This is a genomic window from Cupriavidus sp. UGS-1 (genome assembly GCF_021213615.1).
Taxonomy (GTDB): Bacteria; Pseudomonadota; Gammaproteobacteria; order Burkholderiales; family Burkholderiaceae; genus Cupriavidus.
In genome coordinates this window covers 1-56,753 of record NZ_JAJQJF010000022.1, presented here as the reverse complement: position 1 = coordinate 56,753, position 56,753 = coordinate 1, and the positions used below count along the sequence as shown (strand labels likewise).

The 56,753-nt window shown below is 66.5% G+C and carries 50 protein-coding genes and 1 tRNA gene; 30 read left to right on the top strand and 21 right to left on the bottom strand.

What is annotated here, in order from left to right:
* Nucleotides 1-145: 145 nt before the first annotated feature.
* From LRR16_RS21980 to LRR16_RS21970, 3 genes are all read left to right on the top strand, one after another.
* A complete protein-coding gene (locus LRR16_RS21980; RefSeq protein ID WP_006578114.1) occupies nt 146-349 on the top strand; it encodes a cold-shock protein in 204 nt (67 codons plus the stop codon).
* 102 nt (nt 350-451) lie between these two features.
* A complete protein-coding gene (locus tag LRR16_RS21975; RefSeq protein WP_006578113.1) occupies nt 452-736 on the top strand; it encodes a hypothetical protein in 285 nt (94 codons plus the stop codon).
* 20 nt (nt 737-756) lie between these two features.
* Complete coding sequence (locus tag LRR16_RS21970; RefSeq protein ID WP_023263391.1) at nt 757-1,131, top strand: hypothetical protein; 375 nt, start codon at nt 757-759, stop codon at nt 1,129-1,131.
* A 33-nt stretch (nt 1,132-1,164) separates the two neighbouring features.
* Here LRR16_RS21970 and LRR16_RS21965 read toward each other — a convergent pair whose 3' ends face one another.
* The 6 genes from LRR16_RS21965 to LRR16_RS21940 form a co-directional block, all read right to left on the bottom strand.
* Nucleotides 1,165-2,748 carry a TerC family protein gene (locus LRR16_RS21965; protein WP_232207107.1) on the bottom strand — a complete coding sequence of 528 codons (1,584 nt, stop codon included), beginning with the start codon at nt 2,746-2,748 and terminating at the stop codon, nt 1,165-1,167.
* Between the two features lie 136 nt (nt 2,749-2,884).
* Nucleotides 2,885-4,225: an LLM class flavin-dependent oxidoreductase gene (locus tag LRR16_RS21960; protein ID WP_232207106.1), complete on the bottom strand. Its 1,341-nt coding sequence runs from the start codon at nt 4,223-4,225 to the stop codon at nt 2,885-2,887.
* 29 nt (nt 4,226-4,254) lie between these two features.
* Nucleotides 4,255-5,472 (bottom strand): acyl-CoA dehydrogenase family protein, encoded by a 1,218-nt coding sequence (locus LRR16_RS21955; protein ID WP_232207105.1) that lies wholly within the window; start codon nt 5,470-5,472, stop codon nt 4,255-4,257.
* Between the two features lie 678 nt (nt 5,473-6,150).
* Entirely contained in the window at nt 6,151-6,858 is a 708-nt protein-coding gene (locus tag LRR16_RS21950; protein ID WP_232207104.1) for a hypothetical protein, read from the bottom strand.
* Nucleotides 6,859-8,186: 1,328 nt separating this feature from the next.
* On the bottom strand, nt 8,187-8,708 hold the full coding sequence (locus tag LRR16_RS21945) for a single-stranded DNA-binding protein (protein WP_006578107.1): 522 nt from the start codon (nt 8,706-8,708) through the stop codon (nt 8,187-8,189).
* A gap of 183 nt (nt 8,709-8,891) precedes the next feature.
* Entirely contained in the window at nt 8,892-10,169 is a 1,278-nt protein-coding gene (locus tag LRR16_RS21940) for an MFS transporter (RefSeq protein WP_064572538.1), read from the bottom strand.
* Between the two features lie 473 nt (nt 10,170-10,642).
* Between LRR16_RS21940 and uvrA the strand changes: the two genes are divergently transcribed.
* Nucleotides 10,643-13,552: an excinuclease ABC subunit UvrA gene (uvrA, locus tag LRR16_RS21935; RefSeq protein ID WP_023264487.1), complete on the top strand. Its 2,910-nt coding sequence runs from the start codon at nt 10,643-10,645 to the stop codon at nt 13,550-13,552.
* On the opposite strand, the gene LRR16_RS21930 is transcribed toward uvrA, so the two are convergent.
* From LRR16_RS21930 to LRR16_RS21920, 3 genes are all read right to left on the bottom strand, one after another.
* Nucleotides 13,539-15,299, bottom strand: coding sequence for a Na/Pi cotransporter family protein (locus tag LRR16_RS21930; RefSeq protein WP_232207103.1), 1,761 nt, complete (start codon nt 15,297-15,299; stop codon nt 13,539-13,541). The genes uvrA and LRR16_RS21930 overlap by 14 nt on opposite strands.
* Before the next feature lie 171 nt (nt 15,300-15,470).
* The gene (locus LRR16_RS21925; RefSeq protein WP_006579156.1) at nt 15,471-16,043 is read right to left on the bottom strand and encodes an adenine phosphoribosyltransferase; all 573 of its coding nucleotides are present in this window, start codon (nt 16,041-16,043) and stop codon (nt 15,471-15,473) included.
* A gap of 61 nt (nt 16,044-16,104) precedes the next feature.
* Nucleotides 16,105-18,084: a monovalent cation:proton antiporter family protein gene (locus tag LRR16_RS21920; RefSeq protein WP_006579157.1), complete on the bottom strand. Its 1,980-nt coding sequence runs from the start codon at nt 18,082-18,084 to the stop codon at nt 16,105-16,107.
* A gap of 256 nt (nt 18,085-18,340) precedes the next feature.
* On the opposite strand from LRR16_RS21920, the gene LRR16_RS21915 reads away from it, so the two are divergent.
* The 11 genes from LRR16_RS21915 to LRR16_RS21865 all read left to right on the top strand — a co-directional run bounded on the left by LRR16_RS21915 (nt 18,341) and on the right by LRR16_RS21865 (nt 27,922).
* Nucleotides 18,341-19,324 carry an SIS domain-containing protein gene (locus LRR16_RS21915; protein WP_006579158.1) on the top strand — a complete coding sequence of 328 codons (984 nt, stop codon included), beginning with the start codon at nt 18,341-18,343 and terminating at the stop codon, nt 19,322-19,324.
* Between the two features lie 8 nt (nt 19,325-19,332).
* Entirely contained in the window at nt 19,333-19,962 is a 630-nt protein-coding gene (lptC, locus tag LRR16_RS21910) for an LPS export ABC transporter periplasmic protein LptC (RefSeq protein WP_006579159.1), read from the top strand.
* 80 nt (nt 19,963-20,042) lie between these two features.
* Nucleotides 20,043-20,672, top strand: coding sequence for a lipopolysaccharide transport periplasmic protein LptA (gene lptA, locus LRR16_RS21905; RefSeq protein WP_053822969.1), 630 nt, complete (start codon nt 20,043-20,045; stop codon nt 20,670-20,672).
* A 97-nt stretch (nt 20,673-20,769) separates the two neighbouring features.
* Nucleotides 20,770-21,594 carry an LPS export ABC transporter ATP-binding protein gene (lptB, locus tag LRR16_RS21900; protein ID WP_006579161.1) on the top strand — a complete coding sequence of 275 codons (825 nt, stop codon included), beginning with the start codon at nt 20,770-20,772 and terminating at the stop codon, nt 21,592-21,594.
* A 188-nt stretch (nt 21,595-21,782) separates the two neighbouring features.
* Entirely contained in the window at nt 21,783-23,261 is a 1,479-nt protein-coding gene (locus tag LRR16_RS21895; protein ID WP_232207126.1) for an RNA polymerase factor sigma-54, read from the top strand.
* A 49-nt stretch (nt 23,262-23,310) separates the two neighbouring features.
* Complete coding sequence (gene hpf, locus LRR16_RS21890; RefSeq protein ID WP_006576783.1) at nt 23,311-23,667, top strand: ribosome hibernation-promoting factor, HPF/YfiA family; 357 nt, start codon at nt 23,311-23,313, stop codon at nt 23,665-23,667.
* Between the two features lie 379 nt (nt 23,668-24,046).
* Nucleotides 24,047-24,502 (top strand): PTS IIA-like nitrogen regulatory protein PtsN, encoded by a 456-nt coding sequence (ptsN, locus tag LRR16_RS21885; protein ID WP_006576782.1) that lies wholly within the window; start codon nt 24,047-24,049, stop codon nt 24,500-24,502.
* Nucleotides 24,503-24,574: 72 nt separating this feature from the next.
* A complete protein-coding gene (gene hprK, locus LRR16_RS21880) occupies nt 24,575-25,546 on the top strand; it encodes an HPr(Ser) kinase/phosphatase (protein ID WP_006576781.1) in 972 nt (323 codons plus the stop codon).
* Between the two features lie 188 nt (nt 25,547-25,734).
* Nucleotides 25,735-26,025, top strand: a complete 291-nt coding sequence (locus LRR16_RS21875) for a PsiF family protein (protein ID WP_006576780.1) — start codon at nt 25,735-25,737, stop codon at nt 26,023-26,025.
* A gap of 278 nt (nt 26,026-26,303) precedes the next feature.
* Nucleotides 26,304-27,185: an RNase adapter RapZ gene (rapZ, locus tag LRR16_RS21870; protein ID WP_232207102.1), complete on the top strand. Its 882-nt coding sequence runs from the start codon at nt 26,304-26,306 to the stop codon at nt 27,183-27,185.
* Between the two features lie 83 nt (nt 27,186-27,268).
* Nucleotides 27,269-27,922, top strand: coding sequence for an LON peptidase substrate-binding domain-containing protein (locus LRR16_RS21865; protein ID WP_006576778.1), 654 nt, complete (start codon nt 27,269-27,271; stop codon nt 27,920-27,922).
* Nucleotides 27,923-27,978: 56 nt separating this feature from the next.
* On the opposite strand, the gene mutY is transcribed toward LRR16_RS21865, so the two are convergent.
* A complete protein-coding gene (gene mutY / locus LRR16_RS21860; RefSeq protein WP_232207101.1) occupies nt 27,979-29,184 on the bottom strand; it encodes an A/G-specific adenine glycosylase in 1,206 nt (401 codons plus the stop codon).
* Between the two features lie 58 nt (nt 29,185-29,242).
* On the bottom strand, nt 29,243-30,136 hold the full coding sequence (gene mutM / locus LRR16_RS21855; protein ID WP_232207100.1) for a bifunctional DNA-formamidopyrimidine glycosylase/DNA-(apurinic or apyrimidinic site) lyase: 894 nt from the start codon (nt 30,134-30,136) through the stop codon (nt 29,243-29,245).
* A gap of 133 nt (nt 30,137-30,269) precedes the next feature.
* Between mutM and LRR16_RS21850 the strand changes: the two genes are divergently transcribed.
* From LRR16_RS21850 to pth, 7 genes are all read left to right on the top strand, one after another.
* The gene (locus LRR16_RS21850; RefSeq protein ID WP_232207099.1) at nt 30,270-32,231 is read left to right on the top strand and encodes a tetratricopeptide repeat protein; all 1,962 of its coding nucleotides are present in this window, start codon (nt 30,270-30,272) and stop codon (nt 32,229-32,231) included.
* A gap of 139 nt (nt 32,232-32,370) precedes the next feature.
* The gene (lolB, locus tag LRR16_RS21845) at nt 32,371-32,979 is read left to right on the top strand and encodes a lipoprotein insertase outer membrane protein LolB (protein ID WP_232207098.1); all 609 of its coding nucleotides are present in this window, start codon (nt 32,371-32,373) and stop codon (nt 32,977-32,979) included.
* Nucleotides 32,980-33,044: 65 nt separating this feature from the next.
* Nucleotides 33,045-33,917 carry a 4-(cytidine 5'-diphospho)-2-C-methyl-D-erythritol kinase gene (ispE, locus tag LRR16_RS21840; protein WP_006576810.1) on the top strand — a complete coding sequence of 291 codons (873 nt, stop codon included), beginning with the start codon at nt 33,045-33,047 and terminating at the stop codon, nt 33,915-33,917.
* A gap of 57 nt (nt 33,918-33,974) precedes the next feature.
* Nucleotides 33,975-34,051 (top strand) — tRNA-Gln (locus LRR16_RS21835).
* A gap of 79 nt (nt 34,052-34,130) precedes the next feature.
* Nucleotides 34,131-35,084, top strand: coding sequence for a ribose-phosphate pyrophosphokinase (locus tag LRR16_RS21830; RefSeq protein ID WP_006576809.1), 954 nt, complete (start codon nt 34,131-34,133; stop codon nt 35,082-35,084).
* Between the two features lie 147 nt (nt 35,085-35,231).
* Complete coding sequence (locus LRR16_RS21825; RefSeq protein ID WP_006576808.1) at nt 35,232-35,843, top strand: 50S ribosomal protein L25/general stress protein Ctc; 612 nt, start codon at nt 35,232-35,234, stop codon at nt 35,841-35,843.
* A 156-nt stretch (nt 35,844-35,999) separates the two neighbouring features.
* On the top strand, nt 36,000-36,590 hold the full coding sequence (gene pth, locus LRR16_RS21820) for an aminoacyl-tRNA hydrolase (protein WP_006576807.1): 591 nt from the start codon (nt 36,000-36,002) through the stop codon (nt 36,588-36,590).
* Nucleotides 36,591-36,655: 65 nt separating this feature from the next.
* Here pth and LRR16_RS21815 read toward each other — a convergent pair whose 3' ends face one another.
* From LRR16_RS21815 to LRR16_RS21785, 7 genes are all read right to left on the bottom strand, one after another.
* Nucleotides 36,656-38,248, bottom strand: a complete 1,593-nt coding sequence (locus tag LRR16_RS21815; RefSeq protein WP_232207097.1) for a hypothetical protein — start codon at nt 38,246-38,248, stop codon at nt 36,656-36,658.
* Between the two features lie 106 nt (nt 38,249-38,354).
* Nucleotides 38,355-39,578 (bottom strand): hypothetical protein, encoded by a 1,224-nt coding sequence (locus tag LRR16_RS21810; protein ID WP_232207096.1) that lies wholly within the window; start codon nt 39,576-39,578, stop codon nt 38,355-38,357.
* A gap of 230 nt (nt 39,579-39,808) precedes the next feature.
* A complete protein-coding gene (locus tag LRR16_RS21805) occupies nt 39,809-40,069 on the bottom strand; it encodes a YfhL family 4Fe-4S dicluster ferredoxin (RefSeq protein ID WP_064572517.1) in 261 nt (86 codons plus the stop codon).
* A 171-nt stretch (nt 40,070-40,240) separates the two neighbouring features.
* On the bottom strand, nt 40,241-40,726 hold the full coding sequence (coaD, locus tag LRR16_RS21800; protein ID WP_006576803.1) for a pantetheine-phosphate adenylyltransferase: 486 nt from the start codon (nt 40,724-40,726) through the stop codon (nt 40,241-40,243).
* A gap of 209 nt (nt 40,727-40,935) precedes the next feature.
* A complete protein-coding gene (gene rsmD, locus LRR16_RS21795; protein ID WP_064572515.1) occupies nt 40,936-41,490 on the bottom strand; it encodes a 16S rRNA (guanine(966)-N(2))-methyltransferase RsmD in 555 nt (184 codons plus the stop codon).
* A 241-nt stretch (nt 41,491-41,731) separates the two neighbouring features.
* Nucleotides 41,732-43,135 (bottom strand): pitrilysin family protein, encoded by a 1,404-nt coding sequence (locus LRR16_RS21790; RefSeq protein WP_232207095.1) that lies wholly within the window; start codon nt 43,133-43,135, stop codon nt 41,732-41,734.
* Nucleotides 43,136-43,144: 9 nt separating this feature from the next.
* A complete protein-coding gene (locus LRR16_RS21785; protein ID WP_232207094.1) occupies nt 43,145-44,692 on the bottom strand; it encodes a pitrilysin family protein in 1,548 nt (515 codons plus the stop codon).
* A 60-nt stretch (nt 44,693-44,752) separates the two neighbouring features.
* Between LRR16_RS21785 and ftsY the strand changes: the two genes are divergently transcribed.
* Nucleotides 44,753-46,177, top strand: a complete 1,425-nt coding sequence (ftsY, locus tag LRR16_RS21780) for a signal recognition particle-docking protein FtsY (protein ID WP_232207093.1) — start codon at nt 44,753-44,755, stop codon at nt 46,175-46,177.
* 82 nt (nt 46,178-46,259) lie between these two features.
* On the opposite strand, the gene maiA is transcribed toward ftsY, so the two are convergent.
* Complete coding sequence (gene maiA / locus LRR16_RS21775; RefSeq protein WP_064572513.1) at nt 46,260-46,907, bottom strand: maleylacetoacetate isomerase; 648 nt, start codon at nt 46,905-46,907, stop codon at nt 46,260-46,262.
* Nucleotides 46,908-46,911: 4 nt separating this feature from the next.
* Nucleotides 46,912-47,616 carry a fumarylacetoacetate hydrolase family protein gene (locus tag LRR16_RS21770; protein WP_064572511.1) on the bottom strand — a complete coding sequence of 235 codons (705 nt, stop codon included), beginning with the start codon at nt 47,614-47,616 and terminating at the stop codon, nt 46,912-46,914.
* 306 nt (nt 47,617-47,922) lie between these two features.
* Here LRR16_RS21770 and LRR16_RS21765 point away from each other — a divergent pair, with 306 nt between their 5' ends.
* From LRR16_RS21765 to ybiB, 3 genes are all read left to right on the top strand, one after another.
* A complete protein-coding gene (locus tag LRR16_RS21765) occupies nt 47,923-48,585 on the top strand; it encodes an ANTAR domain-containing response regulator (RefSeq protein WP_006578310.1) in 663 nt (220 codons plus the stop codon).
* 28 nt (nt 48,586-48,613) lie between these two features.
* A complete protein-coding gene (locus LRR16_RS21760) occupies nt 48,614-49,933 on the top strand; it encodes a CmpA/NrtA family ABC transporter substrate-binding protein (RefSeq protein WP_232207092.1) in 1,320 nt (439 codons plus the stop codon).
* Nucleotides 49,934-50,051: 118 nt separating this feature from the next.
* On the top strand, nt 50,052-51,065 hold the full coding sequence (ybiB, locus tag LRR16_RS21755; protein WP_232207091.1) for a DNA-binding protein YbiB: 1,014 nt from the start codon (nt 50,052-50,054) through the stop codon (nt 51,063-51,065).
* 201 nt (nt 51,066-51,266) lie between these two features.
* Here ybiB and LRR16_RS21750 read toward each other — a convergent pair whose 3' ends face one another.
* Nucleotides 51,267-52,142 (bottom strand): pirin family protein, encoded by an 876-nt coding sequence (locus LRR16_RS21750; RefSeq protein WP_064572507.1) that lies wholly within the window; start codon nt 52,140-52,142, stop codon nt 51,267-51,269.
* A gap of 378 nt (nt 52,143-52,520) precedes the next feature.
* Here LRR16_RS21750 and rpoH point away from each other — a divergent pair, with 378 nt between their 5' ends.
* From rpoH to LRR16_RS21730, 4 genes are all read left to right on the top strand, one after another.
* Entirely contained in the window at nt 52,521-53,417 is an 897-nt protein-coding gene (gene rpoH / locus LRR16_RS21745) for an RNA polymerase sigma factor RpoH (protein ID WP_023263656.1), read from the top strand.
* A gap of 369 nt (nt 53,418-53,786) precedes the next feature.
* On the top strand, nt 53,787-55,292 hold the full coding sequence (locus LRR16_RS21740; RefSeq protein WP_156526345.1) for an NCS1 family nucleobase:cation symporter-1: 1,506 nt from the start codon (nt 53,787-53,789) through the stop codon (nt 55,290-55,292).
* A gap of 72 nt (nt 55,293-55,364) precedes the next feature.
* Nucleotides 55,365-56,099 carry an aspartate/glutamate racemase family protein gene (locus LRR16_RS21735; RefSeq protein WP_232207090.1) on the top strand — a complete coding sequence of 245 codons (735 nt, stop codon included), beginning with the start codon at nt 55,365-55,367 and terminating at the stop codon, nt 56,097-56,099.
* 68 nt (nt 56,100-56,167) lie between these two features.
* Nucleotides 56,168-56,753, top strand: a 586-nt coding sequence (locus tag LRR16_RS21730) for a polysaccharide deacetylase family protein (RefSeq protein ID WP_232207089.1), incomplete at its 3' end; no start/stop codon positions are given.

Below are 56,753 nucleotides of genomic sequence, written 5' to 3'. Positions count from 1 at the left end.
TATAACGGGAACCGCAGGATCTTCAAGCAAGCACGTCGATTACCGAGTTGGCCGCCCCCGGCTCCGCCACTTCTTCTCCATGTTTCTTCTTGATCGTCATGCCCCTCGGGACATTCGTCCGATGGGAACAGTCCAGGAGATAGTCATGGATACCGGTACCGTAAAGTGGTTTAACGATTCGAAGGGCTTCGGCTTCATTACGCCGGACGCCGGCGGCGACGATCTGTTCGCGCATTTTTCCGAAATTCAGGGCAGCGGCTTCAAGTCGCTGCAGGAAGGACAGAAGGTGCGCTTCGTGCGCGGCGTCGGCCAGAAGGGCCCGGCCGCCACGAAGATCGAAGCGATCTGACGCTAGCCACGAAAACCCCGCACCTGCGGGGTTTTTTATTGCCGGCGGTTCTTTTGCTGATTGCAGCAAGCCGGCGTCCACGTTGTTCAACAGGAGCGATGCATGGACTCCCTTCCGACCGCCAGCTACAAGGGCTACGAGCTCTATCCGCTGGTCTACCGGCGCGCGCCGGTGCAGACATGGCCGCGCACCAAGCCCGAACTTGCTTTCGATGTCTCCGTGATGATCTGCGTCGAGGGCCAGCCGCCGGGCAACGAGCAATCGCGGCTGTACCGCCTGACCAGCGGATCGTGCGAGAACGTCGGCACCGCTAGGCGCGCCGCCGTCGACTACGGCCGCGCCATCATCGACGGCCTGGTTCCGACCGAAACGCTGCCTACGGCCTGAAGCGCCAAAGCGAGCCCGCCATGAGCGAAGCCGTCAGTTACCTTTGTACGTTGCCATGGGCCGGCACCAGCCTTGCCTACCATGTCAGCGTCAATTTCGCCGGTTCCGGCGAATGCGATTGCGTGCGCTTCACCAGCTTCGTCGGCGTGGGCCGGCGCTCCTTTACGATCCGCGCCGGTGCGGGCGCGGACCTGCGCACGCTGACGCGCGACGGCGAGGCGCTGTGCCGGCTGGCCATCGGCCAGGCGCTGCGCGACGCGTTGCACGACAAGACGCTGGCCGGCGACCACCTGCTCGATGCGCTGGCCGCACCCTGGCAAGGCGAGCTGCGCCCGGTACGGTCGCGCGACGCGAGCCGGCCCGCCCGTTCGCGGTTGCAGTCGTTCGGCGTGTAAGGCGGGACGGTCGACGCGCGGATCGTCGATCGTTCAGCGTTCCCGCTGTCCGGCATCGGCGGCCGCCTGCACCGATTCGGCGCCGAGCCGCACCACTTCGATGCGATCGATGCGCCGTTCGGTCGCCTCCACCACCGTGAAGCGATAACCGTCCAGATCGATCGCACTGCCCGCGGGCGGCACGATGCCGAAGCGGTCCAGCAACAGGCCGCCCAGCGACGCATAGCGCCCCTGCGATTGCGTCCACGGTTCGCCCAGCTCCAGCACATGGGCCACCGCATGCAGATCGGCAATGCCGTCGATCAGCCAACGCCCCTGTCCCGCCGCCGCGATGGTCGGATGTTCATCCTCGTCGGGGAACTCTCCGGCGATCGCCTCGAGCACGTCGACCGGCGTGACGACCCCCAGCACCGCGCCGTATTCGTCGGTCACCAGCACCAGCTGGCCGCGCGAGGCGCGCAGCGTCTCCATCAACGGCAGGATGCGGATCGATTCCGGCACCACGATCGGCGGCCGCAGGCTTGTCTCGTCGATGCGGCCCTGTTCGGCCAGAGTGCCGATCAGGTCCTTGCCGCGCGCGACGCCGAGGATCTCGTCCAGCTGTCCGCGGCAGACCGGAAAGAAGCTGTGCGGCGTGGCGAGGATCTGCCGGCGCAGCGTGTCGGCATCCTGCTCGATATCGATCCACGACAGTTCCGAGCGCGGCGTCATGATCGAGCGGACCGAGCGTTCGGCCAGCGACAGCACGCCGCTGACCATGGTGCGCTCCTCCGGCGCGAACGCGGCCGGCGCGGCGGTATCCGGCCTGACCGGCTCGCCGGCCTGCCCTTGCGCCGCACGGCGCGCACCCAGCAGGCGCAGCACCGCATCCGCGGTGCGCTGCCGCATCGGCCGGCGCGCCTCGTAGCGCAGCAGATTGCGGCGCGCCAGCTGGTTCAGCGCCTCGATGCCGACCGAGAAGCCGATCGCCGCGTACAGATAGCCCTTCGGGATATGGAAGCCGAAGCCATCGGCAACCAGGCTCAGGCCGATCATCAGCAGGAAGCTCAGGCACAGCACGACCACGGTAGGGTGGGCATTGACGAAGCGCGTCAGCGGCTTGGACGCGAACAGCATCACCGCGATCGCGACCACCACCGCGACCATCATCACGCTCAGGTGGTCGACCATGCCGACCGCGGTGATCACCGAGTCCAGCGAGAACACCGCATCGAGAATGACGATCTGCGTGACCACCAGCCAGAAGCCCGCATAGGCGTGCTTCTCGACCTCATGCTCGGGCTTGCCTTCGATCCGCTCGTGCAGCTCCAGCGTGGCCTTGACCAGCAGGAAGATGCCCCCGGCTAGCAGGATCAGGTCGCGACCCGAAAATTCCAGCGGACCGAGCGCGAACAGGGGCCGCGTCAGCGTGACGAGCCACGACATCACCGACAGCAGGCCCAGCCGCATGAACAGCGCCAGCGACAGGCCGATGATGCGCGCCTTGTCGCGCTGCTCCGGCGGCAGCTTGTCGGCCAGGATTGCGATGAAGACCAGGTTGTCGATGCCCAGCACGATCTCGAGCACGATCAGCGTCGCCAGGCCAATCCATATCGTGGGGTCAGTCAGCCATTCCATGTGAGCGTCGTCGCGTGGGGCAGCAAGGGGCCGCCGCGATCGGAATGGCCGCGGCAGCCGGATACGCCACAGTGTAGGGCCGGGCCCGGCTACCGCGTCAATAGGAGGGAGGATGACAAGCGCGGCGCGCGTTCGATCAGGCGGCGGCGCGCGCCGGCGTCCTGCCGGCAGGACGCGCCAACCCAAGATGGTCGCGCAGCGTCGCGCCCGCGTACTCGGTACGGAAGATGCCGCGCCGCTGCAGGATCGGCACCACGCCGTCGACGAAGTCCTGCAGGCCGTCGGGCAGCGCGTCCGGCATCAGGTTGAAGCCATCGGCGGCGCCGTGACGGAACCAGTGCTCGATGTCGTCGGCGATCTGCTCGGGCGTGCCGACGATCACGCGGTGGCCGCCGCCGCCAGCGAGCTCACGGATCAGCGCGCGCACCGTCAGGTTCCGCCGTCTCGCCGCCGCCAGCGTCGCGCGGAAGAAGGTGTGGTTGCCGTTGGCCGGCACGGCCAGATCGTCGGGCAACGGCGCATCGAGCTGCAGTCGCTCGGCCTCGATGCCGAGCGTGCCGGCAAGACGGTTCAGGCTGTAGTCCCATGGAATCAGGTCGACCAGCGCATCGCGCCGCTGCCGCGCCTGCGCCTCGGTGGCGCCGATGATGGTGGTCAGGCCCGGCAGGACCTTGACCGCATCCACACCGCGCCCCAGCGCTTCGGCGCGCGCATTGATGGCGCGCTTGTACGCCAGCGCCTCGTCGAACGACTGCGCTGCCGAAAACACGGCCTCGGCATGGCGCGCGGCGAGCTCGCGGCCATCGTCGGAACCGCCGGCCTGGAACAGCACCGGATGGCCCTGCGGCGGCCGTGGCAGGTTCAGCGGACCGTGCACGTCGAAGAACGCGCCATGATGGCCGACCGGCTGCAGCATCGCGGTATCGACAAAGCGCCCGCGGGTCTTGTCACCGATGAAGGCGTCGTCCTCCCAGCTGTCCCACAACGCCTTGACCAGCGTCGTGAATTCGTCGGCGCGCGCGTAGCGCTGGCCGTGATCGGGCGGGGCGGCCCGGCCGAAATTGCGCGCCGAGCCCGCATCGGCGGTCGTCACCACATTCCATCCGGCGCGCCCGCCACTGACATGGTCCAGCGTCGCAAAACGCCGCGCGACGTTGTAGGGCTCGTTGTAGCTGGTCGATACGGTGGCCACCAGCCCGATATGCGTGGTCGCGGCGGCGACGCAGGCCAGCAGCAGCGTCGGCTCCAGCGCGGTGATCGGACGGAAATGGATCTGGTCGGCGATCGACGCGTTGTCGGCGAGGAAGATCGCATCGAACTTCGCGGCCTCGGCGATGCGCGCCACGCGGATGTAGTGCTGCACGTCGACGAAGGCGCGCGGATCGCTGGCGGGCAGCCGCCATGCGGAGGGCACGAAGCCCGAATGCAGCGCGTTGATGTTCAGATGCAGCTGGCGCGGCGGTGTGGTCGATGTCATCGCGGGTCTCCGATTGCCCAGGACATGGCTCAGAACACCCGGCCTTCGGTCAGGTGGGTGGTCTCGCCGTTCAGGTGATAGGCGCCGACCACGCGCGCCTTGTGCAGCAGCGGGTTGTGGCTGAAGATCGTGCGCAGGTTGCGCCAGTGGCGGTCGAAGTTGTAGCGCTTCGCCGTGAACGACGCCCCGCCCGCCTCGAACATCCGCTCGCCCACGTGCAGCGCCAGCTTGCTGACCACCAGCTGTGTCTGCGCCGTGGCCAGCGCGCCTTGCAGCACCAGCGCCTCGGCATCGTCGGCGCCAGCCAGCAGCGCGTCGGCCGAGCGGTCCAGCATGCGCGCGTTGTCGCGGACCAGCGCGTCGATCGCATGGCTGTGCGCGGCCAGATCGCCGATCACCTGCTGGATGAAATGGTCCTCGCGTGCGGACGGCGCCGGACTGTGCAGCGCGGGACGGCCGTGGTCCTGCACATAGCGCCGCGCATCGGCCCACGCGTTGCGCACGATGCCGGCCGCCACCGCGACCAGATGCAGCTGGCGCAGCGCGCCGCAATGGCGGCCGACCAGCGTGCTGTTGCCGCGCCGGGTCACCTCGTCGGCAAACACCTGCACGTCATCCAGCACCAGGCTGCCGCTGGCCGTCATGCGCTGGCCCATGCCGTCCCAGTCGTCGACCACGCTGAAGCCGGGGCGGTCGGTCGGGATCACGATCGAGGCATCGGCGCCGTCGGCGTCCTTGACGTTGATGCGTGCGTAGTCGGCAAAGGCGGTGCCGGTCGAGTAGTACTTGCGACCCGACAGCCGGTAATGATCGCCGTCGGGGCGCAGCGCCGTGGTGATCTCGCCGGGCCGGGCGGTGCCGACCTCGGTCGATGCCCCGCCGAAGATGGCGCCGCCGACGATGCGCTGCACCTGAAGGTCGTTGAAGGCCGAGCGTGGCGACAGCCGCAACGACTCGGTCTGATCGAAATGGATGCGCAGCGCATGCGCGACGTTGGACTCTTGCGCCGCAATGGTGGCGATCACCTCGAACAGATCGGCCAGCGAGCCGCCCAGCCCGCCCCGCTCCGCCGGAATCCGCAACAGCCCCAGGCCGGACTGCCGGAACAGCGCAAAGCCCTCATAGGGCAGCAGACGCCGCGCCTCGCGCGCGGCCGCATCGGTACCGATCTTCTGCGCCAGCTCGGGCAACGACTCCAGCGCGGCACGCAGGGCGCGGCGCGCGTCGAAGTCCAACGGGGCATTCATTGGCAGGTCCTCCTGGCCGGATCAACAGGCTACGAGGATAGGGACGCTGCGCCTGAAGCGGAACGAAGGAAAGGGGATATCGATATCTGCGGCAGCGTTCTTTGGATAGGTGAAGACGACAAGGACCCACGCCGCAGGGCAGGCCGCGCAAATGAAAAGGGCCCCGCATGAAGCAGGCTCGATCGACTACCGGTAATGGCGTAGATCTCACTCTACCTTTTGTGAAGGCCCTATGCCTCTACAACACTCGTCGTGAGCTGCGATGCCTCTAGGCGTCACCATGCCATCGACACCCAGTAAGCTATGTAGCCAGTGTCGTACACAACAGTCCCGCTACGACGTCCATATCACTCGGCAATGAAATCGTTGGAGCCGAGCTTGCGTGCTCCGTACTTAACAACATATCCCTGAAGCTGCTCGCACGCCAAGCGAGCGGCTTCCTCCGTGGGATGCATGCCCTGCAGGTCCCATGGCGCTTCTCGTAACACCGCCCACCCCCGGATCCATCCGGGATTATCGGGGTCCAATCCAAAAACGCTTCTAGTCATCATCATATATCTTCCGCACTCAGATTCTTGCTGAGTCAATGTCCGAGAAAAGACGATTTGGCTGGGCGATAGACAGCCTCGTACCTAGGCAGCTCCAATCCAGTGATTCCTGCAGCGTGCCAACCGCTCTTCAATTTGTGAATTCTGCTGATGCAACCATCTTCCTCTTTTGGGTTAAAGCCATATCGAGCAGTTCTCGATGGTATGCCAACCGTGTGAGGCGATCTCGTAGGAGCAACCCTCCGATAGCTCCGCCGCACAAGAACGCTAGGCCAAACTGCACTGAGGTTGCTAGCCAACCTGACGCAATCGCTTCCGTCTCCTTCCAAGCCGCCCATCCAAGGCCGGCAAGCGAGATAAATGCAAGTTTATCCGGCGAGCCTGCAAATAACCCCAGCCTTGCATTGATTCGCCTTATTTCGGCATCCAACCAGTTGCAGGCGATCTCCATTGCGCCGGATGGCTCCCGCAACAGCGCTTCCACGTGTTCGAGGTCGTGCTTGACTGCAAGAACCTGTCTTCGTTGCGCATATTTGTCTGCCAATACGACAGTCACGATAGCTGGAACAACATCAAGAACAAGACCACTCACCGCACAGACCACAGAAGATATGCCAAGAATTTGTGCAGCGACCACTACGGCCGGAATCCGACTTTCTGGCCATATGGTGATCAAACCAGCCACAAAAACCAAGAACAAGAAAATAGCACCGGCTATCCACCGCAGCGCAGATGTCAACTTCAGAATCTTGATTTCGAGCCATGATCGAGCTTCCGAATGCGGAAGTGGTTTCATTTTCGCAAGCCGGACAAATAACTCGATGGCGTCCTTTTTCAATTTTTACCTCGTAAATTATGGCTTTAAGATAACAAAGTTCCAATCCGATAGATCGGCATTGTGAGTTCGATGACATACCCCCACGAAGGAGGCTTGCAGATAGAGAAATAGAAGGCGTGACAAATAGAAGCACGTTTTCGGCGCCATAGAAGCCGTATGCACCGGGACATCGGATCGAAGGGTGCTGCATTGAGACGAAGGGCATCTTGAACTCAGAACGTCGATTCTGTCACATCACGCGATAAGCAACGACTACTATCCGGCTTGGCAGCCGATTGAAACCCGACGTAGCCGCCGACGGCAGAGATCGATAAAGCTGTGGCGGAACTAGGGGAAGCCAGAAGTACACCCCCGCTCGAGTCGTTCCGCTCTCTACCGTTCAGCAGGGCATCGCGATACAAATCCTCACGAATTGTAGAGAACCCTTATAGCTAAATTTTAATTGGCAGAATGCTTCCGTCCCGTCGGAATCGAGCCGCTCCGCGCCCCGCCATGTCCAAAGGAATTGCACTATCGCTCTCTCTCGCCTCCCTTGCGTAGGCATTGGTACCTGGATAACAGGGCTGGAGGGACCCGTCCTGGATGGACCGAATAACGCAGGAGAAAGCTCTCGCGCACACTGTACGACGATGGCTTCCTTTTGAGGAAAATGGGCGCTCAGAGAAATTGCTTGTGCCAGAAAGAACGAACACAGTGAGATTTGGTTTTTCAGTACTTCGACATCGAGAGACTCTTGGGACCTTTAAAGACTGCGAATACTATCTCCACCGATTTTTCTTTTACGACCACCCATTGGCAAGCATTACCATCTGAAGTACATTTGCGAGTTGCACTTCAATCGGTTCTATGAACTGAGGGAGCCTATCAAAGATACTTCAGTGCAATGCCGAAAATCCAACCAAGGCACCAAATCAATATCGAGCAGTTCCTTAATTTTTGAGAAGGATTTTGCCCAGAAGCTTCCGGAGAGGAAAAAATTCCCTCACCAATCGCGTCGATTTGCCATGAAGTGGGCGAGATAAACCCGGCCAATGGCGAGATCCCAAACACCTCTATCGGGAGGCTCCAAGGAGGAGGCGCAGCCCGTTCAGACCCGCGCAGCGCGAGCGGAGGAGTACGTCGATTCCCCTGTCCAGACAACTTTGCGCGGCTGCACGTTCCTCAAAACGTAGCGCCGAACAGAGCTCACTAAATCCGCCCTAGGCACCGATTCAAGCGACCCACGAGTGATCCCGGGCGCCGATCGCTTATAAAACCCATAATCCACGGATAAAAAGAAACCCCGCCTGTGAGCGGGGTTGGTCCTTAAAAGTACTGCCTACACAAGATTAAAACGGAATATCGTCGTCCATGTCCTCGAAGCCGTTCGACGGCGACTGCTGCGGCCGGCGTGCGCCACCGCCCTGGCCGCCGCCACCACCTTGCGCACCGCGGCCGCCGCCACCACCGCCATAGCCGCCGCCCGACGATTCGCGGGCGTAGCCGCCGCCTTCGTCGCCGCCGCCACCACCACCCTGGCGCGAGCCGAGCATCTGCATTTGTTCAGCGACGATTTCGGTGCTGTACTTGTCCTGGCCCGACTGGTCCTGCCACTTGCGGGTGCGGATGCGGCCTTCGATATAGACCTGGGACCCCTTGCGCAGGTACTGGCCGGCGATCTCGGCGAGCTTGCCGAAGAAGGCCACGCGGTGCCATTCGGTCAGCTCCTTCATGTCGCCGCTCTGCTTGTCCTTGTAGCGGTCGGTGGTGGCCAGCCGGATATTGGTCACGGCATCGCCACTGGGCATATAGCGCGTTTCGGGGTCCGCGCCGAGATTGCCGACGAGGATGACTTTGTTGACGGATGCCATGAGGTGTTCTCCGAGAACCGCGCCCCGATGGGCGGCGCGGCAATGTGCTGACTGGTTTGACTCTTTCGACTGATTCGCGCCGGGCGCGCCGATGGTAGTGCGGGCCGGCGCCGCAAAGCGTGTCCGCGTGATGCGGCCGTCGCCGTGACCGCCGCGGTTACATCGTGCCCGGCAGGCCGCCGCTCAGTGCGCCGGCTGCGGCTCGCTGTCCGGGCCGCCGTGGCGGACCCTGGCGGGCGGCGGCTTCATGCCCCAGGCGATTATAAGCCAGAGGACCAGCACGGCCGCGCAGCCGTGGAAGACCGCGCTGCGGCCGGCGTGCTGCAGCAGCCAGCCGCCGACGGCGCCGCCGAGGAACAGCCCGATCGCCTGGGTCGTGTTGTAGACGCCGAGCGCGGCGCCGCGCGATGCCGCCGCATAGCGCGACACCAGCGAGGGCTGCATCGCCTCGAGCACGTTGAATGCCACGAAAAACAGCAACAGCACCCCGACGATCGGCCACAGGCCGTGCACCGCGGCGAACAGCAGCTGCACCGCGGTCATCAGCGCGACCGCGCCGAGCAGCACCGGGCGGATGCGGCCATAGCGCTCGGCCGCCATCATCGGCGCCAGCATCAGCAGGAACGACACCAGCACGACCGGCAGATAGACCTTCCAGTGCGAATCGACCGGCATGCCGGCATCGGCCAGCATGCCCGGCACCACCATGAACATTGCGACCTGGGAGGCATGCAGCGCCAGCACGCCGACGTTCATGCGCGCGAGGTCCGGATTCAGCAGCACCTTCGGCAAGACCCGGTGCAGCGGCAGCTGGTCCGGATGGGGCGGCGGCGGGGTCGGTACCAGGAACAGCGTGACGGCGATCGCCAGCAGGCCCAGCACCGACATCAGCGTGAAGATTCCCGGCATGCCGATGGTGCGCAGCAGCGGCGAGGCAATCACCAGCGACAGCGCGAAGGTCAGGCCGATGCTGCCGCCGACCATTGCCATCGCCTTGGTCCGATGGCGCTCGCTGGTCAGGTCGGCGATGCAGGCGGTGATCGCGGCCGAGATCGCGCCCGTGCCCTGCAGCGCGCGGCCCGCGATGATGCCGGTCAGCGTGTCGGAGAACGCCGCCACCAGCCCGCCGGCGACGAACAGCAGCAGGCCGCCGATCATCACCGGCTTGCGGCCGATGCGGTCGGACAGCCAGCCAAGCGGAATATGAAGGAAGGCCTGCATCAGGCCGTAGATGCCCATCGCCAGGCCGATGCGCTGGGCGTCGTGCCCGTCGGGCAGCGTGCGCGCGTATTCGGCGAAGACAGGCAGGATCAGGAACAAGCCCAGCATGCGCAGCGCGAAGATGCTGGCCAGCGACACGCTGGCGCGCAGCTCGACACGGGTCATCCGTGCGGAGGCCGCACCGGCTGCGCGTTCGGCACCATCGGCCGCGGCTGGGGAAGAAGTCTGGGTCGACGGCATTGCGCTCGTGGGGACTCGGGTGTGACGGGTGGCCGGCCGTGCGCCGGGCCCCGCGCCGCGGTACGCGGCCATGCCGGGGCGCCATCCAAACCGCCACCGTGGCCACCGTGCCGGGCGCCGGAGCCGCGCCCTCTCGCCGGCAGGCAGAGGCAGGGGCAACCCCGGAAACCGAAGTTCGGTATATTAGCAGGTTTGCTCCCGGCGCCCGGCGCCGGATCGGCGGGAAGCGGCCCGGCTGGCGAGGCAAGCGGCCGGCGGCACGAAGGTGGCGGCGCGCGGGGCCCGATGGCGGCGACAGCGGCGTTCGGATGGCGGCAAGACTGCCGCCCCACCCCCTCCCCGCCGGCCCGCGCCAAGGCCCCGGCCTGCTTCCTGCTTGAGCGTACGCCCGCAGCCGGCCATGGCGCGGGCGCTCCGTGAGACCGGCCTGTCGACCCCGACTGGCGGCCCCGCCTGGCGAAGACAAACGGTATATGGAAGAAATCAGAATCCGTGGGGCCCGTACCCACAATTTGAAGAACATCAATCTCGATCTGCCGCGCAACAAGCTGATCGTGATCACCGGCCTGTCGGGATCGGGCAAGTCCTCGCTCGCCTTCGACACGCTGTACGCAGAAGGCCAGCGCCGCTACGTCGAATCGCTGTCGGCCTACGCGCGCCAGTTCCTGCAGCTGATGGAGAAGCCGGACGTCGACCTGATCGAAGGCCTGTCGCCGGCGATCTCGATCGAGCAGAAGGCAACCAGCCACAACCCGCGCTCGACGGTCGGCACCGTCACCGAGATCCACGACTACCTGCGCCTGCTGTACGCGCGCGCCGGCACGCCGTACTGCCCGAACCACGACCTGCCGCTGCAGGCCCAGAGCGTGTCGCAGATGGTCGACGCGGTGCTGGCGCTGCCCGAGGACACCAAGTTGATGATCCTGGCGCCGGTGGTGGCCGACCGCAAGGGCGAGCACACCGACCTGTTCGACACGATGCAGGCGCAGGGCTTCGTCCGTTTCCGCATCCGATCGGGCGGCGGCGCCGCGCACGAGGCGCAGGCCAAGGTCTACGAGGTCGACGCGCTGCCCAAGCTGAAGAAGACCGAGAAGCACAGCATCGAAGTGGTGGTCGACCGCGTCAAGGTGCGGCCGGACATCAAGCAGCGGCTGGCCGAATCGTTCGAGACCGCGCTGCGGCTGGCCGACGGCCGCGCGATCGCGCTGGAGCTGGACAGCGGCGCCGAGCATCTGTTCAGCTCGAAGTTCGCCTGCCCGATCTGCTCGTACTCGTTGCCCGAGCTCGAGCCGCGGCTGTTCTCGTTCAACAACCCGATGGGCGCCTGCCCGAGCTGCGACGGCCTGGGCCAGATCACGTTCTTCGATCCGAAGCGGGTGGTGGCCTTCCCCAACCTGTCGCTGGCCTCGGGCGCGATCAAGGGCTGGGACCGCCGCAACCAGTTCTATTTCCAGATGCTGCAGAGCCTGGCGGCGTTCTACGACTTCGACCTGGACGCCGCCTTCGAGGACCTGCCGGCCGAGGTGCAGCAGGTGGTGCTGCACGGCTCGGGCGAGACCGAGATCCCGTTCACCTACATGAACGAACGCGGCCGCACCACCACGCGCTCGCACGTGTTCGAAGGGATCATCCCCAATCTGGAGCGCCGCTACCGCGAGACCGACTCGGTCGCGGTGCGCGAGGAACTGGCCAAGTACCAGAACAACCAGCCCTGCCCCGCCTGCCACGGCACGCGCCTGCGCACCGAGGCCCGCCACGTCAAGGTCGGCGACGGCGAACAGGCGCGCGCGATCTTCGAGATCAGCGGCTGGCCGCTGCGCGACGCGCTGACCTGGTTCCTGACGCTGCAGCTGCAGGGCGCCAAGCGCGAGATCGCCGACAAGATCGTGCGCGAGATCTCGGCGCGGCTGAACTTCCTGAACAACGTCGGTCTCGACTATCTGTCGCTGGAGCGCAGCGCGGACACGCTGTCGGGCGGCGAGGCGCAGCGCATCCGCCTGGCCTCGCAGATCGGCTCGGGGCTGACCGGCGTGATGTACGTGCTCGACGAGCCGTCGATCGGCCTGCACCAGCGCGACAACGACCGGCTGATCGGCACGCTCAAGCATCTGCGCGACATCGGCAATTCGGTGCTGGTGGTCGAGCACGACGAGGACATGATCCGCGCCAGCGACTATGTGGTCGACATCGGCCCGGGCGCGGGCGTGCATGGCGGCCAGATCGTCGCCGAGGGCACGCCGCCGCAGATCGAGGCCTCGCCGGCCTCGCTGACCGGCCAGTACCTGTCGGGCGAACTCAGCATCGAGGTGCCGGCTACGCGCACGCCGCCCGATCCGGAACGGATGCTGCGGATCCTGAACGCCAGCGGCAACAACCTGAAGCAGGTCAACGCCGAGATTCCGGTCGGCCTGCTGACCTGCGTGACCGGCGTCTCGGGCTCGGGCAAGTCGACGCTGATCAACGACACGCTGTATCCGGCGGTGGCGCGCCATCTGTACGGCTCGACGCCGGAACCGGCGCCGCACGACCGCATCGACGGGCTCGAGCACTTCGACAAGGTCATCAACGTCGACCAGAGCCCGATCGGCCGCACGCCGCGTTCGAACCCGGCCACCTATACGGGCCTGTTCACGCCGATCCGCGAGCTGTTCGCCGGCGTGCCGTCGGCGAAGGAGCGCGGCTACGATCCGGGCCGCTTCTCGTTCAACGTCAAGGGCGGACGCTGCGAGGCCTGCCAGGGCGACGGCGTGCTCAAGGTCGAGATGCACTTCCTGCCCGATGTCTACGTGCCCTGCGACGTCTGCCACGGCAAGCGCTACAACCGCGAGACGCTGGAGGTGCTGTACAAGGGCAGGAACATCTCGGAGGTGCTGGAGCTGACGGTCGAGCAGGCGCACGAGTTCTTCAGCGCGGTGCCGGTGGTGCGGCGCAAGCTGCAGACGCTGCTCGATGTGGGGCTGGGCTATATCCGGCTGGGCCAGGCCGCGACCACGCTGTCGGGCGGCGAGGCGCAGCGGGTCAAGCTGTCGCTGGAGCTGTCCAAGCGCGATACCGGCCGCACGCTGTACATCCTCGACGAGCCGACCACCGGCCTGCACTTCCACGATATCGCGCTGCTGCTCAAGGTCATCCACAAGCTGCGCGACCAGGGCAATACCGTGGTCATCATCGAACACAACCTCGATGTGATCAAGACCGCGGACTGGGTGCTGGACCTGGGCCCCGAGGGCGGGGCCGGCGGCGGGCAGATCATCGCGCGCGGCACGCCGGAGGACATCGCCGCCAGCAAGGCGAGCTTCACCGGCAAGTATCTGGCGCCGTTGCTGAAGCGCCCGGTGGAACAGGCCCCGGCGCAGGCCCGGGCACGGGTCAGGCGCCGCTGACGCGCGGAGGCGCCCTGCCCTCGTCGGCGTGCACCCGCGCGGCGCGCGCCTGGGCAGGTGCGCCACCGGCGGCCGCGGGCGCAGCGGCGCCCTCGTCCTGCTGGCCGTCGTCTTCGCGCAGGCGGCTGCGATCGAGCGCCCCGGCCTCTTCCAGCACCGGATAGGCGGTCGCGCAGAACAGCGAGTTCAGCCGCTTCAGGTCGCTGATCACGTCCAGGTGCAGCGAGCTGGTGTCGATGCTCTCGATGGTCTGCGTGGCGACGCGGCGCAGGTGGGTATGCGAATACTTGCGCTCCAGTTCGCGGAAGGTCGCCTTCTCGCGCATCAGCTGCCGGGCGCTCTTCAGGTCGCCGTTCAGGAACACCGACAGCCCCAGCCGCAGATTGCTGATCAGCCGCGCATGCATCTCGGTGATCTCCTGCATGCCGGCTTCCGAGAACACCAGGTTGTGGGCGATCTTCTTGTCGCGCGCATCGAGCAGGATCCGCTCGATGATGTCGGCCGCATGCTCCAGATTGATATTGAGCGAGATGATCTCGGTCCAGCGGCGGCCGTCGCGCTCGTCGAGCGCCTCGACGCTGATGCGCGTCAGGTACAGCTTGATCGCGGTATAGAGATCGTCGATCTCGTCGTCGATGCGGCAGGTGGCGGCGGCCAGCTTGGCGTCGTTGGTCCGCAGCACGCGCAGCATGTTGTCGAGCATCTGCTCGACGCGGTCGCCGATGCGCAGCACCTCGCGCGCGGCATTGGCCAGCGCCAGCGTCGGCGTGGACAGCGCGGCCGGATCGAGGTGGCGCGGCGTGACCTGGCTCTCGCCGGTGTTGCGGCCCGGCAATATCGCTTCGCACAACCGCGCCAGCGGCGCGGTCAGCCCGATCAGCGCGACCGCCAGCACCACGTTGAACAGCAGGTGGAAATTGACGATCAGCCGCTGCGGGTCCGCATCGAGCGCGCGCAGCAGCGTCTGCGCCTCGTCCAGCAGCGGCAGCGCCACCACGCAGCCGAGCAGGCGCGACAGCAGATTGCCCAGCGTCACCCGTTTGCCGGGCTGGTTGTTGCCTGAGGTCGTCAGGAACGCCGAAATGCCGGAACCGAGGTTGGCCCCGAGCACCAGCGCCAGCGCGACGGGGATGGACACCACGCCCGCCGAGGCCAGCGCGCCGCAGAACAGCACCACGGCCAGGCTGGAATAGGACAGCACGGTCAGGAAGGCGCCGACCAGCATGTCGAGCGCGGTGTCGCCGGTCAGGCTGGCGAACAGCACCTTGACGCCGGCGGCCTCGACCACCGGACGGGTCGCATTGGAGATCAGCTCCAGCGCCAGCGTGATCAGCCCCAGGCCGATCAGCACGCGGCCGACGTGGCCCGGTCTGCTGCCCTTCCAGCTCAGATGCGCGATCACGCCGATGAAGATCAGCAGCGGCGACAGCCACGACAGGTCCAGCGAGAACACCTGCACCATCATCGCGGTGCCGACGTTGGCACCGAGCATGATGGCCAGCGCGGGCGCGACCGCGATCAGGCCCTGGCTGACGAAGGAGCTGACGATGACGGCGGTCGCATTGCTGCTTTGCACCAGGCCGGTCACGCCGAGGCCGGCGGCGAAGGCGGTGAAGCGATTGGCAACGCTGGCGGAGAGCACGTGGCGCAGGTTCGCGCCGTAGACGCGCAGAATACCGACCTTGACGATATTCGTGCCCCAGACCAGCAGCGCGACCCCGGAGAGCAGATGAAGCAGAACGCCCATGGTGTGGCACCCATTGCGGCCGGTGCGGCGGTCAGAGGCAGGGGCCGCCCGGCCCTTGTTGTGAATGAACGGCCATTATGCGCCCGCGCTGCGGACGAGGGCAACGCGGGGCGCCGGCGATGGTGCGCTTCGCAACGCTGGGCGGCGTTGCGGTTTTTGCGCGAAGGACGTTCAGTGGCCCTCGAATCGGCACACGGTAAAGAGCGGCAGGCCGCTGTCGAGCAGATGGCGCGAGCCGCCGAGCTCGGGCAGGTCGACGATCGCTGCGCCTTCCACCACGGTGGCGCCGAGCCGCTCGAGCAGCCGGCGTCCAGCCATCATGGTGCCGCCGGTGGCGATCAGGTCGTCGATCAGCAGCACGCGGTCGCCGGGCTTGCAGGCATCGGCGTGGATCTCGACGGTGGCGCTGCCGTATTCGAGCTCGTATTCCTCGGCCACGGTCTGGAATGGCAGCTTGCCCTTCTTGCGGATCGGCACGAAGCCCAGGTTCAGCTCGTAGGCGACGATCGCGCCGAGGATGAAGCCGCGGGCATCGATGCCGGCCACCATGTCGAGGCCGGCGTCCATGTAGCGGTGCACGAATACGTCGATCAGCACGCGCAGCGTCTTCGGGTCCTGCAGCAGCGGCGTGATGTCGCGAAACATCACGCCGGGCTGCGGCCAGTCGGGCACGGTGCGGATGCGGTCGCGCAGATAGGTGGTCACGTCGCCCAGCGGCGGGGACTGGATGGTGGGAGCGGGCATGGTCGGAAACAACGGATGAAGGGGTTGGCTGAAGCGCCAGTCATCTAGGATAGCGGCTGCGTCAGCGCTCGGTGATCCGCTGCTCGGCCGCCTCGAGCGCCTCGGGCGTGCCGCGCAGCACCAGGATGTCGCCGGGTTCGAGCACGGTATCGGGCTGCGGATCGAAGGCACGGATGCCGCGCCGCCGCACGGCGGTGACCTCGACGCCGATATGCTCGAGCCCCAGCGTGCCGAGGCGGCGGCCGACCGCGGTCGCGTCCGGCCCCAGCGACAGCGAATGCAGCCGCACCGAGTCGCGCTCGATCATGTCCTCCTCGTCGTCGCGGCCGTGGAAGTAGCCGCGCAGCAGGCTGTAGCGCGCATCGCGGGCCTGCTGCACGCCGCGCACCACGCGCCGCATCGGTACGCCCAGCAGCACCAGCGCATGCGAGGCCAGCATCAGGCTGCCCTCGATGATCTCGGGCACGACCTCGGTCGCGCCGGCGCGCTGCAGCGCTTCCAGCTCCGAATCGTCGACCGTGCGCACGATCACCGGCAATGCCGGCTCGAGCTCGTGCACATGGTGCAGCACCTTCAGCGCCGACGGCGTGTTGGCATAGGTGATGATCACCGCCGCGGCGCGATGGATGCCGGCGGCGATCAGCGCCTCGCGCCGCCCCGCGTCGCCGTAGACCACCGTATCGCCGGCCGCCGCGGCCTCGCGCACGCGGTCCGGATCCAGGTCCAGCGCGACATAGCCGATGCCCTCGCGCTCGAGCATGCGCGCCAGGTTCTGGCCGCTGCGGCCGTAGCCGCAGATGATCGCGTGTTTCTCGGTCTGCAGGCTCTGCGCGGCGATGCGGGTCATGTTCAGCGACTGCAGCAGCCATTCGTTGGCGGCAAAGCGCATTGCAATCGCATCGCTGTACTGGATCAGGAACGGCGCCACCAGCATCGACAGCAGCATCGACGCCAGGATCACCTGCGTCAGCACCGGATCGACCAGGCCCAGCCCGTCGATCTGGTTCAGCAGCACGAAGCCGAACTCGCCGGCCTGTGCCAGCCCCAGGCCGGTGCGGATCGCCACGCCGGGACGCGAGCCGAACAGCCGCGCCAGCCCGGCGATCAGCACGAACTTGAACAGCACCGGCACGATCAGCAGCGTCAGTACCAGCCACAGGTTGTCGATCACCACGCGGACATTGAGCAGCATGCCGATGGTGACGAAGAACAGCCCGAGCAGCACGTCGCGGAACGGCTTGATGTCTTCCTCGACCTGATGCCGGTATGGCGTTTCCGCGATCAGCATGCCGGCCATGAAGGCGCCGAGCGCCATCGACAGGCCCAGCCGCTCGGTCAGGGCCGCCATGCCCAGCGTGACCAGCAGCAGGTTCAGCATGAACAGTTCCTGCGAGCGGCGCGCGGCCACCACGTGGAACCAGCGGCTGACCACGCGCTTGCCCAGCACGAAGATCAGCGTCAGCGCTACCACGATCTTGACGATGGCCAGCGCCAGCGCCATCGGCAGTTCGCCCGGGTCGCGCGACAGCGCGGGGATCACGATCAGCAGCGGCACCACCGCCAGATCCTGGAACAGCAGCACGCTGAAGATATTGCGGCCGTGCTCGGTCTCGAGCTCCAGCCGTTCGGACAGCATCTTGGAGACGATCGCGGTCGACGACATTGCCAGCGCGCCGCCCAGCGCAATCGACGCCTGCCAGGTCAGGTCGAACACCGCGCTGAACAGCCAGCCGACCGGCGCCACCGCCAGCATGGTCAGCACCACCTGGCTGCCGCCGAGGCCGAACACCAGCCGGCGCATCGAGCGCAGCTTGGCCAGATTGAACTCCAGCCCGATCGAGAACATCAAAAAGACCACGCCGAACTCGGCAAGGTACTTGGTCTGGCCGGAATCGCTGGCCAAACCCAGCGCGTGGGGCCCGATCAGGATGCCGACCGCCAGATAGCCGAGCATCGGCGGCAGCTGCAGCATGCGGAAGGCGACCACGCCAAGCACGGCGGCGGCCAGCAGCACAAGGGTCAAGTCCAGCGGAGAATGCATTCGGGCGGGCCGGTGTTGGTGCGAGCGATGGTGCGAGCGGTGGTGCGGGCGGTGGTGCAGATTGCGGTGCGGCAGTGCAGCGGTTGCGGGCAGTAATGCAAGCGGTGGACCAGGAACGGACCTGCCCGGCCCGGCAGTGTTTCGTCAGGGGGCGGCCGGCCGGCGGAGACGGGACCCGAACGCGAAGGCCGACGCCGCGCCGGACGCGCTGCCACCGGCCCGGGCGCCATCGCATTCATTGGTATACTTCGTCGCCATGATAGCCAATTTCAATGCGGAAAGAGCACTCGAGCTCGCACGCCATACCCTGCAAATCGAAGCCGATGCGGTCGCCGCGTTGTCGTCGCGGCTGACGCCGGACTTCGCGCGGGCGGTGCGGCTGGTGCTGGAGTGCTCGGGCCGCGTGGTCGTTTCCGGCATCGGCAAGTCCGGCCATATCGGCCGCAAGGTCGCCGCCACGCTGGCCTCGACCGGGACGCCCGCCTTCTTCGTCCATCCTGCCGAGGCTTCGCACGGCGACCTCGGCATGATCACGCGCGACGACGTGCTGATCGCCTTCTCCAACTCCGGCGAGACCTCCGAACTGCTGTCGATCGTGCCGATCGTCAAGCGCATCGGCGCCAAGCTGATCTCGGTGACCGGCAATATCGAGTCGAACCTGGCGCAACTGGCCGACGCCCATCTGGACGCCCGCGTCGACAAGGAAGCCTGCCCGCTGAACCTGGCCCCGACCGCCAGCACCACGGCGGCGCTGGCGCTGGGCGATGCGCTGGCGGTAGCGGTGCTCGATGCGCGCGGCTTCGGCGAAGAGGATTTCGCACGCTCGCACCCCGGCGGTGCCCTGGGGCGCAAGCTGCTGACCCATGTGCGGGACGTGATGCGCACCGGCAATGCGGTGCCCGAAGTCCGTGAAAGCACGCCGCTGGCGCAGGCGCTGATGGAAATCACCCGCAAGGGCATGGCCATGACCGCGATCGTCGACGCCGACGGCCGCGCGATCGGCGTCTTCACCGACGGCGACCTGCGCCGGCTGCTGGAAACGCCGCGCGACTGGAAGACGGTGCCGATCGGCGAGGTCATGCATGCCAACCCGTTCACGGTCGGACCGGACCAGCTCGCGGTCGAGGCGGTGCAGATCATGGAAGCGAACCGCATCAACCAGCTGCTGGTGGTCGACGCCGACCAGCGCCTGGTCGGCGCGCTGCATATCCATGACCTGACCCGGGCCAAGGTCATCTGACGCACGCCATGCGGGATCTGTTTCCTTCCCTGTCCCGGCTCGCGCTGCGGCTGATGCCGCTGCTGCTGATGGCGCTGGTTGCCGGCAGTACCTTCTGGCTGGTGCAGGTCAATACGCCGCGCGAGGTCAGCGATACCGAACGCCAGAAGCGCCACGTGCCCGACTACTGGATGGAGCGCTTCACCGCGACCGAACTGGCCGAGGACGGCAGCACCAAGATGCGCTTCACCGGCGAGCGGATGATCCATTACGAGGACGACCAGACCTACGAGGTCACGCGGCCGGCGATGCGAGCCTACGAGCCGGATCGGCCGCCGGTGACCGGCACCGCCGACCTCGGCAAGATGAACGCCGACGCGAGCGTGATCGACCTGTTCGGCAATGCCCATATCGTTCGCGTGCAGGGCGCCGATCCGTCGCAGGACCCGCAGATGAGCGCGACGTCGAGCTACTTCCAGATCCTGATCAACGACGACATCGTCAAGACCGACAAGCCGGTCAAGCTGACGCGCGGCCCGTCGGTGATGACCGCCAACGGCCTGGTCTTCAACAATGTCACGCGCGAGGTCAATCTGCTCGGCAATGTGCGCGGCACCATCGTGATGGCGCCGCGCGGCGGCGGCAGCGCGAAACCATGACGCATCGCGCCCGCGCGCCAGGGGCGCACCCCTCGAACGTTCCCTCCCGGACAACGCCAATCAACGCCATCGTGGCCAACATGACCCTGACCCTGACGACCTGGACCCGCCGCCGCGCCACCGCCGTGCTGCTCGCCTTCGCCGCCGGCATGACGCTGGCCCTGCCGGCGCTCGCCGAACGCGCCGACCGCGACAAGCCGCTGGTGCTCGAGGCCGACAACGCCAGCTACGACGACGTCAAGCAGATCTATACGCTGACCGGCAACGTGGTGCTGACCAAGGGAACCATGGTACTGAAGTCCGATGCCGCCGAGGTCCGCACCGACCCCGAGGGCTACCAGTACGCGGTGGCGACCTCGAAGGGCGGCAAGCAGGCCTACATCCGGCAGAAGCGCGACAACGTCGACGAGTACATCGACGGCTGGGGCGACCGCATCGAATACGACGGCAAGCAGGAAGTGGCCAAGCTGATCGGCAATGCGCGCATGGCGCGCCTGGCCGGCGCCAAGATCGTCGACGAGATTCGCGGCGCGGTGCTGACCTACGACAGCCGCAACGAGTTCTACACCGCGGCCGGCGGCAGCGGCAACGCGGCGCCGGCGAACCCGTCCGGCCGCGTGCGCGCCGTGCTGTCGCCGCGCCAGAGCCAGGGGACCGGCGGCAGCGGTGCCGGGGTGGACCTGAAGGGCTCGCCGACGGCCAAACCCTGACTCCGGCCTGCCTCGGTGCCTGACCCCGTGCCGCCCGGCACGCTTCGCCGCACCTTCGCAGCACGTTCGCATTAAGCAGTATCAAAGGATTGCCCACATGTCCGTTGCCGACACCGCTACCGCCACCGCTCCCGCCGCCAACGCCAACACCGCAGCCGGCGCTGGCGCCGGCACGATGCCCGTCACCAGCAATCTGGTGGTGCGCCATCTGAAGAAGCGCTACGGCTCGCGCACCGTGGTCAAGGACGTGTCGCTCGACGTCAAGAGCGGCGAGGTGGTCGGCCTGCTTGGCCCCAACGGCGCGGGCAAGACCACGTCGTTCTACATGATCGTGGGCCTGGTCGCGCTCGACGAAGGCGACATCGTGCTCGATGGCCAGCACATCAGCGGCCTGCCGATCCACGAGCGCGCGCGCATGGGCCTGTCGTACCTGCCGCAGGAAGCGTCGGTGTTCCGCAAGCTCAATGTCGAGCAGAACATCCGCGCGGTGCTGGAACTGCAGCGCGACAACGGCAAGGCGTTATCCGCGGCCGAGATCGAGCGCCGGCTCGACAGCCTGCTCGACGATCTGCAGATCGCCCACCTGCGCAACAATCCTGCGCTGTCGCTGTCCGGCGGCGAGCGCCGGCGCGTCGAGATCGCGCGGGCGCTGGCCTCGGCGCCGCGCTTCATCCTGCTGGACGAACCGTTCGCCGGCGTCGATCCGATCGCCGTCGGCGAGATCCAGCGCATCGTCAGCTTCCTGAAGGCGCGCAATATCGGCGTGCTGATCACCGACCACAACGTGCGTGAGACGCTGGGCATCTGCGACCACGCCTACATCATCAGCGAGGGCGCGGTGCTGGCGGCAGGCGAGCCCAAGGAAATCATTGCCAACGAATCGGTGCGGCGCGTTTACCTGGGCGAAAACTTCCGCATGTAATTGCTTGACCCGGGGCGGCACGACACGCGGCTGCCCCGCCCTGCGAGGCAGCGGCTTCGTACGCCGGCAAGCGATGCCACGATCATGCTCTGGTGATCCATCAGGCAATCGCTTCTGCCCACGCAATCGAAACTTCCGATAGCAAATTCCGTTCCATCGCGGCCGAAGTTGCGCATAAAATAGGCCGCATGAAACCGTCGCTACAGCTACGCCTCTCCCAGCATCTGGCCCTGACGCCGCAGCTGCAGCAGTCGATCCGGCTGTTGCAGTTGTCCACGCTGGAACTGCAACAGGAAGTCGAGCAGGCGCTGACCGAGAATCCGCTGCTCGAACGCGAACACGACTGGATCGAAAGCCCGCTGCGCGTCGCCGCCGACGGGTCGGTCAACGTGCAGACCGCCACCACGACCCCGCCCGCCGAACCGGCGGCGCCCGCGGACTCGCGCGCGGACGGTGCCGCCGCGGCCGACGATGGCTATGCCGACGGCGCGGGCGACGATTATGGCGGCGACTGGAGCCTGGACGACTTCGCCCGCCGTCCGCAAAGCGATGAGGACGAAAAAACGCCGCTGCAATTGCGCGACGCCGAGCCCACGCTGCGCGAATATCTGATGGAGCAATTGGCTCCGCTGAAAATCTCGACGCGCGACAAGGGCCTGGCGATTTTCCTGATCGAATCGCTCGACGACGACGGTTATCTAAGCGCGTCGCTCGAGGAAATCCTGTCCGAATTGCCGGAAGAGCTCGAGTTCGAACTGGACGAAGTGCATGCGATGCTGACGCTGCTGCAAAGCTTCGATCCGCCCGGGGTCGGCGCACGCAACGCAGCAGAATGCCTGTCGCTGCAACTGCGCCGCATCGAACATCCGCAGCGCGACCTGGCGATGACCATCGTCCGCCACCATCTCGAACTGCTGGCCGCGCGCGACTACACACGGCTGAAGAAGGCCCTGCAGGTCGACGACATGCAGTTGAAGGCCGCGCACGAGCTGATCCGCTCGCTCGCGCCGTATCCTGGCCACGCCTACAGCCGGCCGGAAGCGGACTTCGTGGTGCCCGACGTATTCGTGCGCAAGAGCGGCCACAACTGGATCGCGCAGCTCAATCCCGATGTGATGCCACGGCTACGCATCAACGATATGTATGCGCAAATCTTGCGCGGCGCGAAAGGCGATACCGGCGCCGCGGGATTGCAGCAGAAACTGCAGGAGGCGCGCTGGCTCATCAAGAATATCCAGCAGCGTTTCGACACCATTTTGCGCGTCGCACAAGCCATCGTGGAGCGGCAAAAGAATTTCTTTACGCACGGCGAAATTGCGATGCGCCCCTTGGTTTTGCGGGAGATAGCCGATACACTGGGTCTACACGAGTCGACTATTTCTCGTGTGACGACCAACAAGTACATGGCCACCCCGATGGGGACATTCGAGCTGAAATATTTCTTCGGCAGCCATGTATCGACCGAGACCGGCGGTGCCGCGTCTTCCACCGCAATCCGTGCGCTGATCAAGCAGCTGATAGGAGCCGAAGACCCCAGAAACCCGTTGTCCGACAGCCGGATTGCCGAACTGCTGGGGGAACAAGGCTTCGTCGTGGCGCGACGTACCGTCGCCAAATATCGTGAAGCCTTGAAGATCCCGGCCGTGAACCTTCGCAAGTCTTTGTAGCCGAGTCGCATCGCCTGCCTGGTGCGGCTCTTTCAGAAGGAGAAGCGCTATGAACTTCAAGATCAGTGGACACCACTTGGACATCACGCCGTCGCTGCGTGAGTACGTGGAAACGAAACTGGAGCGAATCCTCAGGCATTTCGATCAGGTTATTGACGTCAGCGTGCTGCTATCGGTCGACAATCAAAAGGAAAAGGATCGCCGGCAACGCGCGGAAATCAATGTGCATCTGAAGGGCAAGGACATCTTTGTCGAGGCGCACCACGAAGATCTCTATGCGGCGATCGACATGCTGGTCGACAAGCTGGACCGGCAAGTGATCCGCTACAAGGACAAGGTGCAGAGCCACGACCGCGAATCGCTGAAGTATCACAGCAGCCTGGTGGCGAACCAGGCCCAGCAGTAGCTTGAAGATTCGGCGCGGCCACAACGCCGGCCGGCCTTGAAGTGAGGAAAGAAGCCGTGCCAGGAGCACGGCTTTTTTGCGCCCGTCGCGGCACGGGACCTTCGCAGCCTATAGGATGAAACCGGAATGGGGTTCCGTCTGGCAGGCTTCCCGGTGTATGCTGTGCAATACATATAGAGAATGCCCGCCCCGTTTCCTTGTGCAATGCCGCTCGGGGCGATCGGCATCGGACGGCAGGGAGCCCCCCTGCACTATAATGTGCCGCACGCTGATAGTCGGGAAGCGGCGGCAACGAACGCACCGCCCAGCAACGGCAGACCGGCCCACGCCGGCAAGGACCGCATGGCGGCGCCAGTTTCAGGAATTCCGCGCATTTCAAATGAACCGTTTGGCCAAACTGCTGCCGCCCGGCAATATCTCGCTCGACGTCAGCGTCACCAGCAAGAAACGCGTGTTCGAACAGGCCGGCTTGCTGTTCGAAAACAACCATGGCGTGGCGCGCGCCACGGTGACCGACAATCTGTTTGCCCGCGAATCGCTTGGCTCGACCGGGCTTGGTGCCGGCGTGGCAATCCCGCATGGCCGCATCAAGGGCCTGAAACAGCCGCTGGCTGCCTTCATGCGGCTTGCCGAGCCGATCCCGTTCGAATCGCCCGACGGCAAGCCGGTTTCGCTGCTGATCTTCCTGCTGGTGCCGGAACAGGCCACGCAGCAACATCTGGAAATCCTGTCGGAAATCGCTCAGCTATTGTCCGATCGCGACATGCGTGATGGCCTCGCCGCTTTGCCGACGCCCGATGCGGTTCACCAGTTGCTGGTGCAATGGCATCCTTGACCCTCCCGGCATAAGCGCGCACAGCCGCGCCAACCGCATATACCACCGCCTTAGCGCCCCGCCTCATCCCGCATGGAACTCACCGGCGTCACCTCCCAGTCGATCTTCGACGACAACGCAGCCGACCTCAAACTGTCCTGGGTGGCCGGGCTGGAGGGCGCCGATCGCGCCTTCGACCTCGACTTCGCACGCGAGGCGACCTCGGCGGCCGACCTGGTCGGCCACTTGAACCTGATCCACCCGAACCGGATCCAGGTGCTGGGCAAGCCGGAGATCACCTACTACCAGCGGCTCGACGACGAAACGCGCAAGCGGCAGATGGGTGAGCTGATCCTGCTGGAGCCACCCTTCCTCGTCGTCGCCGACGGCATGGAGCCGCCGCCCGACCTCGAACTGCGATGCACCCGCTCGTCGACGCCGCTGTTCACGACCCCGGTGTCGTCGGCCGCGGTAATCGACCATCTGCGGTTGTATCTGTCGCGCATTTCCGCGCCGCGGGTCACGATGCACGGCGTGTTTCTCGACATCCTCGGCATGGGCGTGCTGATCATGGGCGAATCCGGCCTGGGCAAGAGCGAACTCGGCCTGGAACTGATCTCCCGCGGACATGGCCTGGTCGCCGACGATGCGGTCGATTTCGTGCGTCTTGGCCCCGATTTCGTCGAGGGTCGCTGCCCGCCGCTGCTGCAGAACCTGCTGGAAGTGCGCGGCCTGGGCCTGCTCGATATCAAGACGATCTTCGGCGAAACCGCGGTGCGCCGGAAGATGAAGCTCAAGCTGGTGGTCCAGCTGGTCCGCCGCAACGACGGCGAATTCGAACGGCTGCCGCTCGATTCGCAATATCTCGACGTGCTCGGCCTGCCCATCCACATGGTGAAGATCCAGGTTGCGGCCGGCCGCAACCTCGCGGTGCTGGTCGAGGCCGCCGTGCGCAACACCATCCTGCGGCTGCGCGGCATCGACACGCTGCGCGATTTCATGGATCGCCAGCGCGCCGCGATGCAGGCCGACGCGGCCTCGCGCGGCCAGGGCCGTCTGCTCTGAGCGTTGGACCGGAGCGCCCACTGAGCGTCTGCTCGAGCATGCATTGACGCATCGGCGTGCCCGACACGCCGGCAGCGTCAACCTGATTGGGGTTTTCAGCGTTTTGTGCTGTAATGGGCATCACGCCCAGCCTGCGCCGTTGCGCATCCTGCGCTTGGCGACCCGATCCTCAGTCAGGAGATTCCAGCATGAAGACACTGATCGCAACCTGCGTGCTGCTGTGCCCGCTGGTCGCCACGGGCGCCTTTGCCCAGACCGCCTCCGGCAACAGCCAGCAGAGCAAGATGAAGACGTGCAATGCGCAGGCCGCAGGCAAGACCGGTGACGAGCGCAAGGCCTTCATGAAGGAATGCCTGTCCGCCAAGCCCGCTACCGCCGGCAACTCGCAGCAGCAAAAGATGAAGGCCTGCAACGCGCAGGCGAGCGGCAAGAAGGGCGACGAACGCAAGGCGTTCATGAAGGAGTGCCTGTCCGCGTGACGGCATACCGGTCGGCCGTTGTGCCCGGAGCGGGCGGACGGCCGATCAAGCAGGCCCATCAAGGCCAATGAAGGCGAATCGCACGGCACCCGGCGGTTCGCTTTTTTCTTTGCTGTTTCGCCGCTCTCGCCGCTCTCGCCGTTCTTGCCGCGCTGCGCGTGCATTGCGCGGCTTTCGCACGCTTTCGCCGCTTTTCCCGCTTGCCGCGCCATCCCGGACCACGGATTTCATCGGACCGTCATGACGCAATCATCACGCGATGCTATCCTTCAAGCGTTATGCGCATCGTCCTCATCACCGGCATTTCCGGCTCCGGCAAATCGGTTGCATTGAACGTGCTTGAAGACGCAGGCTACTACTGCGTCGACAACCTGCCAGCGCAGTTCATCCCGGAACTCGCCCGCTATCTCGCGGCCGAGGGCTACACGCATCTGGGCATCGCCACCGATATCCGCAGCCGCGAATCGCTGGCGCGGCTGCCCGAGACACTGCGCAGCCTGTCGGCCGAGCACGAGGTCCGCGTGGTCTTCCTGACCGCCAATACCGATTCGCTGGTGCAGCGCTATTCGGAAACGCGGCGGCGCCATCCGCTGTCCGTGCGGCTCGCGGCGGGCGGGGCGAGCGGTGCGCCCGCACCGACCGAGACCCCGCTGGTCGAAGCGATCGAGATGGAACGCGAACTGCTGAGTCCGCTGGCCGAATCGGCGCACCGCATCGACACCAGCAATGTGCGCACGAATACGCTGCGCGCCTGGATCAAGGACTTCATCCGCGACGACAATCTGCAGCTGACGCTGCTGTTCACGTCGTTCGGCTTCAAGCACGGCGTGCCCAGCGATGCCGACATGGTGTTCGACGTGCGCTCGCTGCCCAATCCGTACTACGACCTGCAGCTGCGGCCGCTGACCGGACGCGATGCGCCGGTGATCGACTTCCTGCAGAGTCAGCCGATGGTGCTCGCGATGGCAGAGGACATCCGCGCCTATGTCGAGAAATGGCTGCCGAGCTTCGTCGCCGACAACCGCAGCTATCTGACGGTGGCGATCGGTTGCACCGGCGGCCAGCACCGCTCGGTCTATATCGCGGAAAGACTTGCCAACTACTTCCGCGCGCATGGTAATGTGCTGGTCAGACACCGCGAGCTGGTGCCGGTCAGCTGATCCGGCCGACCCAGGCGGTGGATCCCGGCGGCGGCGCAACATGCTTGCCCCCGCCCTGTGAGCGAAAGTCTTCTCGGGATCGCATGTCTTCCAGTTCCGCAGCGTCCAATCACGCGGCACCGCTCCACGTCGAAGTCGACAGCCTGCCGCTGTTTCCGCTCCACACCGTGCTGTTTCCCGGCGGCCGGCTGCCGCTGCGCGTATTCGAGTCCCGCTACGTCGACATGGTGCGCAATTGCCTGCGCGACAACGCGGCATTCGGCGTCTGCCTGATCGCCAGCGGCACCGAGGTCGCGCAGGAAGGGGCCGCCACCGTGCCGGAAGCCGTCGGCTGTCTCGCCGAAATCGTCGACTGCAATATGGAGCAGCTTGGCGTGCTGCTGATCGAGACACGGGGCAGGCAACGCTTTCGCATCCTCGAACACCATACCCGCGACGACGGCCTGCTGGTCGCACGCGCCGAGCTGCTGCCCGACGACGTGATCGACTGCAAGCTGGAACTGCTGGGCGAATGCCTCGCCGCGCTGCGCCGGATCGTCGCCTCTCTGCACGCGCCGCCGCACAAGCTGCCGTTCGCCGAGCCGATGCAGTGGGAGGATCCGAGCTGGGTCGCCAATCGGCTATGCGAACTGCTGCCGGTGCCGATGAAGGCCAAACAGATGCTGATGGCGCTGCCCGACGCCGGCATGCGGATCGAGATCGTTCATCGCTTCATGCGCCAGCACCACATGTTGTAGCGGCTGTAGCACGTGGCCACATCGCCGCGGCCGGTTCCAGCGGGCGAATCACACCTTCAGAACAATTGCGGCGCCACCTCGCCGGCCAGCAGCTTGCGCACCGGCGCCGGCATGCCGAGTTCGTCGAGCCGATCCAGCGACAGCCAGCGCCACTGCTCTTGCGCTGCGTCCACTGCTGCCCCTGCCTCACCCGCATCGCGCAACGCCAATGCAGCCATGTCGACGCGCACCGCGCGGATCAGCAGCCGGAAATGGGTGAAGACATGCGTCATCTCGCCGACCATCGCGGCGCGGGCCGGGGTGCCGAACGCCCGTCCGAATGCAAGCGCGTCGTCCTCGGCCTGTTCGGCGTCGAACGGAAGCGCCGGCACGGGCAGTTCCGGCAGGCTCCACAACCCGCCCCAGATGCCGCTGTCCGCGCGCAGCCGCAGCAGCACCTCGCGGCCATGCCGCACCACCACCATCACCGTACTGCGCTCCGGCACCGGCGCGCGCGTCTTCGGCGTCGGCAGCACCGCCGTCAGGCCCTCGCGGCGGGCCACGCACAGGTCCGACAGCGGACAGCGCGCCGCATCGTCCAGGCAGGCCGGCTTGCCGCGCGAGCAGACAGTCGCGCCAAGATCCATCAGCCCCTGCGTGTACGCCACCATGTCATCGGACTGGCGCGGGCCCGGCGCGGGCAGCGCGGCCTCGGCCATTGCCCACATCCGGTTCTCGATCGCCTTTTCGCCAGGATGGCCGTGCACGCCGAAGCAGCGCGCGAAGACCCGCTTGACGTTGCCGTCGAGAATCGGCGCGCGCACGCCGGCGCTGAACGCAGCAATCGCCGCCGCGGTCGAGCGGCCGATGCCGGGCAGCTCGGCGAGCAGGGCCGGATCGCTCGGGAAATGGCCGCCGTACTGCTCGACCACCAGCTTTGCGCAGCGGTGCAGATTGCGCGCCCGCGAGTAGTAGCCGAGCCCGGCCCACAGCGCCATCACCTCGTCGGCCGGCGCGTCGGCGAGCGCCTGCACGGTCGGCAGCCGCGCCAGAAAGCGCTGGTAGTAGTCGATCACCGCGCTGACCTGGGTCTGCTGCAGCATGATCTCCGACAGCCAGATCCGGTACGGATCGCGGGTGTTCTGCCAGGGCAGATCGTGGCGCCCGTGCCGGCGCTGCCATTGCACGACGCGGGCGCCGAAATCGGACGGCACCGCGCTGGCGGCGGAATCAGGGGCGGCAGCGGAGTGCGTGGTGGCTCGAGTGGTGGAACGGCGAGGCATCGATGAGTCGCGAGGGGGGCGTCAGTCTTTTCGGGTCAGCGGTGGCGCGTCGTTGCGCTCAACGCTGGCATTGCGGGCAATAGAAGGTAGAGCGCTGGCCCTGCACGATCTGCCGGACCGGCGTGGCGCAGTGCCGGCAAGGCTTGCCGGCACGATCGTAGACCAGGCAGTCGAGCTGGAAATAGCCGCTGGCCCCGTCGCTGCCGACGAAATCGCGCAGCGTGCTGCCGCCGCGCTCGATCGCCAGCGCCAGTGTCTCGCGCACCGCCGCGGCGAGCCTCTCGCAGCGCGCCCGCGACAGACGGCCTGCGGCGGTGGTCGGCCGGATGCCGGCGCGGAACAGGCTCTCCGAGCAGTAGATGTTGCCGACGCCGACCACGATATCGCCCGACAGCAGCACCGTCTTGATCGCGGCGCTGCGCCCGCGCGTATGGCGGTACAGCCAGTCGCCGTCGAAGGCAGGGTCGAATGGCTCGATGCCCAGATTGCGCAGCAGCGGATGGGTAGGCAGCAGCGCCTCCGGCAGCGTGGTCCACAGCACCGCACCAAAACGGCGCGGGTCGCGGAAACGCAGCGTCAGTGGCCGGCCGGCTGCGTCGTGCAGCAGCAGATCGACATGGTCGTGCGTGCCCGGCGCGGGCGGCTCGTGCCATACGCGCAGCGTGCCGGTCATGCCGAGGTGGATCAGCAGCCAGCCGGCGTCTTCACCACCAGCCACGCCACCGGCCACGCCGCCAGCTGTCGCGTCCCCCTCGCGCACGCATTCGAGCAGCAGATATTTGCCGCGCCGCTCGACACGCCGGATCAACCGCCCGGGCAGGCAGGCCTCCAGCTCGTCGGGCACCGGCCAGCGCAGGCCGCGATGGCGCACCGCCACCCCGGCGATGCGGCTGCCCTCCAGATGCGGCAGCAGTCCCCGTCGGGTCACCTCGACCTCGGGCAATTCCGGCATCGAACCTCTCCTTTGCGCACGACTCCAAGCGGCAGACCCCATGTCCGCCATGGTGCCCGCAGCCGGGCATTGTAGCGGCACGTTACAATGGCCCTAACTTGTCATATGGCACGACGCGTGCCGGAGTCCCACCATGCCGGACCGCCTGGACCGCATCCTCGCTCTGCTCTCTCCCCACGTACCGCTTGACGAGCCGCCTGCGCCGACCGGCGCGCGCGGCGCAGCGCCAGGCCGGCGTCTGCTGCCATTGCTGGTCGCGGCCGTGGTCGGCGCCAGTGCGCTGACCGGCTGCGCCAGTGCGCGCGATGCCCGGTCGGCCCAGGCCGATCCGGCACGCGCGGAGGCAAAGTCCGACGGCGCCGAGCCCGACCGGCCGATGTTCACGTTGAGCAGCGACGGCGAGCTCGAGCCGACCCCGGCCACGCCGCTGCCGCCCAAGATGCCGCTGCCCGAGCTGCCGCTGACGGCCGACATCATGTATCGCGTGCTGGCCGCCGAGATCTCGATGCAGCGGGGCCTGACCGGCCCGGCCTATCGCACCTACGTGGAACTGGCCCGCTCGACCCGCGATCCGCGTTTCGCGCAGCGCGCCACCGAAATCGCCTTCAATGCGCGCGTCCCGCAGCAGGCCCTCGATGGCGCCCGTCTGTGGACCGATCTGGCGCCGACCTCGCCGGCCGCGCGTCAAGTACTGTCGACCCTGCTGGTGCTGAACGCGCGCTGGGAGGAGGCCGAGCCGCTGCTTTCGCTGCAGCTGAACGGCGTGCCGCCGAGCCATCGGCCCGAGGCCATCCTGCAATTGCAGCAGCAACTGTCGCGCACCAGCGATCCGGCCGGAGCCGCCGCATTGCTGCAGCGGCTGGTCGCCAACGACATGCAGTCGGCCGAGACGCGGCTGGCACTGGCGCGGGCCAAGGAGACCGCCGGCGATGTGCCTGGCGCCCTGGCCGAGCTCGACGAAGCGCAGCGCCTGCGTCCCGACTACGAAGCGGCGGCGCTGATGGCGGCCGAGCTGCGCGCCGACAATGCCCCCGAGCAGGCCATCGCGGGCCTCAAGCGCTTTCTCGACAAGGCCCCGGCTTCGGTAAACGGCCGCATCACGCTGGCGCGGGTCTACCTGCAGCGCAACGAGATGGACGCCGCGCGGCGCGAATTCGAGGCGCTGCGCAAGGTCGCGCCCGACGATCCACGCGTGCCGCTGGCGCTTGGCCTGACCGGACTGCAGGCGCGGCGCTACGACGAGGCAGAGCGCTATCTGCACGAATACCTGCGGCTGGCCGAAAAGGCACCGAGTTCCAATCCCGACGTCGCGTACCAGTATCTGGCGCAGATCGCCGAGGAGCGCAAGGACTACGCGGGCGCGGTGCAGTGGCTGGACCGGATCGAGGACCAGCGCATGGTCGGCGCGGCATCGGTCAAGCGCGCACAGATGCTGGGCCGCATGGGCCGGTTCGACGATGCGCAGGCGATCTTCGGCGACATGCTGGCCGACGCCGAAGACATCGCCGATCCCGATCAGCGTGCGCAGCGGATGATGGCGGTGCGCCAGGCCGAGGTCGGCATGCTGATGGAAGTCAAGGCCTACGACCGCGCGCGCAAGGTGCTGGACGAACGCATCAAGGCCGAGCCCAACAACGCCGAATGGCTGTACGAGCTGGCAATGCTGGACGAGCGCGAGAAGCGCTACGACAGCATGGAACGCCGGCTGCGCCAGTTCATCGCGTTGCAGCCGGACCAGAAGCAGGGCTACAACGCGCTGGGCTATTCGCTCGCCGATCGCAACATCCGGCTGCAGGAAGCGCTGAAGCTGCTGGAGAAGGCCACCGAACTGGGGCCCGACGATCCCTACATCATGGATAGCCTGGGCTGGGTCAAATTCCGCCTGGGGCAGCTGCAGCCCGCGGCCAAGCTGCTGCGCGACGCTTATGCGAAGGCGCCCGAGGCCGAGATCGCCGCGCATCTGGGCGAGGTGCTGTGGCAGCTCGGCGAGCGCGACGAGGCGCGCAAGACCTGGGAGGAAGGCGTCAAGCTCGACCCGAACAACGAGACGCTGGTCGAGACGCTGCGGCGCTACAACGTGCGGCTGGCGCAGTAGCGTGCCATAGCGTCGACGGCTTTTGCGCGTTGCACGGCCGCCGGCCTCCGTCGCCATTCATCGCCCAACCATCGACATCCGCCGCCGGCACGGCCGCGCGACCGCGCGCCGTGACCCGGCATCGATCTCCGTTCTACGCATGGACCGATCCCGCCGTACCCTGACCCTGCTTTGCCTGTCCGCGCCGCTGTGGCTCGCTGCCTGCGCCAGCGTCACGCCGTCGCGCCAGTTCGATGCCGCCGCCGGTGCCCGCGCCAGCGAACTGACCGGGCGCTTCGCCGCCAATTACGTCCGCTATGGGCGTGACGAGGGCGTGCAAGGCAGCTTCCATTGGCGCGAGCAGGGCGACAACGTGCGGCTGGACCTGATCTCGCCGCTCGGCCAGACCCTCGCCGTGGTCACCGCGACGCCGTCGGGCGCGACGCTCGACCTGCCCAACGAACCGCCGCGCAACGCGCCGCAGGTCGATGCACTGCTCGAGCAGAGCCTGGGCTTCGCACTGCCGGTGGCCGGCATGCGCGACTGGCTGCGTGCCCGCCCCGCGCCCGGCGCCCCGGCCAGCGCCACGCGCGACGCCCAGGGCCGGCTCGAGACGCTGTCGCAGAACGGCTGGACCGTGCGCTACGCTGCCTGGCAGGCCGCGCCGGATGGCGTGCAAACGCTGCCGCGCCGGATCGACCTGGCGCGCGATGGCGCCGGTGGACCGATGTCGGTCAAGCTGGTGATCGACGCCCCTGCTTCGCACTGATCGCGCTCCGATCGCACGCTGCACGTACCCGTCGCTCGATCCTCGCTCCGCTCCATCCCAGTCCGATGTCAGCCTCCCTGCCTCCCGCGCAACTGCGCGACTGTCCCGCGCCGGCCAAGCTGAACCTGTTCCTGCATGTGACCGGCCGCCGTCCAGACGGCTATCACATGCTGCAGACCGTGTTCCAGCTGATCGACTGGAGCGACACGCTGCATTTCGAACGCCGCGACGACGGCGCGGTCGTTCGTGTGACGGACGTCCCCGGTGTGCCGGCGGACGGTGATCTGGTGGTGCGCGCGGCGAAGGCGCTGCAGGCGGCCACGGGAACCCGCTACGGGGTCGAGATCGCGCTCGACAAGTTGCTGCCGATGGGCGGCGGCATCGGTGGCGGCTCCTCCGACGCCGCCACCACGCTGCTGGCGCTGAACCGGCTGTGGGGCCTGGGCTTGCGGCGCGAACAGTTGATGCGGATCGGTCTGAGCCTGGGCGCCGACGTGCCCTTCTTCGTGTTCGGCCAGAACGCCTTCGCCGAGGGAATCGGCGAGGAGTTGACCGCGGTCGATCTGCCGGACAGCTGGTTCGTGGTCATCCATCCACGCCAGCATGTGCCGACCGCAGCAATTTTTTCCGATGAACGCTTGACAAGGGATACGCCCATCTCCATAATTGCGGACTTCGCTGCTTGCACAAACAAATTCGGTTTCGGTCGCAACGACCTGGAAGCGATAGCGACAGCGAAGTTCGGCGAAGTTGCCCGAGCCCTTGTCTGGCTGAGACAGTTCAGCCCCGAGGCAAGGATGACCGGTTCCGGTGCCTGTGTGTTTGCACGCTATACTGACGCGCAAACTGCGCAACAGGTACTCGATCGGTTGCCATCCGAATGGGATGGCAGATGCGTGAGAAGTTTGTCGCGCCATCCGCTCGCAGCTTTCGCATAGCAAGTTTTCGTTCGGCGTTGTGGCTGTCGGCGCAACGAAGAACGGTCCCGGTTGTGTAGGGGAGTCGCCAAGTCGGTTAAGGCACCGGATTTTGATTCCGGCATTCGAGGGTTCGAATCCTTCCTCCCCTGCCATTACATTCCTCGCAGATCTGCAGAATCTGTCGCCGGCAGCGCCGGCGACCATCCCCCAGCAGCAAGACAGGTGCCCCTCATGAGTAGCGACGGCTTGATGGTATTCACCGGCAACGCCAACCCCAAACTCGCGGAGGCTGTCGTGCAGCACCTCGGCATCCCGCTGGGCAAGGCGCTGGTGGGCCGATTCTCCGATGGCGAAGTCCAGGTCGAAATCCAGGAAAATGTCCGCGGCAAGCACGTCATCGTGCTGCAGTCCACCTGCCAGCCGACCAATGACAACCTGATGGAACTGATGGTGATGGTCGACGCGCTCAAGCGCGCCTCGGCACGCAGCATCACCGCCGCCATGCCCTACTTCGGCTATGCCCGCCAGGACCGCCGCCCGCGCTCGGCGCGCGTCGCGATCTCGGCCAAGGTGGTTGCCAACATGCTGGAAGTCGCCGGTGTCGACCGCGTGCTGACGATGGACCTGCACGCCGACCAGATCCAGGGCTTCTTCGATATCCCGGTCGACAACATCTACGCCTCGCCGGTACTGCTGGGCGATCTGCGCGAAAAGAACTACGGCGATCTGCTGGTCGTCTCGCCCGACGTGGGCGGCGTGGTGCGCGCCCGCGCGCTGGCCAAGCAGCTGAACTGCGACCTGGCCATCATCGACAAGCGCCGTCCCAAGGCCAATGTGGCCGAGGTGATGAACATCATCGGTGAAGTCGACGGCCGCAACTGCGTGATCATGGACGACATGATCGACACCGGCGGTACGCTGTGCAAGGCGGCCCAGGTGCTGAAGGAACGCGGCGCGCAGAAGGTGTTCGCCTACTGTACCCACCCGGTGCTGTCCGGCGGCGCGGCCGCCCGCATCGCCGACTCGGCGCTGGACGAAGTGGTCGTCTGCGACACCATTCCGCTGCGCGACGACGCACGCCAGACCGGCAAGATCCGCCAGCTGTCGACCGCCTCGCTGCTGGCCGAGACGTTCACCCGGATCGTCAAGGGCGACTCGATCATGTCGCTGTTCGCCGATTCCTGAACTTCCTGTTAGAATTCAAGGCTTTGTCGCGTCCGCCGGCTTGTTCGCAAGCGGCGATGCGGCGCAGAGGCGCCCGGTCACCGTACCTGGCGCCGATTCATCGGGCTGTCTGGTCGCGGGCAGCCCTCTTACTTTTTGGAGTCCACCATGAAAGTCATCGCTTTCGAGCGTAGCGTACAGGGTACGGGTGCGAGCCGCCGCCTGCGCAATGCCGGCAAGACCCCCGGCATCATCTACGGCGGCACCGCCGAGCCGAAGATGATCGAGCTCGATCACAACGCGCTGTTCCACGCGCTGAAGAAGGAAGCCTTCCACTCGTCGATCCTCGACCTGGAAGTGGGCGGCACGACCGAGAAGGCACTGCTGCGCGCCTTCCAGATGCACCCGTTCAAGCCGCTGGTGCTGCACGTCGATTTCCAGCGCGTGTCGGCCACCGAGAAGATCCACGTCAAGGTGCCGCTGCACTTCATGAACCAGGAAACCGCTCCTGGCGTGAAGCTCGGCCACGGCATCATCAACCACATCCTGAATGAACTGGAAGTGTCGTGCCTGCCGGGCGACCTGCCGGAATTCATCGAGGTGGACATGGGCGCCGTCGAACTGGGCCAGACCGTTCACCTGTCGGACCTGAAGCTGCCGCAGGGCGTGACCCCGATCACGCACGGCGACGACAACCCCGCCGTGGCGACCGTCGCCCTGCCGGCCGGTGGTGTGTCGGAAGCCGCCAGCGAAGGCGAAGGCGAGACGCCGGCCGCCTGATCGGCGCCAGCCCTCGGCTGACCCGGCGGCCCTGTCGTTATCGACAGGCGCCGCCAGAAAGACCGCCGGTTCGTCCGGCGGTTTTTTTTCGCGTATGCTTCCCTGCTGCGCCGCGGCCCGCCGCCGTGCATGCCTGCCACCGAACCCGTTAGCACCATGATCAAGCTCATCGTCGGCCTCGGCAATCCCGGGGCGGAATACGAAGCCACCCGGCACAATGCCGGCTTCTGGCTGATCGACCAGCTGGCCCGCATGGCCGGCGCCACGCCGCGCGTGGAAGGCCGCTTCCATGGGCTGGCGGCGCGCGCGCGCCTGTGGGACCAGGATATCTGGCTGCTGAAGCCATCGACCTTCATGAACCGCTCCGGATTGGCGGTGGTGTCGCTGGCCCGCTTCTACAAGATCCTGCCCGACGAGATTCTGGTCGCGCATGACGAGATGGACCTGCCGGCCGGCGCGGTCAAGCTAAAGCGCGGCGGTGGCTCCGGCGGACACAACGGTTTGAAGGACATCTCCGCGCATCTGTCGACGCCGGAATATTGGCGGCTGCGCATCGGCGTGGGCCATCCCCGCAATGCCGGCGGCGCCGGCGATCGGGAAGAGGTCGTCAACTTCGTGCTCAAGCCCCCGCGCCGGGAAGAGCAACAGGCCATCGACGAGGCCATCGACCGCAGCGTGGCGCCGCTGTCGCTGCTGGCAAAAGGCGAAGCCGAACGCGCGATGATGCAGTTGCATTCGGCAAAATAATAGCTGGATGGTCGACCCTGCCGCCCGATAACCGTGGCGGGCCGACGCCCCGGCCGTCGAGCGGTTCAAACGACTAAGGCGACCGGTTCGGCTTCCGCGGCGAGCTTCGATTCAGGGCGACGCCGCAACCCTTTTTCAACAGCGCACCGGATACCATCGCCATCCACGAGATTGCGGATTTTGATCTTCAGTTCCTCGACGATGGGGCCTTTGACACTCGGATCGAAAGAGCAAAACCGCAGTGGCCAAAGATCTTCCCGGGTCAAACCGATCTGTTTCAAGGTGTGCTTGATCAGCCGTCGCGCGTTGGCATCATGCCCGCCGTCCTTGTCTAGCATTCGGACCGCCTGGTCGATGACATCGTCAAGCGATGGCAGCTCGTTGTCCTTCGGCCCGCCCTCTCCCGATGCAACAGCGTTATTGTTGTCCTTATCAATCGCCGCCTGGATGGATTTCGCGGAATTGCGATTCCGAATTCCGGCATAGAGGGTCCAACCGGCCAATGCCAGGCCGCCGATGATGCCGAACAGAATACCGCCGGTCGAGACCCCGCCTACCACCAGGAACAAGGCCAAAGAAATCGCGCCGACGGCCATCGCGGTGGCGCCATAGGCGATCCGCCATTTGCCCACGCGGATTTGGTTGTTGGCGTCGTCCTGAGCGCGAACTTCGTTGCGTTCGGCATGCGTGAGCAGAGACTCTGCCAGCCGACCCGCCTCCGCCAACCCGGCTTGCTGGCGCTCCTTCGCATCCTTGAGTCGCTCTTTGGCATCATTGATTGCCTTCAGCGCCCCGGTCGCCGCGGACAGCTTCTTCAGGCCGTCATGCCATCGCAACGCTCCCGCGACGATATGGAGGGCGCCACACCCGAGGCTGAATGCAAAGCCGCAGATGGCAGTCGCTGTGGCGTTGATCGGCACCGTCGCAAGGTGTAATAGCTCGCTAATCTTGAAGCTATCCCAAAGCAACGCCAAATTGCAGCCGACGCCACCGCCTTGCAGGATGCCGTCACGCGTGAACATGACGGAGGAGTGCTTCAGAGTATTGGCAGCCTCGCGACGGTCTATTTGCGCCGTTTCATATTCCAGGTAATTTACCGCCAATTCCTGCGTCGGCTTTCCCTTCAGCCGATCGCCTTTCGAAGGCTGTACGACCAAAATGCCGCCGTCGGCAGAATATGCATGGAGCACCTCGGTATCTGGCGCTAGAGTTTCGCCTGCAGTTCCAGCCCTTAGCTTCGCCTTCTGGACGTCGGCTTTCTGGCTCCGGATGTAATTTGCAAACGCCTCATGCCCCTCCCCGTTGTCGTCGACCTGCCGACCGGTGCGGTGATGCCTGTCAGCGTGCCTCGCAAACACAACCGAAGTTATGATCATCTCGGCGAACGATGCCACGGTTCCAAGCGCGATTCCAGCTTGGGAAACGGTATGCCTGGTGCCCTCCGCGGCGAATCGAGTGGTAAGAAGCGTCGACGATGGATTTGCGCGGAAGAAGGCTGTGATGGAATCTATGAACGCGCCAACTCTATACAGAGCGATGCTGCTCCAGCCGTAATACAAACCCGTATTGGCACAAGCCACCCGCCGCTCTCCCGGCAAAACTCCACGCCGGTCGGCAAGCCAGCTCACATAGGTAACATGGCCGCGCACGCTTCCCATGGATCGTCTCCTCCTAAGTCTGCTTGGTACGACGAACATTCTGTCGGACCCAAACTACTATCCGGCATCTGTTAAGCCACATCGCCGTTGGGATGCCTTGTTTATGTCAAGAGCCACCGCCACCGGCGGTTTCGCACCACGGAACCTCGGGACGCGCATACATGGCGGCAACGATTTCCTGGTGCCGGCGATCCCTCCGGGCCCGATCTACCGCATATCGCGGAGTAGCCATGTACCGCAATAGGCGCCGGTTATCTATCTCTCTCTCCTCGGAGGGATATATAGGAATTGTGGATTCGCTGATCGCCGTGGACGGGGGAAATCCATTAAATCGATTCCGCATGATTTCTACAGCCGGGAAACCACACTTTGGATCTTTGCCGTGCTTTTCCCAGCGCCGTTGAATAACGACGGCAGTATTGGCCAATCCAAGTACAGCGGCGGATTTGATGGACGTGGATGGTGGAACCAATTCGAGAATCCGCTTCCATCTCACCTCATCCCGTCCCCTGGAATTGTCACCACCCAGCCTCTGTGCCTGTGCGATGGCACCGAGCAGCGGCTCGGCTTCCTTCGCAGTGTCCGCGTTAAGAAAAAGCGGCGTTGCGTAATGAAACAGCGCGTCGAGGAAGTCTGCCCCAACTCCTGCACATGCTCCGCGGCGCGCAAACTCGGTCAGCACGGTGATGGCCCAATAGGGGGAACGCGCAAAGGCGTGTTGGAATACGCTGTGCAGAACCTCGAGCTTGGTGCTTTCCGTCAGCTTGTGGAACAACGGCCAAACCTCGTGGAATACTCGTTCCGGGATACGAGGGTACATTTTGCCGAGCCGCTTGAGCGTCTCCTCGAATATCGTCCTTGCACGCCAGCGGTTCCATCGGTACCCGGTGAAGAAATTGAGCAATAGCGATACATCCTTCATGCATGACGACTGCGACCTAAAATCCAGGCTCTTTTTCGACGCAATCAAATCGCGAAACAACTGGAATTCTGGCCAATAAGGTTTGAGCTGCCGATAAAGGAGCCGGCATGTCATGGCGAGCGTTGCCCGTTCAAAGGGGTCGGCGAGGTAAGCGAGAATCTTGTCGGTTGCCACCTTCGGCAAAGCGGCGATGTGTTTGTTCTCCGCTTCCGGGGTGCGCCGCGGAGCCTCCGTTCGGGAAAAAACCTTGGCTATGCCTGCGATGACGCCTTGCGGATTGTTGCGCAAGGCAATTGTCGACCCATCCACGCCAAGTCGGCCCTCGAACCGGCCGAACGACGTCATTTCATAGGTGCTGGTACCCGGCAACGCCGGGCTTGGATAACCCTCGGTGCAGATTTGCGGCATGGCGCTCTCCCGAGCTGTAGGAATGCCGTGCACAGTCGCATGTTGGCGATGGCTGCCGCTTAACAAATGCGCGGGATCTGACGACTTTTGGTTGCATTCGGTCCCTGCGGTGTTGCATTGTGCGCGGTCGATAACGGACCGGCGTAAAAAAACCCCGCCATGGTCTTTGGCGGGGTTCTATTGCGGCGCCCGGTATGCAGCCGGCGCCTGGCCTAGTCGCGCACGCTGTGTCAGGCGGCGTGCTTGGCGGCCGTCAGCAGGCGGTAGCGCTGCATCAGCACTTCCTGTGTCTCGACTCGGTTCGGATCGCGGGGGATGCAAGCGACGGGACACACCTGCTGGCATTGCGGCTCGTCAAAATGGCCGACGCACTCGGTGCATTTGTTGGGGTCGATTTCGTAGATCTCGGGCCCCATCGAAATTGCTTCGTTCGGGCACTCGGGCTCACAAACGTCGCAATTGATGCAATCGTCGGTGATCATCAGCGCCATGATATTTCCTTCTGCAGTCCGGCCATCGCCGCGCCAACTGTGCGCGGTGCGCCGCTGGAGCCGCCCGCGCCCGACTGGCCGCGTCCTGACGGTTCCGAACCCCGTATTCTAGGCGTTTTCGGGCCGGCCCGCCGGGCCGGCCCCGGCTTGTAGCGGCAGCCGATCGAGGACTCAGTCGCCCTTGCCGATCTTTTCCTTGAGCCAGCGCTCGACCGAAGGGAACACGAACTTGCTGACGTCGCCTCCCAGCACCGCGATCTCGCGCACGAAGGTGCCGGAGATGAACTGGTATTGATCGGACGGGGTCAGGAACATCGTTTCGACGTCCGGCAGCAGATAGCGGTTCATGCCGGCCATCTGGAACTCGTACTCGAAGTCCGACACGGCGCGCAGGCCACGCACGATGACGCGCGCATTGTTCTTGCGCACGAAGTCCTTCAGCAGGCCGGAAAAGCCGTCGACGCGCACATTCGGATAGTGGCCCAGCACTTCCTTGGCGATGCCGATGCGCTCCTCCAGCGAAAAGAAGGGGCGCTTGTTGGGGCTATGGGCGACTCCGACCACCAGCTCATCGAAGATATTGGACGCCCTGCGCACCAGATCCTCGTGTCCCCGGGTCAATGGATCGAACGTGCCGGGATAGACCGCGACGACCATGCTTCCTCCTTGTTCTGCCCGCTGCCGTGAACCGGCAAGCCGCACCGGCACCGGCTTTGCAGCCGGCTTGCGCCGATGCCGCCAGGCGAGCGTTGGCGACAGCGGCGTAGTGTACCCCTAAATGCGCGGCTTGAAAGCCGCCGAGCCGAGCGGGCGGGAGCGCCTTGGGCGATCATCGCGCACTGGCGCGCGAAGCGCCAGCGCCCGATTCAGTCGGCCGCGCCGCGATGGCGCAGCAGGTGGAAATGCACGGCGCCGGCACGCGCGTGGCGCACGATTTCCAGCGAGGCGGGCACCGGCGCATCGGCGCCATGCAACGGGCTTTCCGATTCGACATAGACCAGCCCCGCCGCGTGGGTCAGCCGCTCGGCATGGGCCAGCGCTGGGCCGATCCAGTCCTCGGCGAACGGCGGGTCAAGAAAGACCACGTCGAAACTGGCGGCCGGCATCTGTGCCGCGATGGCGAAGGCATCACCTTGGACGATCTGGATCTGCTCCGCGCCGAGGCGGCTCTGGTTGTCGCGCAGTTGCCGAGCCACGCGCGGATTGGCCTCGACCATCGTGACATGGGCGGCGCCGCGCGAGGCGGCCTCGAAGCCGAGCGCGCCGGAGCCGGCGAACAGGTCCAGGCAGCGCTGGCCGGTCAGGTCCTGGCCGAGCCAGTTGAACAGCGTTTCCCGCACGCGGTCCGGCGTGGGCCGCAGCCCCTCGGCATCGAGCACCGGTAGCGGCGTGCGCTTCCAGCGCCCCCCGATGATGCGCACCTGCGCGGGAGCCTGGCGGGGGGAGAACGAGGGGACGCGCCCACGGGGCGCGGTCTGGGAGCGCCCGCCGGCGGCGGGCTGCGGAGAGGGGGAACGCGGACTCATTCCGTGATTGTAGAGCCTGCCGCGTCGTTGCCTGGCGCCGGCGCGCAGGCCGCGTCGGGTCGCTATGCGCGGGAGCGCACTGAGCGGCGAGCCCGGGCAGGCGCCGGAGCGGCGGCGCGGGCCGGCGCCGCCAGGCTCATCGAGCGGCCGCGGTCGGCGCGCCGGCGGGGCCGCCGGTAGGCCCGCCGACGATCACGGTGGCCATCGCGTCAGGGCGCACATGCCGCTGGAAGGCCTGCCTGACATGCTGGCGATCGACCTTGGCGATCTGCGCGGTCCAGGTATCGAGATAATCCAGCGGCAGGCCGTACCAGCCGATATTCGCGACGTTGGTCAGCAGCTTGCGGTTGCTGTCGATCCGCAGCGGGAAGCCGTTGATCAGATTGTCCTTGGCCGCCTTCAGCTCGGCCTGCGTCGGCCCTTCCTCGACGAAGCGCTTGAGCACCTGCCGCACCAGCGCGAGCGCCTCGTCGGTCTGCGCCTTGCTGGTCTGCAGGCCGATGCCGAACGGTCCCGGCTGCTTGGACGGCGCGAAATAGCTGTCGACGCCGTAGGTCAGGCCGCGCTTCTCGCGGACCTCCTCGGTCAGCCGCGAACTGAAGCCGCCGCCGCCGAGCACATAGTTGCCGACCAGCAGCGCGAAATAGTCGGGGTCGCCGCGCGCGATGGCCGGCTGGCCCAGCACGACCGTGGCCTGCTGCGCGGGATGCGGGACGCGCTGCACGCTGGCGCCGATGTCCATCTTTACCGCCGGCATCTCCGGCGGCGCGGCGCCGTTGGGCAGCCCGCGCGTCAGCAGCTCGGCGATCTGTTCGGCCTGGCGGCGATCGATCGCGCCGATCAGCGTGACGACCGCGCGCGAGGCCGCGTAGTTGGCGCGCCAGAAGCGCTCCAGGTCGGCGCGCGTCACCGACGCCACCGATTCGGCGGTGGCCGACATGCCGTACGGGTGGTTCGGGTAGATGGCCTTGGACAGCAGCTTGTCGGCGATCACGCCAGGGCGCGTATCGCCCTCGCGGATCGCCGCGATCATCCGTTCCTTCTCGCGTGCGACCACGGCCTCGGGGAAGGTCGGTGCCTTGATCAGCTGCGCGGCCAGCGTGACCGACTGCGTCAGCTCCGGATTGGAGGTCAGCGTACGCAGCCCGATGCCGCCGCGGTCGCCGCCGGCCGCGCCGCCGAAGCTGGCGCCGGTATCGGCGAAGGCGTCGGCGATCTGCGCTTCGTCGCGCGCCGGCTGACCGTCCACGGCGCCCGTGCCCTTGTCGAGCAGCGCCGCCGTCAGCGTTGCCAGCCCCGCCTTGCCGGCGGGGTCATAGCGGCTGCCGGCATCGAAATCGACGTTGATGTCGAGCATCGGAATCGACGGGCTGCGCACGAAATAGACGCGGGCGCCGGTCGACGCGGTCCAGTGTTCGATCGGAATGGCCGCTTGCACGGTAGCGGCGCCAAGGCCCGCCAGCAGGCCGGCGGCGATCGTCAGCGCCTGGCGCGCGCGCGCCGCGGGACGGGAAAACGGAAGCGAATCGATGGCGAACATCGGCGGTCCTCAGTGGCGCAGGCCGGACGGAGCCTGGGGCTTGGGCGGGTTGGGATCGATCGGCTGCGGCAGCAGCGTCGCCACGGTCAGGTTGTCCTCGCTGAAGTATTTGCCCGCCACCGTCTTGACCTGATCCGGCGTGACCTGCTTGATCCGCTCGAGGATGCGGTCGAGCTGCTGCCACGAGATGCCGGCGATCTCCGCCACGCCGATCTCCATGCCCTGGCCGAACACCGAGTCGCGCTTGTAGATCTGTCCTGCCACGACCTGCGCCTTGACGCGCCGCAGTTCCTCGTCGGACACGCCTTCGCGCGCGATCCGTTCGATCTGCTGGCGCAACGCGCGCTCGATCTCTTCGGTGGTATGGCCGTTGGCCGGCGTGCCGTCGAGCACGAACAGCGACTCGCCGCGATTGATGCCGTCGTAGCCGACGTTGACGTCGTCGGCCAGCCGCTGCGTACGAACCAGGTCGCGCGTCAGCCGTGCATTGTCGTAGCCGTTGAGCACGGCGGCCAGCACCTCGAGCGCATACGGATCGATGTCCTTTTCGACGTCGCGCAGCCGCGGCACCTTGTAGGCCAGCACCAGATAGGGATTCTCGGCGGGCGCCTTGACCCAGATCCGCTTGACGCCCTTCTGCGGCGGCTCGATCTGGGGCTTGCGCACCGGCAGCGCACGCGGCTTGAGCTTGCCGTAGGTGCGTTCGGCCAGCGCGCGTACCTCGGCAGGATTGACGTCGCCGGCCACGACCAGGATCGCGTTGTTCGGCACGTACCACTCGCGATACCAGGCGCTGACGTCGTCGACGCGCATATTGACCAGGTCGTTCATCCAGCCGATCACCGGATGGCGATAGCCGGCGCTGGTATAGACCGTGGCCAGCAGCTGTTCGTAGACGGTGCCGCGCGGGGAGTCGTCGGTACGCAGCCGGCGCTCTTCCATCACGACCTTCATCTCGCGCTCGAAGTCCTCGGCGCGGATCACCAGGTTGGCCATGCGATCCGCTTCGAGCTCCATCATCCGCGGCAGATGCTGCTTGGCGATCTGCTGGAAGTACATCGTGAAATCGCGATTGGTCATCGCGTTCTCGCGGCCGCCGAGCGCGGCGATCTGCCGCGAGAACTCGCCCGGCCCGACCTTGGGCGTGCCCTTGAACATCATGTGTTCGAGCATATGGGCCACGCCGGTGGTGCCGCTGACCTCGTCGATACCGCCGACGCGATACCAGACCTGATGGGCGACCGTGGGCGCGCGATGGTCTTCCTTGACGATCACGCGCATGCCGTTGGCGAGCTTGAACTCGGTGGTGCCGCCGTCGGGGACGGCAGCCTGTACCGCCGCCCCGGGGGCCGGCGGCGCGTCGACCGCGACGCCCTGCGCATGCGCCAGCGGCAGCCACGCGGTGGCAGCGAGCAGCGCGAGCGAGGCCAAGCGAGAGGGCCGCCATGATGGCGAAGGGGAATGCCGGCGCCGGTCGGCACCGTTCGAGACATGCTGATGGGCGGGCGTTGAGCCCTGCCACGTCGACGCCGCGGTCGACCCTGCGCGATGGTTCATGCGACCCCGTCTGCTAGAATTTTGGCGATTGATTCTACCGGGGTATGGACCCCTTTCCCAATGTTTAGTTTCTGGAAGAAGCGCAAGGCCGAGCCGACCGATGCGCCCGCCGAGGCGTCGACGCAGGCAACCTCGGCCCCGGCGGCGCAGGCACCGATCGCCACAGCGCCGTCGGTCAGCGCCGCACCGGCGCAGCCGGAAACGGTGGCGCCGCCCGCGCCGATCGAAGCGCCCGCTCCGGCCGCCGAAGCCAAACCCGCACCGTCCCGACTGTCGCCGCTGTCGTGGTTCACGCGATCCTCGCAACCCGCGGCGGAAGCCGCTCCGCAGGTGTTGCCACAGGCAGAGCCGCAGCGCGAGCCGGAGACGCAACGCGAGCCACAACGCGAGCCCGAGCCGCAAACGGAACCGCAACCCGAACCGCTGCCCGAACCGCTCCCCCAACCGCAAGCGGCACCGCAGCCGGCCCCCGCCGCGCAGCCCGCGCCGCCGTCCCCGCCCGCGCCCGCCGCCACCGACGACGGCGATGACGGCGATGACGGCGAAATGGTGCTGGTCCCGGTGCCGCCGCCGAGCGAGGAGGCCAAGCGCGGCTGGATGCAGCGGCTGCGCACCGGCCTGTCCAAGACCAGCCGCGGCATCAGCACGCTGTTCGTCGGCGTCAAGGTCGACGAGGCGTTGTTCGAGGAGCTGGAGACCGCGCTGCTGATGGCCGACGCCGGCGTCGAGGCCACCGAATATCTGCTCGGCGAGCTGCGCCGCCGCGTCAGGAGCGAGCGCATCGACACCGCCGAGGGCGTACGCCTGGCGCTGCGCGATCTGCTGACCGAGCTGCTGCGTCCGCTCGAGAAGACCATGGAGCTCGGCCGCGAGCAGCCGATGGTGATGATGATCGCGGGCGTCAACGGCGCCGGCAAGACCACCAGCATCGGCAAGCTGTGCAAGCACTTCCAGCACTACGGCCAGTCGGTGCTGCTGGCCGCGGGCGATACCTTCCGCGCCGCCGCGCGCGAGCAGCTGACGATCTGGGGCGAGCGCAACAACGTCACCGTGGTCTCGCAGGAGAGCGGCGATCCGGCCGCGGTGATCTTCGACGCGGTCAACGCGGCCCGTGCGCGCGGCGTCGATATCGTGATGGCCGACACCGCCGGCCGCCTGCCGACGCAGCTGCATCTGATGGAAGAGCTGAAGAAGGTCAAGCGCGTGATCGGCAAGGCGATGCCCTCCGCGCCGCACGAGGCGCTGCTGGTGATCGACGCCAATACCGGGCAGAACGCGCTGGCGCAGGTCAAGGCCTTCGACGATGCGCTGCAGTTGACCGGCCTGATCGTGACGAAGCTCGACGGCACTGCCAAGGGCGGCATCCTGGCCGCGATCGCGCGCCAGCGTCCGGTGCCGGTCTACTTCATCGGCGTGGGCGAGAAGGTCGAGGACCTGCAGCCGTTCAAGGCCGACGAATTCGCGCGGGCGCTGCTGGGCGACTGAGCACGCGTTCTCGGACACGACAGCAGGAAAACGGGCGCCGCTGTTTCCAGCGGCGCCCGTTTTTTCATTGACGGCCTTTCGCTTACTCCGCGTCGGGCTGCGCCTTCGGTGCGGCCTGCTGGAACGCCGGCAGCTCCATGCACGCGTCGAAGATCCGCACGATGGTCGGATACGGGTCCAGATCGACCTGGAAGCGCTGCGCGTTGAAGACCTGCGGCACCAGGCAGATATCGGCCAGCGTCGGCGTATCGCCCAGGCAGAAGCGGCCGGCCTTGCCCTCGCGCGTCAACGTGGCTTCGAGTCCGGCAAAGCCGACCTCGATCCAGTGCCGATACCAGGCGTCCTTGGCTTCCTCGCTGACGCCGAGCGTGTGCTTCAGGTACTTGAGCACGCGCAGGTTGTTCAGCGGATGAATCTCGCAGGCGATCGACTGCGCCACTGCGCGCACGTAGGCGCGGTCCAGCGCCGTGCCGGGCAGCAGCGCCGGCTCGGGATGGGTCTCGTCCAGGTATTCGACGATCGCCATCGACTGCGACAGCGCGTGGTCGTCGTCCAGCAGCGTCGGCACCAGCGCGTTGGCGTTCAGCGCGCGGTATTGCTCGCTCAGTTGCTGGCCGCCATCCTTGAGCAGATGCACCGGCACGTATTCGAAGGGCAGGCCCTTGAGCGCCAGCGCGATGCGCACGCGGAACGCCGCCGAACTGCGGAAATAGCTGTAGAGCTTGAGCATCGCCTCAGACCACCTTGACCGTCAGTTCGCCCACGCCTTCGATCGCGCACTGCATGCGATCGCCCTTGACCACCGGGCCCACGCCCTCGGGCGTGCCGCTGTAGATCAGATCGCCCGGCTGCAGCTCGAACAGCTTCGACAGGTACGACACCATCTCGGGCACCGACCAGATCAGGTCGGACAGGTCGCCACGCTGCTTCTCGGCGCCATTGACCGCCAGCGTCACCGCGCCGCGCTCGGGATGGCCGATCGCCTGCACCGGCACGATCGGGCCGATCGGCGCCGATTGGTCGAAGGCCTTGCCGGTCTCCCACGGACGTCCGGTTTTCTTCGATTCGTTCTGCAGGTCGCGGCGGGTCATGTCCAGACCGACGGCATAGCCGAACACATGCGCGGCGGCCTGCTCGACCGGGATGTCACGGCCGCCCTTGCCGATCGCGACCACCAGCTCGACTTCGTAGTGCACGTTGTTCGAGCCCGGCGGATACGGGAACGTGCCCTCGGCGCCGTCGGCCACCGGGCTGACCGCGTCGCTCGGCTTGCAGAAGAAGAACGGCGGTTCGCGGTCCGGGTCCGATCCCATCTCGCGTGCGTGGGCGGCGTAATTGCGCCCGACGCAGTAGACCCGCCGCACCGGAAAACGCGCGCTGCTGCCGCGCACCGGCACGCCGGTGGGCGCGGGGGGTTGGAATACGAACTCCTCGGTCATGCATCTCTCCACTGGATGGCTTCTGGAATGGATATCGGAGCGCGGTCCGGACGGCGCGGCGAGCGCCGGGCCGGGACCGGCGCGGCGAGGGCATCGGCGGTGCCCGCCCCCTCGCGGCAGGGCATCAGCATACACCGGCCGCCCCATCGCGGGGCAAGCGGCGCCCCAAAACCCGGCGTGATTCTTGCATGAAGCAGGCAGCAGACATCGGCCGCCGAGGCGGCCATGGAAAAGCCGGCCACAAGCCAACTAGCGAGCCAACAAGCGAGCCGGCCACCGACCGTCGGCCACCGCCTGACCAAACCCATGAATCGCCGCCCGTCCCCGCCCTCCACGACGCGTTCCGCGCCCTCGGCCGCCACGCCTGCCGCCCCGGCTTCGGGCGGGCGGCCGCTGCGGATCCTGCTGGTGCGCGATCCGCTCGACGCCGATCCGCTGAACGTCGACACGATCCGCGCCGGCCTGGCGGCCGCCGGCTTCAGCGAGGTCGAGACGGTCGACGCCGACCTCGCGTTGCCGGACGTCATCGCCGCGCGCCAGCCGGACCTGATCATCATTGCCTCGGAGTCGGCGGCGCGCGATACGGTCGAGCACGTCTGCGTCTCGACCCAGCATGCGCCGCGCCCGATCGTGCTGTTCACCGACAACGACGACGCCGAGCGCATCAAGGCCGCGCTGACGGCCGGCATCACGGCCTATATCGTCGACGGCCTGCGCGCCGAGCGGGTCAAGACCGTGCTCGATGTCGCCTACGCGCGCTTCCAGCTGGACCAGGCGCTGCGCGCGGAGCTCGACGCGACCCGGCTGAAGCTGACCGAGCGCAAGGTGGTCGAACGCGCCAAGGGCCTGCTGATGCAGGCGCGCGGCCTCAGCGAGGACGAGGCCTACAAGCGGCTGCGCACCATGGCGATGGAGCGCGGCATCAAGCTGGTCGACGCCGCCCAGCGCGTGATCGACGTGATGGGCTAGGACCGTCGCGTTCTTTTTGGAGTCTTGCATGCCCCCTCGCCCCAGTCCCGCCAAAGTCCGGCGCCCGGCCGTCGTTGCCGATGCACTCGGGTGCAGCGCCGACGCGCCGCCCGCCAGCCAGGGTCGCGGCCGCGCGCGGACGGACCTGACGGGATCCGCCTTGATGACGCTGGTCGATCCGATGGTGCGCGCGGGCGCCTGGGCGGCAGGCTCGGACGCGCCGGAGAAGACCGAGGTCCGGATCGGCTTCATCCCGCTGACCGACTGCGCCTCGATCGTGATGGCCGCCGCGCTGGGGCTGGACCGCAAGCACGGCATCCGCATCACGCCGGCCAGGGAGGCCTCGTGGGCCGGGGTGCGCGACAAGCTGGTCAACGGCGAGCTCGACGCCGCGCACGTGCTGTACGGGCTCATCTACGGCGTGCAGCTGGGCATCGGCGGACCGAGGAAGGACATGGCGGTGCTGATGAACCTGAACCACAACGGCCAGGCGATCTCGCTGTCGACGAAGTTGGCCGACAAGGGCGTCCGGGACGGCGCCAGCCTGCGCGCCTACATGACGCGGGAAAAGCGCGAATACACCTTCGCGCAGACCTTCCCCACCGGCACGCATGCGATGTGGCTGTACTACTGGCTGGCGGCCCACGGCATCGATCCGATGCGGGAGCCGCGCGCGATCACCGTGCCGCCGCCGCAAATGGTGGCCAATATGCGGCTCGGCCAGATGGACGGCTTCTGCGCCGGCGAACCGTGGCACGCGCGCGCGATCGCCGACGGCATCGGCTTCACCGCCGAGACCACGCAGGGCATCTGGCGCGACCATCCCGAGAAGACGCTGGGCACCACGGCCGAATTCGTGCAGATGTATCCGAACACGGCGCGCGCGATGGTGGCCGCGGTGCTGGAGGCATCGCGCTTCATCGACGCGTCGGCGTCGAATCGCCGCAGGACCGCCGAGACCATCGCCGCGCCATCCTGTGTCGACACCGACATGGAGCTGATCCTCGACCGCATGCTGGGCCGCTATGCCAACGGGCTGGGCAGGACCTGGGACGACCCCGATGCGATGCATTTCCATCGGGACGGCGAGGCGAACTATCCCTACCTGTCGGACGGCATGTGGTTCCTGACGCAGCACAAGCGTTGGGGATTGCTGAAGGAACATCCTGACTATCTGGCGGTGGCCCGCCAGGTCAATCGGCTCGACGTCTACCGGCAGGCCGCCACGGCCGCGCAGGTACCGCTGCCGGCCAGCGAATTCCGCACGGCCACGCTGATGGACGGCGTGATCTGGGACGCCACGCGCGACCCGAAGGCTTATGCCGACGGCTTCGCGATCAAGGCCTGAATGGCGGTGGCCGGCCGCCGCGCGGGCCGCCTGGCGTATCGCGCTATCATCGACCGATACGTACCCCCTGCTGCACCCCCGCTGCCCCGCTCTCACCGTACAGCATCACCGCACCGCCATGTCCGCTGACCGCCTCGACACTCCGCCCGCCTTCTCTGCGGCCCCCTATATCAAGGAAATCGGCCGCGGCGTCGCCGGCGCCCGTGCGCTGCCGCGCGACGATGCGCGCCTGCTGTTCGATGCAATGCTGTCCGGACGCGTCTCCGACCTCGAACTCGGCGCCGTGCTGATGGCGTACCGGATCAAGGGCGAGGCGCCGCACGAGCTGGCCGGCATGCTGGAGGCCGCGCATGCGCACTGCCTGCCGCTGCCGGCGCCGGAGCGTCAGGTGGTGGTCATCCCGAGCTACAACGGCGCGCGCAAGCAGCCCAATCTGGTACCGCTGCTGGCGCTGCTGCTCGCGCGGGAGGGTATCCCGGTGCTGGTGCACGGAACGCGCGAGTTCAATCAGCGCGTCACCAGCATCATGCTGTTCGAGGCCCTGGGGATCGCGCCGTGCGCGACGGTCGACGAAGCCGCGCGACGGCTCGCGCAGCCGGGCGGCGGCGATACCGATCCAGGCCCGCTGGCGGTGCTGCCGATCGACGTGCTGTCGCCGGCCCTGTCGGCGCTGCTCGACAAGCGCACCGTGATCGGGCTGCGCAATTCCTCGCACACGATCGTCAAGATGCTGCAGCCGGTCGGCGCGCACACGCCTGCCGAGGCGCTGCGGCTGTACAGCTACACGCACCCCGAATACCGCGAGACGCTGACCGATTACTTCTCGCACGAGCCGGCCAACGTGCTGCTGGCGCGCGGCACCGAGGGCGAGGTCGTGGCCGACGCCCGCCGCGGCAGCCGCATCGACTGGCTGCACGACGGCCATCAGCGCACGCTGGTGGACCCGATGTCGGGCTCGGTCGCCGACGTGCCGGCGCTGCCGCCGGGCACCGACGTGGCGCTGACAGCCGCGTGGATCCGCCAGGTGCTGGCGGGGGCCGTGCCGGTGCCCGCCCCGATCGCGACGCAGATCGAGACGATCCGCGGTTGCCTGCGCGACAGCGCGCGGGTCAGCTGGGTCAGTCCGCTGTAGCGACTTGGGTACGCACCACTCGATCCTTGCTCCCCTCTCCCGTCCGCGGGGGAGCGGGGTCGGGGAAGAGGGCAAAGGCGCCACCATGGCGGACGGCGGCGGCATAGCGACTGCCTTTCCCTCTCCCCAGCCCCTCTCCCGCAAGCTGGAGAGGAGAGCCGTCAAGCGTGGGCCAGGAGTGCCCTCATGTCATTGGCTCTGTCAGACCCGCCGCGGCGGCAGCGGAATCCGCTCGGTCTCGCCCGGTACGTGCGGGAACTCGTCGTTCTCCCAGCGCCGCGCCGCCTCTTCGATCGCCTCGCGGGTGCTGGCGACAAAATTCCAGAAGATATGCCGCCGGCCGTCGACGGGTTCTCCGCCGAGCAGCATCAGCCGGGACGGCTCCAGCGCCGTGACGGTCGCCTCGGCGCCGGGCGTCAGCACCGCCAGGTGCTCGGCCGGCAGCGCGATGCCGTCGATCGCGGCGGCGCCATCGACCAGATAGAGGCCGCGCTGCTCGTGCTCGGGCGGAATCGCCAGGCTGGCGCCGGCGTCGAGCTCCAGCGCGGCGTACAGCGTGCGGCTGAACACCTGCACCGGCGAGCGTGCGCCGAAGGCGTCGCCGGCGATCACGGTGATGCGCGCGCCGCCGTGGACCAGCCGCGGCAGCGTGTCGGCCGGATGGTGGAAGAACGACGGCGAGACCGTCTCGTGCTCGCGCGGCAGCGCGACCCAGGTCTGGATCCCATGCAGCCGCGGGCCGGCGTCGCGGGCGGCCTGCGGCGAGCGCTCCGAATGGACGATGCCGCTGCCCGCGGTCATCCAGTTGACGTCGCCGGGCCGGATGGTCTGTTCGCTGCCGACGCTATCGCGATGGACGATTTCGCCTTCGAACAGATAGGTGACGGTGGCCAGCCCAATATGGGGATGAGGGCGCACATCCATGCCCTTGCCGGGCTCCAGTTGAACCGGACCCATGTGGTCGAAGAAGATGAACGGCCCAACGGTTTGCGCGGCGGCGGAGGGCAGCACCCGCCGCACCGAGAAGTCGCCGATATCTCTTACATGCGGTTTCAACAAATGTTCAATGGCGGACATGGCAGACACTCCAAGGGCGTGGCGGATCGACGCAATGCTGGCAAGTGTAGCCTTTGCGGCCCGATGGCATGGTCTCTGCAGCAGAACCGGCACGGGCGCCGGCCCTCTAATGAACTTGTGTCCGTCTTCGCAGCGATTTCCGGGCGACTTCCCAGCAACCTGGAGCGCTATGGAATTTTTCCTCCGATATTCTGGAACTATCGTAGCGGACCGGACTCCAATTAGCACTCACCCGGCTGGAGTGCTAATATGCGTTGCATTGCAGTGTGGGAAGCGCCGGCCACGACGCCGTCGATGCTTCCGACACGCGGGCACGCCGCCCGCCGGATGCGAAAGGAGCCCTGAGTGAACGCAGTCCTGTCTGCCGATTCGATCACCATGAACAACACCCTGCCGATGGTGCCGCAGCGCGCCAACAGCATGGCCCTGACCCTGCCCGCCGGGCTGGGCAATCTCGACAGCTATATCCAGGCTGTCCACCGTATTCCGATGCTCACCGCCGAGGAGGAGCAGCGGCTCGCGCGCGAGCTGCGCGATCACGACTCGGTCGAGGCGGCACGCCGGCTGGTGATGTCGCACCTGCGTCTGGTCGTGTCGATCGCCCGCCAGTATCTGGGCTATGGCCTGCCGCACGCGGACCTGATCCAGGAAGGCAATATCGGCCTGATGAAGGCCGTCAAGCGCTTCGACCCGGACCAGGGCGTGCGCCTGGTGTCGTACGCGATCCACTGGATCAAGGCGGAGATCCACGAGTACGTGCTGCGCAACTGGCGCATGGTCAAGGTCGCGACGACCAAGGCCCAGCGCAAGCTGTTCTTCAACCTGCGCAGCCACAAGCAAGGCGCCCATACCTTCACGCCGGACGAGATCGACGCGGTCGCCCGCGAGCTGAACGTCAAGCCGGAAGAAGTGATGGAGATGGAAACCCGCTTGTCGGGCGGCGATCTGGCGCTGGAAGGCCAGGTCGACGACGGCGAGGAGGAGTTCGCGCCGATCGCCTATCTGGCCGACAACCACAACGAGCCGACGCGCGTGCTCGAGGCCAAGCGCCAGGACCGGATGCAGGTCGAGGGCCTGGAACAGGCGCTGACCAAGCTCGATCCGCGCAGCCGCCGCATCATCGAGGCGCGCTGGCTGCAGGTCAACGACGACGGCTCGGGCGGCGCCACGCTGCACGAACTGGCCGACGAGTTCGGCGTGTCGGCCGAGCGCATCCGCCAGATCGAGTCCGCCGCGATGAAGAAGATGAAGGGCGCGCTGCAGGCCTTCGCCTGATGGGCGCCGCCCGCAGGCCATAAACGGCAAGCCACAAGCCAGCCGCTGGCTCCCCGCTTGCGCGGGGGTGACGGCGGCGACAAGGGCCGGGTTCCGCAAGGACCCGGCCCTTTTCTTTTGCCGCTCCGGCGCCGCACCGCACGTGGGCGTGCCCCCTCCGACTCGGGGTTTGCCCGCATCGCGCGGCCGTGATGTTGACAATCACGCGGCTGTGATCTACAAATCCGTACACAACTACAAACGATTTTGTAGACAATTCTGTCTACAAAACAAATCCTGAGAGCGGATTCCCGATCCTTCGATCCACACCGCCCATCCGGCGCCTTCCGCGCGCCTACCACCGCATGGCATCGCCTTGAGGAGACAAGCATGATGCACACCACCGCGCCTGCCGCCGCCGAGCTGCAGGACAGCGCGTCCGTCCACCATGGCAACGCGCTGATCAAGCCATCGTATGACGAACGGCTGACCAACGAAGACCTGGCGCCGCTGAAGAAGCAGACCTGGAGCACCTACAACATCTTCGCGTTCTGGATGTCGGACGTGCACAGCGTCGGCGGCTACATCACGGCCGGCAGCCTGTTCGCGCTGGGCCTGACCAGCTGGCAGGTGCTGGTCGCGCTGCTGGTCGGCATCGTCATCGTGCAGTTCTTCTGCAATCTGGTGGCCAAGCCGAGCCAGGTCACCGGCACCCCGTATCCGGTGATCTGCCGGGCCTCGTTCGGCGTGCTCGGCGCCAATATTCCGGCGGTGATCCGCGGCCTGATCGCGGTGGCGTGGTACGGCATCCAGACCTATCTGGCCTCGTCGGCCTTCCTGGTGCTGGCGCTGCATTTCTTCCCGTCTCTGGCGCCCTATGCCGACGTCAAGCTGCATGGCTTCGCCGGGCTGTCGACGCTGGGCTGGGCGGCCTTCATGACGCTGTGGGTACTGCAGGCGCTGGTGTTCTGGACCGGCATGGAAACCATTCGCAAGTTCATCGACTGGGCCGGCCCCGCTGTCTATGTGGTGATGATCCTGCTGGCGATCTGGCTGGTGAACAAGGCCGGCTGGAGCAACGTCAGCTTCACGCTGAGCTTCGTCAAGTACAGCGGCTGGGAAGCGGTACCGGTGATGCTGACCGCGATCGCGCTGGTGGTGTCGTACTTCTCCGGCCCGATGCTGAACTTCGGCGACTTCTCGCGCTACGCGAAGAACTTCGGCGCGGTTCGCAAGGGCAACTTCTGGGGGCTGCCGATCAACTTCCTTGGCTTCTCGCTGCTGACCGTGATCACGACCTCGGCCACGCTGCCGGTGTTCGGCAAGCTGATCACCGATCCGGTGGAGACCGTCAGCCATATCGACAGCACCTTCGCGATGGTGCTGGGCGCGCTGACCTTCATGACCGCCACCATCGGCATCAACATCGTCGCGAACTTCGTGTCGCCGGCGTTCGACTTCTCCAACGTGTCGCCCAAGCACATCAGCTGGCGCACCGGCGGCATGATCGCCGCGGTCGGCTCGATCTTCATCACGCCCTGGAATCTGTACAACAACCCGCAGGTCATCCACTACACGCTGGACGTGCTGGGCGCCTTCATCGGGCCGCTGTTCGGCATCCTGATTTCCGACTACTACCTGGTGCGCCGCCAGCAGGTCGACGTCGACGACCTGTACACGATGCGTCCGCAGGGCAAGTACTGGTACACCCGCGGCTACAACCCGGTAGCGATCGCCACGATGATCCCGGCCGCGATCATTCCGATCCTGTGCGTGGTGGTGCCGGCCTGGCAGGGCCTGGCCAACTACAGTTGGTTCATCGGCATGGGCATCGCGCTGGTGCTGTACCGCGTGCTGGCGCGCCGCATGATGCCGCATTTCTTCGCCGCCGCCTGACACGCGGCCTGACACGCGGCCTGAACCCGACGACCCGACGACCGACGACCTGACCCGACCACGACGTTTGCCATGAAGCTCAAGATCATCAACCCCAACACCACGCAAAGCATGACCGACAAGATCGGCCAATGCGCCCGCACCGTGGCCTCGCCCGACACGCGCATCGTCGCCGTCAGCCCTCGCATGGGTCCGGCTTCCATCGAGAGCCACTATGACGAGGCGCTGTCGGTGCCGGGCATCCTCGAGGAGATCCGCCTGGGCGAGGCCGAGGGTGTCGAGGGCTACGTGATCGCCTGCTTCGGCGATCCGGGGCTGTACGCGGCGCGCGAGATGGCACGCGGTCCGGTGATCGGCATCGCCGAGGCCGCGATGCACATGGCCAGCCTGATCGGCACCAGCTTCAGCGTCGTCACCACGCTGGCGCGGACCTGCAATATCGCCTGGCATCTGGCCGAGCGCTACGGCATGGAACGCTTCTGCCGCGACGTGCACGCCTGCGATCTGCCGGTGCTCGAACTGGAGCGGCCGGGCTCGGACGCGCGCCGCATCATCACCGAATCGTGCCGCCAGGCGCTGGCGCAGGACCGCAGCGACTGCATCGTGCTCGGCTGCGCCGGCATGACCGACCTGTGCGAGGAGATCGCCGAGGCAATCGGCGCGCCGGTCATCGACGGCGTGGTGTCGGCGGTCAAGATGGTCGAGTCGCTGGTCGCGATCCGGCTGCGCACCAGCAAGCGCGGCGATTGGGCCAGGCCCTTGCCGAAGGCCTACGCCGGCATGCTGGCACCGTTCGCGATCAACTGAGGCGCGGCCTTCATCGCTTACCGCCTTCATCGCTTACCGCCTTCATCGATTTCCGCATACCGCAGATCATGTCCACTCCGCTCACTGCTTCCCGCTCGCCGGTCGGTGCCGATGCCGGCCACCCCTATCCCCGCGACCTGATCGGCTACGGCTCGCGGCCGCCGCATGCCCACTGGCCCGGCGGCGCCCGCGTTGCGCTGCAGTTCGTGCTCAATTACGAGGAAGGCGGCGAGAACTGCGTGCTGCACGGCGACGCAGCCTCCGAGCAGTTCCTGTCCGAGATCGTCGGCGCGGCGGCCTACCCCGACCGCCACATGAGCATGGAGGGCATCTACGAATACGGCTCGCGGGCCGGCGTCTGGCGCATCCTGCGCGAGTTCGAGCAGCGCGGCCTGCCGCTGACCATCTTCGGCGTGTCGATGGCGCTGCAGCGCCATCCCGAGCTGACCCGCGCCTTCGTCGAATTGGGCCACGAGATCGCCTGCCACGGCTGGCGCTGGATCCACTACCAGAACATCGACGAGGCCACCGAGCGCGAGCACATGCGCATCGCGATGCAGATCATCCGCGAGCTGACCGGCAGCGCGCCGCTGGGCTGGTACACCGGCCGCGACAGCCCGAACACGCGCCGCCTGGTGGTCGAGCACGGCGGCT

Excerpts from the sequence above, each read along its gene's own strand:
- hprK (WP_006576781.1), top strand. The coding sequence starts at position 24,575 with ATGGAACTCACCGGCGTCACCTCCCAGTCGATCTTCGACGACAACGCA.
- LRR16_RS21805 (WP_064572517.1), bottom strand. The coding sequence starts at position 40,069 with ATGGCGCTGATGATCACCGACGATTGCATCAATTGCGACGTTTGTGAG.
- LRR16_RS21785 (WP_232207094.1), bottom strand. The coding sequence starts at position 44,692 with ATGAACCATCGCGCAGGGTCGACCGCGGCGTCGACGTGGCAGGGCTCA.
- uvrA (WP_023264487.1), top strand. The coding sequence starts at position 10,643 with ATGGAAGAAATCAGAATCCGTGGGGCCCGTACCCACAATTTGAAGAAC.
- LRR16_RS21770 (WP_064572511.1), bottom strand. The coding sequence starts at position 47,616 with ATGACCGAGGAGTTCGTATTCCAACCCCCCGCGCCCACCGGCGTGCCG.
- ftsY (WP_232207093.1), top strand. The coding sequence starts at position 44,753 with ATGTTTAGTTTCTGGAAGAAGCGCAAGGCCGAGCCGACCGATGCGCCC.
- LRR16_RS21740 (WP_156526345.1), top strand. The coding sequence starts at position 53,787 with ATGATGCACACCACCGCGCCTGCCGCCGCCGAGCTGCAGGACAGCGCG.
- LRR16_RS21790 (WP_232207095.1), bottom strand. The coding sequence starts at position 43,135 with ATGTTCGCCATCGATTCGCTTCCGTTTTCCCGTCCCGCGGCGCGCGCG.
- LRR16_RS21865 (WP_006576778.1), top strand. The coding sequence starts at position 27,269 with ATGTCTTCCAGTTCCGCAGCGTCCAATCACGCGGCACCGCTCCACGTC.
- LRR16_RS21875 (WP_006576780.1), top strand. The coding sequence starts at position 25,735 with ATGAAGACACTGATCGCAACCTGCGTGCTGCTGTGCCCGCTGGTCGCC.
- LRR16_RS21750 (WP_064572507.1), bottom strand. The coding sequence starts at position 52,142 with ATGTCCGCCATTGAACATTTGTTGAAACCGCATGTAAGAGATATCGGC.
- coaD (WP_006576803.1), bottom strand. The coding sequence starts at position 40,726 with ATGGTCGTCGCGGTCTATCCCGGCACGTTCGATCCATTGACCCGGGGA.
- mutM (WP_232207100.1), bottom strand. The coding sequence starts at position 30,136 with ATGCCGGAATTGCCCGAGGTCGAGGTGACCCGACGGGGACTGCTGCCG.
- LRR16_RS21965 (WP_232207107.1), bottom strand. The coding sequence starts at position 2,748 with ATGGAATGGCTGACTGACCCCACGATATGGATTGGCCTGGCGACGCTG.
- ptsN (WP_006576782.1), top strand. The coding sequence starts at position 24,047 with ATGAACCGTTTGGCCAAACTGCTGCCGCCCGGCAATATCTCGCTCGAC.
- LRR16_RS21960 (WP_232207106.1), bottom strand. The coding sequence starts at position 4,225 with ATGACATCGACCACACCGCCGCGCCAGCTGCATCTGAACATCAACGCG.
- LRR16_RS21735 (WP_232207090.1), top strand. The coding sequence starts at position 55,365 with ATGAAGCTCAAGATCATCAACCCCAACACCACGCAAAGCATGACCGAC.
- LRR16_RS21970 (WP_023263391.1), top strand. The coding sequence starts at position 757 with ATGAGCGAAGCCGTCAGTTACCTTTGTACGTTGCCATGGGCCGGCACC.
- mutY (WP_232207101.1), bottom strand. The coding sequence starts at position 29,184 with ATGCCTCGCCGTTCCACCACTCGAGCCACCACGCACTCCGCTGCCGCC.
- rapZ (WP_232207102.1), top strand. The coding sequence starts at position 26,304 with ATGCGCATCGTCCTCATCACCGGCATTTCCGGCTCCGGCAAATCGGTT.
- lptA (WP_053822969.1), top strand. The coding sequence starts at position 20,043 with ATGACCCTGACCCTGACGACCTGGACCCGCCGCCGCGCCACCGCCGTG.
- LRR16_RS21760 (WP_232207092.1), top strand. The coding sequence starts at position 48,614 with ATGCCCCCTCGCCCCAGTCCCGCCAAAGTCCGGCGCCCGGCCGTCGTT.
- LRR16_RS21895 (WP_232207126.1), top strand. The coding sequence starts at position 21,783 with ATGAAACCGTCGCTACAGCTACGCCTCTCCCAGCATCTGGCCCTGACG.
- LRR16_RS21925 (WP_006579156.1), bottom strand. The coding sequence starts at position 16,043 with ATGCCCGCTCCCACCATCCAGTCCCCGCCGCTGGGCGACGTGACCACC.
- LRR16_RS21975 (WP_006578113.1), top strand. The coding sequence starts at position 452 with ATGGACTCCCTTCCGACCGCCAGCTACAAGGGCTACGAGCTCTATCCG.
- LRR16_RS21915 (WP_006579158.1), top strand. The coding sequence starts at position 18,341 with ATGATAGCCAATTTCAATGCGGAAAGAGCACTCGAGCTCGCACGCCAT.
- LRR16_RS21980 (WP_006578114.1), top strand. The coding sequence starts at position 146 with ATGGATACCGGTACCGTAAAGTGGTTTAACGATTCGAAGGGCTTCGGC.
- rpoH (WP_023263656.1), top strand. The coding sequence starts at position 52,521 with ATGAACAACACCCTGCCGATGGTGCCGCAGCGCGCCAACAGCATGGCC.
- LRR16_RS21955 (WP_232207105.1), bottom strand. The coding sequence starts at position 5,472 with ATGAATGCCCCGTTGGACTTCGACGCGCGCCGCGCCCTGCGTGCCGCG.
- LRR16_RS21825 (WP_006576808.1), top strand. The coding sequence starts at position 35,232 with ATGAAAGTCATCGCTTTCGAGCGTAGCGTACAGGGTACGGGTGCGAGC.
- LRR16_RS21830 (WP_006576809.1), top strand. The coding sequence starts at position 34,131 with ATGAGTAGCGACGGCTTGATGGTATTCACCGGCAACGCCAACCCCAAA.
- ispE (WP_006576810.1), top strand. The coding sequence starts at position 33,045 with ATGTCAGCCTCCCTGCCTCCCGCGCAACTGCGCGACTGTCCCGCGCCG.
- LRR16_RS21810 (WP_232207096.1), bottom strand. The coding sequence starts at position 39,578 with ATGCCGCAAATCTGCACCGAGGGTTATCCAAGCCCGGCGTTGCCGGGT.
- LRR16_RS21815 (WP_232207097.1), bottom strand. The coding sequence starts at position 38,248 with ATGGGAAGCGTGCGCGGCCATGTTACCTATGTGAGCTGGCTTGCCGAC.
- maiA (WP_064572513.1), bottom strand. The coding sequence starts at position 46,907 with ATGCTCAAGCTCTACAGCTATTTCCGCAGTTCGGCGGCGTTCCGCGTG.
- LRR16_RS21945 (WP_006578107.1), bottom strand. The coding sequence starts at position 8,708 with ATGGCATCCGTCAACAAAGTCATCCTCGTCGGCAATCTCGGCGCGGAC.
- LRR16_RS21850 (WP_232207099.1), top strand. The coding sequence starts at position 30,270 with ATGCCGGACCGCCTGGACCGCATCCTCGCTCTGCTCTCTCCCCACGTA.
- hpf (WP_006576783.1), top strand. The coding sequence starts at position 23,311 with ATGAACTTCAAGATCAGTGGACACCACTTGGACATCACGCCGTCGCTG.
- pth (WP_006576807.1), top strand. The coding sequence starts at position 36,000 with ATGATCAAGCTCATCGTCGGCCTCGGCAATCCCGGGGCGGAATACGAA.
- lolB (WP_232207098.1), top strand. The coding sequence starts at position 32,371 with ATGGACCGATCCCGCCGTACCCTGACCCTGCTTTGCCTGTCCGCGCCG.
- lptC (WP_006579159.1), top strand. The coding sequence starts at position 19,333 with ATGCGGGATCTGTTTCCTTCCCTGTCCCGGCTCGCGCTGCGGCTGATG.
- LRR16_RS21930 (WP_232207103.1), bottom strand. The coding sequence starts at position 15,299 with ATGGGCGTTCTGCTTCATCTGCTCTCCGGGGTCGCGCTGCTGGTCTGG.
- ybiB (WP_232207091.1), top strand. The coding sequence starts at position 50,052 with ATGTCCGCTGACCGCCTCGACACTCCGCCCGCCTTCTCTGCGGCCCCC.
- LRR16_RS21920 (WP_006579157.1), bottom strand. The coding sequence starts at position 18,084 with ATGCATTCTCCGCTGGACTTGACCCTTGTGCTGCTGGCCGCCGCCGTG.
- LRR16_RS21765 (WP_006578310.1), top strand. The coding sequence starts at position 47,923 with ATGAATCGCCGCCCGTCCCCGCCCTCCACGACGCGTTCCGCGCCCTCG.
- LRR16_RS21940 (WP_064572538.1), bottom strand. The coding sequence starts at position 10,169 with ATGCCGTCGACCCAGACTTCTTCCCCAGCCGCGGCCGATGGTGCCGAA.
- lptB (WP_006579161.1), top strand. The coding sequence starts at position 20,770 with ATGTCCGTTGCCGACACCGCTACCGCCACCGCTCCCGCCGCCAACGCC.